The organism is Sphingomonas yabuuchiae, assembly GCF_014199595.1.
In the GTDB taxonomy this organism is placed as follows: Bacteria; Pseudomonadota; Alphaproteobacteria; order Sphingomonadales; family Sphingomonadaceae; genus Sphingomonas; species Sphingomonas yabuuchiae.
The window spans coordinates 1-56,797 of record NZ_JACHNX010000005.1; the positions used below are offsets into that span (position 1 = coordinate 1).

Annotated in this window: 49 protein-coding genes and 1 riboswitch (1 of these 50 cut by a window edge); of the genes, 25 read left to right on the forward strand and 24 right to left on the reverse strand. The window is 66.6% G+C overall.

Annotated elements, in window-relative coordinates; all coding sequences use genetic code 11:
* On the forward strand, positions 1–1,284 hold a 1,284-nt coding region (locus GGQ89_RS19850; RefSeq protein WP_221238895.1), incomplete at its 5' end, for a glycine--tRNA ligase subunit beta.
* A gap of 124 nt (positions 1,285–1,408) precedes the next feature.
* Positions 1,409–4,069 (forward strand): pyruvate, phosphate dikinase, encoded by a 2,661-nt coding sequence (gene ppdK, locus GGQ89_RS07895; RefSeq protein ID WP_184105366.1) that lies wholly within the window; start codon positions 1,409–1,411, stop codon positions 4,067–4,069.
* A gap of 222 nt (positions 4,070–4,291) precedes the next feature.
* Here ppdK and GGQ89_RS07900 read toward each other — a convergent pair whose 3' ends face one another.
* The 8 genes from GGQ89_RS07900 to GGQ89_RS07935 form a co-directional block, all read right to left on the reverse strand.
* Positions 4,292–4,657 carry a hypothetical protein gene (locus GGQ89_RS07900; RefSeq protein ID WP_184105367.1) on the reverse strand — a complete coding sequence of 122 codons (366 nt, stop codon included), beginning with the start codon at positions 4,655–4,657 and terminating at the stop codon, positions 4,292–4,294.
* 96 nt (positions 4,658–4,753) lie between these two features.
* Positions 4,754–5,746 (reverse strand): type II secretion system F family protein, encoded by a 993-nt coding sequence (locus tag GGQ89_RS07905; protein WP_056434443.1) that lies wholly within the window; start codon positions 5,744–5,746, stop codon positions 4,754–4,756.
* Positions 5,747–6,727, reverse strand: a complete 981-nt coding sequence (locus GGQ89_RS07910) for a type II secretion system F family protein (protein WP_184105368.1) — start codon at positions 6,725–6,727, stop codon at positions 5,747–5,749.
* A 5-nt stretch (positions 6,728–6,732) separates the two neighbouring features.
* Entirely contained in the window at positions 6,733–7,995 is a 1,263-nt protein-coding gene (locus GGQ89_RS07915; RefSeq protein WP_184105369.1) for a pilus assembly protein CpaE, read from the reverse strand.
* Complete coding sequence (locus GGQ89_RS07920) at positions 7,992–8,666, reverse strand: CpaD family pilus assembly lipoprotein (RefSeq protein ID WP_184105370.1); 675 nt, start codon at positions 8,664–8,666, stop codon at positions 7,992–7,994. Before GGQ89_RS07920 ends, GGQ89_RS07915 begins: the two co-directional genes overlap by 4 nt.
* A gap of 26 nt (positions 8,667–8,692) precedes the next feature.
* Positions 8,693–10,243 (reverse strand): type II and III secretion system protein family protein, encoded by a 1,551-nt coding sequence (locus tag GGQ89_RS07925; protein WP_240456630.1) that lies wholly within the window; start codon positions 10,241–10,243, stop codon positions 8,693–8,695.
* A gap of 2 nt (positions 10,244–10,245) precedes the next feature.
* Entirely contained in the window at positions 10,246–11,262 is a 1,017-nt protein-coding gene (cpaB, locus tag GGQ89_RS07930; protein ID WP_184105371.1) for a Flp pilus assembly protein CpaB, read from the reverse strand.
* Between the two features lie 50 nt (positions 11,263–11,312).
* On the reverse strand, positions 11,313–11,792 hold the full coding sequence (locus GGQ89_RS07935) for an A24 family peptidase (protein ID WP_184105372.1): 480 nt from the start codon (positions 11,790–11,792) through the stop codon (positions 11,313–11,315).
* A 65-nt stretch (positions 11,793–11,857) separates the two neighbouring features.
* Between GGQ89_RS07935 and GGQ89_RS07940 the strand changes: the two genes are divergently transcribed.
* Genes GGQ89_RS07940 through GGQ89_RS07950 form a run of 3 tightly spaced genes read left to right on the forward strand, consistent with a single transcriptional unit; the run spans position 11,858 to position 14,080 of the window.
* Positions 11,858–12,796: an alpha/beta fold hydrolase gene (locus GGQ89_RS07940; protein WP_056434637.1), complete on the forward strand. Its 939-nt coding sequence runs from the start codon at positions 11,858–11,860 to the stop codon at positions 12,794–12,796.
* Complete coding sequence (locus GGQ89_RS07945) at positions 12,793–13,878, forward strand: FAD-dependent oxidoreductase (protein ID WP_184105373.1); 1,086 nt, start codon at positions 12,793–12,795, stop codon at positions 13,876–13,878. Before GGQ89_RS07940 ends, GGQ89_RS07945 begins: the two co-directional genes overlap by 4 nt.
* Positions 13,879–13,903: 25 nt before the next feature.
* Complete coding sequence (locus tag GGQ89_RS07950; RefSeq protein WP_076718339.1) at positions 13,904–14,080, forward strand: YegP family protein; 177 nt, start codon at positions 13,904–13,906, stop codon at positions 14,078–14,080.
* 37 nt (positions 14,081–14,117) lie between these two features.
* On the opposite strand, the gene rnhA is transcribed toward GGQ89_RS07950, so the two are convergent.
* From rnhA to ispH, 3 genes are read right to left on the reverse strand one after another with little or no spacing between them, the layout of a single operon-like run.
* The gene (gene rnhA / locus GGQ89_RS07955; RefSeq protein ID WP_184105374.1) at positions 14,118–14,555 is read right to left on the reverse strand and encodes a ribonuclease HI; all 438 of its coding nucleotides are present in this window, start codon (positions 14,553–14,555) and stop codon (positions 14,118–14,120) included.
* Positions 14,552–15,505: a homoserine kinase gene (gene thrB, locus GGQ89_RS07960; protein ID WP_184105375.1), complete on the reverse strand. Its 954-nt coding sequence runs from the start codon at positions 15,503–15,505 to the stop codon at positions 14,552–14,554. The genes rnhA and thrB overlap by 4 nt, the downstream gene beginning before the upstream one ends.
* Before the next feature lie 3 nt (positions 15,506–15,508).
* Complete coding sequence (gene ispH / locus GGQ89_RS07965; protein ID WP_156361108.1) at positions 15,509–16,465, reverse strand: 4-hydroxy-3-methylbut-2-enyl diphosphate reductase; 957 nt, start codon at positions 16,463–16,465, stop codon at positions 15,509–15,511.
* Positions 16,466–16,579: 114 nt separating this feature from the next.
* Here ispH and GGQ89_RS07970 point away from each other — a divergent pair, with 114 nt between their 5' ends.
* The 5 genes from GGQ89_RS07970 (at position 16,580) to gcvPB (ending at position 22,425) form a co-directional block, all read left to right on the forward strand.
* Complete coding sequence (locus GGQ89_RS07970; RefSeq protein WP_056434422.1) at positions 16,580–17,218, forward strand: hypothetical protein; 639 nt, start codon at positions 16,580–16,582, stop codon at positions 17,216–17,218.
* A 296-nt stretch (positions 17,219–17,514) separates the two neighbouring features.
* Positions 17,515–17,623: riboswitch (glycine riboswitch) on the forward strand.
* A gap of 162 nt (positions 17,624–17,785) precedes the next feature.
* Positions 17,786–18,961 (forward strand): glycine cleavage system aminomethyltransferase GcvT, encoded by a 1,176-nt coding sequence (gcvT, locus tag GGQ89_RS07975; RefSeq protein WP_184105376.1) that lies wholly within the window; start codon positions 17,786–17,788, stop codon positions 18,959–18,961.
* Between the two features lie 2 nt (positions 18,962–18,963).
* Positions 18,964–19,335, forward strand: coding sequence for a glycine cleavage system protein GcvH (gene gcvH, locus GGQ89_RS07980; RefSeq protein WP_056434420.1), 372 nt, complete (start codon positions 18,964–18,966; stop codon positions 19,333–19,335).
* Positions 19,336–19,513: 178 nt separating this feature from the next.
* Positions 19,514–20,872 (forward strand): aminomethyl-transferring glycine dehydrogenase subunit GcvPA, encoded by a 1,359-nt coding sequence (gene gcvPA / locus GGQ89_RS07985; protein ID WP_184105506.1) that lies wholly within the window; start codon positions 19,514–19,516, stop codon positions 20,870–20,872.
* Entirely contained in the window at positions 20,869–22,425 is a 1,557-nt protein-coding gene (gcvPB, locus tag GGQ89_RS07990; RefSeq protein ID WP_184105377.1) for an aminomethyl-transferring glycine dehydrogenase subunit GcvPB, read from the forward strand. Before gcvPA ends, gcvPB begins: the two co-directional genes overlap by 4 nt.
* Positions 22,426–22,505: 80 nt before the next feature.
* Here the strand turns inward: gcvPB and GGQ89_RS07995 are convergent, their stop codons facing one another.
* A complete protein-coding gene (locus GGQ89_RS07995) occupies positions 22,506–22,751 on the reverse strand; it encodes a SemiSWEET family transporter (protein ID WP_184105507.1) in 246 nt (81 codons plus the stop codon).
* Between the two features lie 109 nt (positions 22,752–22,860).
* Between GGQ89_RS07995 and bluB the strand changes: the two genes are divergently transcribed.
* Positions 22,861–23,484 (forward strand): 5,6-dimethylbenzimidazole synthase, encoded by a 624-nt coding sequence (gene bluB, locus GGQ89_RS08000; protein WP_184105378.1) that lies wholly within the window; start codon positions 22,861–22,863, stop codon positions 23,482–23,484.
* A gap of 26 nt (positions 23,485–23,510) precedes the next feature.
* Here the strand turns inward: bluB and GGQ89_RS08005 are convergent, their stop codons facing one another.
* Entirely contained in the window at positions 23,511–24,416 is a 906-nt protein-coding gene (locus tag GGQ89_RS08005) for a DMT family transporter (protein ID WP_184105379.1), read from the reverse strand.
* Between the two features lie 92 nt (positions 24,417–24,508).
* On the opposite strand from GGQ89_RS08005, the gene proS reads away from it, so the two are divergent.
* Entirely contained in the window at positions 24,509–26,041 is a 1,533-nt protein-coding gene (gene proS / locus GGQ89_RS08010; protein WP_184105380.1) for a proline--tRNA ligase, read from the forward strand.
* A 127-nt stretch (positions 26,042–26,168) separates the two neighbouring features.
* On the opposite strand, the gene GGQ89_RS08015 is transcribed toward proS, so the two are convergent.
* Positions 26,169–27,137 (reverse strand): glutathione S-transferase family protein, encoded by a 969-nt coding sequence (locus GGQ89_RS08015; RefSeq protein WP_184105381.1) that lies wholly within the window; start codon positions 27,135–27,137, stop codon positions 26,169–26,171.
* A gap of 177 nt (positions 27,138–27,314) precedes the next feature.
* Positions 27,315–29,513, reverse strand: a complete 2,199-nt coding sequence (gene rnr, locus GGQ89_RS08020) for a ribonuclease R (protein ID WP_184105382.1) — start codon at positions 29,511–29,513, stop codon at positions 27,315–27,317.
* A gap of 233 nt (positions 29,514–29,746) precedes the next feature.
* Here rnr and GGQ89_RS08025 point away from each other — a divergent pair, with 233 nt between their 5' ends.
* Entirely contained in the window at positions 29,747–32,239 is a 2,493-nt protein-coding gene (locus tag GGQ89_RS08025) for a family 20 glycosylhydrolase (protein ID WP_240456629.1), read from the forward strand.
* On the opposite strand, the gene GGQ89_RS08030 is transcribed toward GGQ89_RS08025, so the two are convergent.
* Both GGQ89_RS08030 and GGQ89_RS08035 read right to left on the reverse strand, forming a co-directional pair.
* Entirely contained in the window at positions 32,223–34,148 is a 1,926-nt protein-coding gene (locus tag GGQ89_RS08030; RefSeq protein WP_240456628.1) for a glycoside hydrolase family 84 protein, read from the reverse strand. The two genes, GGQ89_RS08025 and GGQ89_RS08030, sit on opposite strands and share 17 nt — an antisense overlap.
* A 247-nt stretch (positions 34,149–34,395) precedes the next feature.
* Positions 34,396–36,189: an ABC transporter transmembrane domain-containing protein gene (locus tag GGQ89_RS08035; RefSeq protein ID WP_184105385.1), complete on the reverse strand. Its 1,794-nt coding sequence runs from the start codon at positions 36,187–36,189 to the stop codon at positions 34,396–34,398.
* A gap of 225 nt (positions 36,190–36,414) precedes the next feature.
* Between GGQ89_RS08035 and GGQ89_RS08040 the strand changes: the two genes are divergently transcribed.
* A complete protein-coding gene (locus GGQ89_RS08040) occupies positions 36,415–37,632 on the forward strand; it encodes a polyhydroxyalkanoate depolymerase (protein WP_184105386.1) in 1,218 nt (405 codons plus the stop codon).
* A gap of 193 nt (positions 37,633–37,825) precedes the next feature.
* Here GGQ89_RS08040 and GGQ89_RS08045 read toward each other — a convergent pair whose 3' ends face one another.
* The gene (locus GGQ89_RS08045; RefSeq protein WP_076717103.1) at positions 37,826–38,305 is read right to left on the reverse strand and encodes a pyridoxamine 5'-phosphate oxidase family protein; all 480 of its coding nucleotides are present in this window, start codon (positions 38,303–38,305) and stop codon (positions 37,826–37,828) included.
* A 542-nt stretch (positions 38,306–38,847) separates the two neighbouring features.
* Here GGQ89_RS08045 and GGQ89_RS08050 point away from each other — a divergent pair.
* Entirely contained in the window at positions 38,848–41,814 is a 2,967-nt protein-coding gene (locus GGQ89_RS08050; RefSeq protein ID WP_240456627.1) for an L-glutamate gamma-semialdehyde dehydrogenase, read from the forward strand.
* 109 nt (positions 41,815–41,923) lie between these two features.
* Here GGQ89_RS08050 and GGQ89_RS08055 read toward each other — a convergent pair whose 3' ends face one another.
* Both GGQ89_RS08055 and GGQ89_RS08060 read right to left on the reverse strand, forming a co-directional pair.
* Complete coding sequence (locus GGQ89_RS08055) at positions 41,924–43,087, reverse strand: mechanosensitive ion channel family protein (RefSeq protein ID WP_184105387.1); 1,164 nt, start codon at positions 43,085–43,087, stop codon at positions 41,924–41,926.
* Between the two features lie 27 nt (positions 43,088–43,114).
* Positions 43,115–44,116: a DNA topoisomerase IB gene (locus GGQ89_RS08060; RefSeq protein ID WP_184105388.1), complete on the reverse strand. Its 1,002-nt coding sequence runs from the start codon at positions 44,114–44,116 to the stop codon at positions 43,115–43,117.
* Between the two features lie 122 nt (positions 44,117–44,238).
* Between GGQ89_RS08060 and GGQ89_RS08065 the strand changes: the two genes are divergently transcribed.
* Together GGQ89_RS08065 and GGQ89_RS08070 are read left to right on the forward strand one after the other, a co-directional pair.
* The gene (locus tag GGQ89_RS08065) at positions 44,239–44,811 is read left to right on the forward strand and encodes a type 1 glutamine amidotransferase domain-containing protein (RefSeq protein WP_206362804.1); all 573 of its coding nucleotides are present in this window, start codon (positions 44,239–44,241) and stop codon (positions 44,809–44,811) included.
* Positions 44,812–45,076: 265 nt separating this feature from the next.
* A complete protein-coding gene (locus tag GGQ89_RS08070; RefSeq protein WP_244955767.1) occupies positions 45,077–45,973 on the forward strand; it encodes a right-handed parallel beta-helix repeat-containing protein in 897 nt (298 codons plus the stop codon).
* A 276-nt stretch (positions 45,974–46,249) separates the two neighbouring features.
* On the opposite strand, the gene GGQ89_RS08075 is transcribed toward GGQ89_RS08070, so the two are convergent.
* From GGQ89_RS08075 to GGQ89_RS08085, 3 genes are all read right to left on the reverse strand, one after another.
* Positions 46,250–47,053: a VCBS domain-containing protein gene (locus GGQ89_RS08075; protein ID WP_184105389.1), complete on the reverse strand. Its 804-nt coding sequence runs from the start codon at positions 47,051–47,053 to the stop codon at positions 46,250–46,252.
* Positions 47,054–47,305: 252 nt separating this feature from the next.
* Positions 47,306–48,673, reverse strand: coding sequence for a putative O-glycosylation ligase, exosortase A system-associated (locus tag GGQ89_RS08080; protein WP_184105390.1), 1,368 nt, complete (start codon positions 48,671–48,673; stop codon positions 47,306–47,308).
* The gene (locus GGQ89_RS08085) at positions 48,666–48,827 is read right to left on the reverse strand and encodes a hypothetical protein (protein ID WP_184105391.1); all 162 of its coding nucleotides are present in this window, start codon (positions 48,825–48,827) and stop codon (positions 48,666–48,668) included. Before GGQ89_RS08085 ends, GGQ89_RS08080 begins: the two co-directional genes overlap by 8 nt.
* A 97-nt stretch (positions 48,828–48,924) precedes the next feature.
* On the opposite strand from GGQ89_RS08085, the gene GGQ89_RS08090 reads away from it, so the two are divergent.
* Together GGQ89_RS08090 and GGQ89_RS08095 are read left to right on the forward strand one after the other, a co-directional pair.
* Positions 48,925–50,127, forward strand: coding sequence for a TIGR04063 family PEP-CTERM/XrtA system glycosyltransferase (locus GGQ89_RS08090; protein ID WP_184105392.1), 1,203 nt, complete (start codon positions 48,925–48,927; stop codon positions 50,125–50,127).
* A 4-nt stretch (positions 50,128–50,131) separates the two neighbouring features.
* Positions 50,132–50,812 carry a hypothetical protein gene (locus GGQ89_RS08095; protein WP_184105393.1) on the forward strand — a complete coding sequence of 227 codons (681 nt, stop codon included), beginning with the start codon at positions 50,132–50,134 and terminating at the stop codon, positions 50,810–50,812.
* A 251-nt stretch (positions 50,813–51,063) separates the two neighbouring features.
* On the opposite strand, the gene acnA is transcribed toward GGQ89_RS08095, so the two are convergent.
* A complete protein-coding gene (acnA, locus tag GGQ89_RS08100) occupies positions 51,064–53,751 on the reverse strand; it encodes an aconitate hydratase AcnA (RefSeq protein WP_184105394.1) in 2,688 nt (895 codons plus the stop codon).
* A 392-nt stretch (positions 53,752–54,143) separates the two neighbouring features.
* Here acnA and GGQ89_RS08105 point away from each other — a divergent pair, with 392 nt between their 5' ends.
* The 6 genes from GGQ89_RS08105 to GGQ89_RS08130 form a co-directional block, all read left to right on the forward strand.
* The gene (locus GGQ89_RS08105) at positions 54,144–54,344 is read left to right on the forward strand and encodes a hypothetical protein (RefSeq protein WP_056434373.1); all 201 of its coding nucleotides are present in this window, start codon (positions 54,144–54,146) and stop codon (positions 54,342–54,344) included.
* Positions 54,345–54,496: 152 nt separating this feature from the next.
* On the forward strand, positions 54,497–55,057 hold the full coding sequence (locus tag GGQ89_RS08110) for a helix-turn-helix domain-containing protein (protein WP_184105395.1): 561 nt from the start codon (positions 54,497–54,499) through the stop codon (positions 55,055–55,057).
* A 52-nt stretch (positions 55,058–55,109) separates the two neighbouring features.
* Positions 55,110–55,457, forward strand: coding sequence for a hypothetical protein (locus tag GGQ89_RS08115; RefSeq protein ID WP_056434369.1), 348 nt, complete (start codon positions 55,110–55,112; stop codon positions 55,455–55,457).
* Positions 55,458–55,509: 52 nt separating this feature from the next.
* Positions 55,510–55,968, forward strand: coding sequence for a hypothetical protein (locus GGQ89_RS08120; protein WP_076717089.1), 459 nt, complete (start codon positions 55,510–55,512; stop codon positions 55,966–55,968).
* Entirely contained in the window at positions 55,965–56,423 is a 459-nt protein-coding gene (locus GGQ89_RS08125; RefSeq protein WP_184105396.1) for a hypothetical protein, read from the forward strand. The genes GGQ89_RS08120 and GGQ89_RS08125 overlap by 4 nt, the downstream gene beginning before the upstream one ends.
* A gap of 110 nt (positions 56,424–56,533) precedes the next feature.
* Positions 56,534–56,797 carry the 5' portion of a phasin family protein gene (locus GGQ89_RS08130; RefSeq protein ID WP_056434363.1) on the forward strand. Its footprint extends 105 nt past the window's final position, so the window shows 264 of its 369 coding nt (coding positions 1–264); the start codon lies at positions 56,534–56,536; its stop codon lies beyond the right edge, outside the window.

The window sequence follows — 56,797 nt, forward strand, 5'->3', positions numbered from 1 at the left end:
GCTATCCGCCTTGGGGGGGGGGGGGGGGGGGCCGGGGCGGGGGGGGGGGGGGGGGGGGCCGCCCCCCCCCCCCCCCGCGGGGGGGGGGGGGGGGGGGGGGGCCCCGGGGGGGGGGGGCCCCCCCCCCCCCCCCCCCAGTCCAGCAGCGCCTCGCCCGCGTCGGCCCCTCACCCCGGCCCTCTCCCCGATGGGGAGAGGGAGCGGCTTGCCGATCTGGCGGAGCGCGCCGCGTATCTGGCGAAAGCCGATCTCGTCACCGGTATGGTCGGCGAGTTCCCCGAATTGCAGGGTCTGATGGGCGGCTATTACGCCGCCGCGCAGGGCGAAGACCCGCGCGTGGCCGAGGCGGTGCGCGATCACTACAAGCCGGTCGGGCAGGGGGATGACGTCCCCACCGCGCCGGTGACGGTGGCCGTGGCGCTGGCGGATAAGCTCGATTCGATAATTCAGTTTTTTGCAATCGACCTTCAGCCTTCGGGTTCGAAAGATCCCTTTGCATTGCGTCGTAGCGCTTTGGGTGTGCTTTCCATAATTGGAGCAAACGAGTTGCGTTTGCCGATGCGAAAGGTCTTTTTCGAGCCATTGGCCGAAACACTCATTCGTCTTGACGGGGGCAACAGTCATACACTGGAGCGTCAAGCAACTTACTACATCGAAAATGTTGCGCAGCTACCGGGCAGCGAGGGAATTGTTGAGCGCCTTCAGAAGGCTGTTGAGGATCATAAATACGATCATATTCGTAATTTAACTTCCAGGGATGTTCGAGCCATCGAACAGATAATAAACTTCTTTGCTGACCGCTTTAAGGTGCAGCAGCGTGAAGCAGGTATTCGTCATGATCTAGTAGATGCAGTTTTCTCTTTGAGGGAAGATGATTTCATCCGCCTGCTCGCCCGCGTCCGCGCGTTGCAGGCCTTCGTCACCACGGACGACGGCACCAACCTGCTCGCCGGGTATAAGCGCGCCGCGAACATCCTGAAGAAGGAAGGCGTCGAGGGCGACCAGGCTTGGACTGCGCCGACCTATACGCTCGAACCCGCCGAGGCCGATCTGATCGCCGCGCTCGACGCGGCCGAGCCGAAGGCTGCGCAAGCGGTGCAGGCCGAGGATTTCGAGGCCGCGATGGCCGCGCTCGCCTCGCTTCGCGCGCCGATCGACCGGTTCTTCGACGATGTGACCGTCAACGATGCCGATCCGGCCAAGCGGACCGCGCGTCTCGCGCTGCTCGCGCGGGTCCGGGCCGCCGTGCATACGGTGGCGGATTTCTCGCGGATCGAGGGATGAGTTGAGCCGGATCGGGAGACGGGGGCGCACGTTCCTGTCTTCCCCTCCGGCAATATCGCCTTATTAACACCGACGCCTGTGTCCCCAGGGCGTCGGACGTGACGACCAGTAAAGGATCGAACCGATGACCTATGTGTACCGTTTCGGCGGCGGCGTTTCGGACGGCGGTAAGGGGGACAAGAACCTGCTTGGCGGCAAGGGCGCGAACCTGGCCGAGATGGCCTCGATCGGCCTGCCAGTGCCGCCGGGCTTCACCATCTCGACCGCGATGTGCACCCGCTATTATGAGGATGGCGAGCAGTTCCCGCAGGAACTGCGCGACGAGGTGGCCGACGGCATCGCGCATATCGAGGCGGTGACGGAGAAGCGCTTTGGCGACGCGCAAAACCCGCTGCTGGTCTCGGTCCGCTCGGGCGCGCGGGTGTCGATGCCGGGCATGATGGACACGGTGCTGAACCTGGGCCTCAACGACGAAACCGTCGAGGGGCTGGCGAAGAAGGCGGGCGACGAGCGTTTCGCCTGGGACAGCTATCGCCGCTTCATCCAGATGTATGCCGATGTCGTCCTCGAGCTGGATCACGGTGCTTTCGAGGAAGCGCTGGAGATCGCCAAGGAGGATAACGGCTTCACCCTCGATACCGAGATGTCGGCCGAGGACTGGAAGGCGCTGGTCACCGTCTACAAGGGCCTGGTCGAGGAGCAATGGGGCAAGCCTTTCCCGCAGGACGTGCACGACCAGCTCTGGGGCGCGGTCGGCGCGGTGTTCGGGTCGTGGCAGTCGGAGCGCGCGAAGGTCTATCGCCGCCTGAACGACATTCCCGCCGACTGGGGCACCGCCGTCAATGTCCAGGCGATGGTCTTCGGCAATATGGGCGATACCTCGGCGACGGGCGTGGCCTTCACGCGCGATCCGTCCAAGGGTGACCGCGCCTATTATGGCGAGTTCCTGATCAACGCGCAGGGCGAGGATGTGGTCGCGGGCATCCGCACGCCGCAATATCTGACCAAGGCCGCGCGCGAGGAAGCGAACGCCAAGCCCGCCTCGATGGAAGAGGCGATGCCGGAGGTGTACGCCGAACTGGCCGCCGTCTTCGACCAGCTCGAGACGCATTACCGCGACATGCAGGACATCGAGTTCACGGTCGAACAGGCCAAGCTCTGGATGCTCCAGACCCGCTCGGGCAAGCGTACCGCCAAGGCGGCGCTGAAGATCGCGGTCGATATGGCGAATGAAGGCCTGATCACCCGCGAGGAAGCGATCGCGCGGGTCGATCCGGCGGCGCTCGACCAGCTGCTCCACCCGACGCTCGATCCCGATGCCAAGCGCGACGTGCTGACCAAGGGGCTTCCCGCCTCGCCGGGTGCGGCCTCGGGCAAGGTGGTGTTCGACGCCGATGCCGCCGAGCGTGCGGCGGCGGCGGGCGAGGCGGTGATCCTCGTCCGTGTCGAAACCTCGCCGGAGGATATTCACGGCATGCACGCGGCCAAGGGCATCCTGACCGCGCGCGGCGGCATGACCAGCCATGCGGCGGTCGTGGCGCGCGGCATGGGGCGTCCCTGCGTCTCGGGTGCGGGTTCGCTGGCCATCGACAACAAGGCCAAGCTGCTGCGCGTGGGCAGCCGTGAGGTGCGCGAGGGAGACATCCTGACGCTCGACGGTTCGACCGGCGAGGTGATGGTCGGCGCGGTGGCGACCGTGCAGCCCGAACTGGCGGGCGATTTCGGCACGCTGATGGAATGGGCCGATCAGGTCCGTCGCCTGAAGGTCCGCGCCAATGCGGAAACCCCGCTCGACTGCCGCACCGCACGCGAGTTCGGCGCGGAGGGCGTCGGCCTGTGCCGCACCGAGCATATGTTCTTCGACGCCGCCCGGATCACGGCGGTGCGCCAGATGATCCTGGCCTCGGAAGAAGCGGGCCGCCGCGCCGCGCTCGCCAAGCTGCTGCCCGAACAGCGCGCCGACTTCACCGCGATCTTCGAGGTGATGGCGGGCCTGCCGGTGACGGTGCGCCTGCTCGACCCGCCGCTGCACGAATTCTTGCCGCAGCAGGAGGCCGAGTTCGCCGAGGTCGCGACGGCGGCGGGCGTCGACGTCGATACGCTGAAGCGCCGGGCCACCGAACTCCACGAGTTCAACCCGATGCTCGGCCATCGCGGCTGCCGCCTGGGCGTGACCTATCCGGAAATCTACGAAATCCAGGCGCGGGCGATCTTCGAGGCGGCGCTGGACGTCGCGGAGAAGTCGGGTGAGGCCCCGATCCCCGAAGTCATGATCCCGCTGGTCGCCACGCGCCGCGAGCTGGAGTTGATGAAGACGGTGGTCGATAAGGCGGCACAGGCGGTCTTCGCCGAACGCGGCAAGACGGTCGAATATCTGGTCGGCACCATGATCGAGCTGCCGCGCGCCGCGCTGAAGGCGGGCGAGATCGCCGAAGTCGGCGAATTCTTCTCCTTCGGCACCAACGACCTGACCCAGACGACGCTGGGCGTCAGCCGTGACGACGCGGCGCGCTTCCTGAGCGCCTATGTCGAAAAGGGCATCTACGCCAAGGACCCGTTCGTCAGCCTGGATGTCGAGGGTGTGGGCGAACTGGTCAGCCTGGCCGCGGAGCGCGGTCGCGCGACCCGGCCCGGGATCAAGCTCGGCATCTGTGGCGAGCATGGCGGCGATCCGGCATCGATCGCCTTCTGCGAGGCGGTTAGGTTGGATTATGTCTCGGCCAGCCCCTATCGCGTGCCGATCGCACGGCTGGCGGCGGCGCAGGCGGCGTTGAAGGCGCGGTGATGTCGGGGGGGAGGGGGCTTGGCGGGTTTGTCGCCTGGCCCCTTTCCCTCCCCCATCCCCTCCCGCCTGCGGGAGGGGTGCGTTTCCGGGCTGCGGTTTCGCGTCTCTGGAAAACGATAGGCCAATTTAAGCGCTGGACGTTTCCGCTTCGCACACCCCTCCCGCAAGCGGGAGGGGATGGGGGAGGGCCGGGTGTCTCACCGAGCCCTTCACTCACTAACCTCACCCACGCGTCGTCACCCGGTTCCCGAAGTCGAACCACCCGCGACGCTCACCCGCCGGATAGGCCGGACGCGCCGCGACCGGGCGATAGGTCGACGCCGGGGCGGTCCGCTCCACCACCGGCGCGGCCGCGACCGGCTGGGCACTCGCCAGGCGGCGGTTTTCCTTGTCCAGCTCGGCGATGCGGGCCTGTGCCGCCGTCAGCTTGGCCTCGGTATCCTTCACCTGTGCGGCATGGGCGTCCCGTTCGGTGGCGTAGCGGGTGCGCCATTTGCGGCCGCCCGGATGGCTCGCCAGCCCGAAGAGCCAACCCGCGATGAGGACCAGCCCCAGCACGGCGAACTGCGTCGTCGAAGTGAACAGCATCGCGTCGATCCCATCCTGTTGAATTTGGTCTGTTACGACCGGTCAACGACTGGCGGGGGCGCTGGTTGCGAGTGGCGGGCTTATTGCCCTGCTGTCCTATTGTCCGGCGATTAGCGTGTCCTTGATCGAACAGGCGGCGGGGCCGAGGATGACGACGAACAGCACCGGCAGGATGAACAGGATCAGCGGCACGGTCATGATCGCGGGCAGGCGGGCGGCCTTTTCCTCGGCGCGCATCATGCGTTCGTGACGGAATTCGGCGGACAGGACGCGCAGCGCGCTGGCCAGAGGCGTGCCGTATTTCTCGGTCTGGATCATCGTCGTGACCACCCCGCGCAGCGAATCGAGATTGACCCGCATGGCCAGGTTTTCCAGCGCCTGACGCCGGTCGGTCAGGAAGCCGAGTTCGACCGAGGTCAGCTGAAATTCGTCGCCCAGTTCGGGATAGGCGCGGCGCAACTCGCGCGAGACGCGGGCAAAGGCGGCATCGACGGTCAACCCCGCCTCGGCGCAGATGACCATCAGATCGAGCGCATCGGGCAGGCCCTTGCGGATCGCGGCAGTGCGCTTGTCGACCTGGTTCTTGAGCGCCAGGTCCGGAGCCTTATAGGCCAGCAGGAGCGTACCCGCGACGATCATGTAGCAGCTGAAGCCGCTCCAATCGGCAAAGTCCTCGGTGCCATAGACCCACAGGGCCATGCCGCCGCCCAGGACGATCGGCAGGGCCAGCCGTCCGAAGATGACCGCGAACGCCATCTCCTTCGAGCGGATGCCGGCCTGCAGCAGGCGCAGCTGAATCGCCTTGACCTGTTCGTCCTGCAGCATCTTGAGCGCGTCCAGGACGGTGCGCATCCGCTCCAGCAACGTTGCGCGGTCGATCAGTTGCGCACGGCGCTTCGGCGCATTGTCGATCCCGGCCTTCAGCAGCTCGCGCCGTTCGTTCAAGGCGCGCACCCGCTTCGTCATCGGGTCGCGACTGCCGATCAGGGCATAGCCCGCGACCAGCAACGCAAAGACGCAGACGCCCCAAAGCAGCGCGCTGAGCGATGCGGGGTCGAGGCCGAGAATGGCGGGCGCGGGACTGGTCATTCAGATCTCGAAACTGATCATGCGGGACATGATGAAGGCGCCCAGGCCCATCCAGACGAAGCCCGCCGCCCCGACCAGCATCAGGCGCGGATCGATGAAGAAGCGGGCCATATAGGGCTGGTTGATCATCCAGATCATGCCGAACACGGCAAAGGGGAGGAAACCGATGATATAGGCCGACGCCTTGGATTCGGACGACATCGCCTTGATCTTCAGCTTCATCTGCGCACGCTTGCGCAGCACCTCGGCCAGGTTGGACAGCGTCTCGGCCAGGTTGCCGCCGGTTTCGCGCTGGATGGCGATGGCGATGACGAAGAAGCGGAATTCGGGAATGTCGAGCCGGTCGGCGGTTTCCTGAAGCGCGGCGTCCATGCTGCGGCCGATGCGCATCCGGTCGGTGACGGCGCGGAACTCCTCGCCGATCGGACCCGGCAGTTCGAGCGCGACGACCGCCATCGTCTCGCTGATCGGCAGGCCCGAACGCAGGCCGCGGACCAGCAGTTCGATGGCGTCGGGAAAGCGGACGACGAACTTGTTGCGCCGCTTCACGATCATGCGGCCGACGACCAGATGCGGCACCCAGAGGCCGAGGGCTATGCCGAGCAGCAGCGCGCCGAAGAAGGGCAGGCCGAAGACCATCAACAGGATCAGCATCCCAAACGACAGTCCCGCACTTGCCATGCCATATTGGCCGACGGTCCAGTCGCGTCCGGTACTGTCCAGCCGGGTGGCCAGCTTGGCGGGATTGGGAAGCAGGCGGCCGAACGCCTTGTCCATCCGCGTGTCACCGGCAAGTGCGATCCCGCGCGAGGCGGCGACGGCCTCCAGCGGCTTGCCGAGGTCGAGGGCGACGCGACTGCGAAGCCCCGCCAGCCGTCGCGTCTGGCTGCGCGAGCGGGCAGGCGCGGCAAAGGCCGCCATGGCCAGCACCAGCGTCAGGAAGACGCCCATGGCCAGGATCAGGGTCGCCGTCATCGACATGGTCGTCAGTCGGCCCGGGCCCGCTTGCCGAGCAGCGACTTCAGGTCGAACCGGTCGAGCAGCCCGCGCTTGGCCGACATGTCGACAATGCCCTCGGCCGAGGCGCAAAGCCGCTGGGTCAGCTCGATCAGCGGCGCGATGGTGCGCGATGTGCGGCCGAGTTCGGCGATGGGCTTGCCGACCTTGGCGGCCTGGACGACCAGCTTGGGATCATAGGGCATGACGAAATCGATCGGGCGCTCGATCGACCCCTCGAAATCGCTCTGCGCGATCTCGCACTGGCCGGGCGGCTGGACCCGGTTGGCGATGGTCAGCACCGTCGCCTGCGGCGCATGGGTCTTGGCCCAGGACAGCAGGCGGATCGTGTCGCGCGCGGCGGCCAGGGTCAGCTCGGTGACGAGCACGATGGTCTGCGCCGATCCGACCAGCATCGGCTGTTGGATCATCATCCCGCGCGGCAGATCGACGATGGTCGTCTCGAAGTTCAGGCGCATCTCGTCCTGCAACTGGGCAAAGGCCTGGCCATCGGTCAGGATCGGCGCGCTGATCGGCGCTTCGGCCGACAGGATCGCCAGCTTTTCCGACGCCTTGACCATGGCGCGTTCCAGGAACAGCCCGTCGATGCGGCTGGGATTATCGATCGCATCGACCAGCCCGCGTCCCGGCTCCAGGTCCAACGCCAGCGCGGCGGTGCCGAAATGCACGTCCAGGTCGAGCAGCGCCGTCGTCCGGTCGAGCCGCTCCGCCATCAGCCAGCCGAGCGAGGTGGCAACGGTCGAGGCGCCCACGCCGCCACGCACGCCGACCACCGCGACGCTGCACGTCGCCTTTTCGGGGGCCATCTCCATGGCGCGGGGGGCGTGCAGGATGGTGCGGGCCTGCGCGATCGTCTCGCGCAGCTGGTCGGCGTTGATCGGCTTCAACAGATAGTCGTGCAGGCCGCTGGCGATCAGCGAGCGGTACAGCCGGACGTCGTTGACCGATCCGACCGCGATCACGATCGTGCCGGGTTCGCACACTTCGGCCAGATTGCCGATCTCGCTGGCGGGATCGTCGGTATCGGTCAGGTCGACCAGCAGGATCTGCGGGCTGGCCAATACCGACAGCGACTGGATCGCCGCGGACAGGCCGCCTTTCATGACCTTGTCGACCGACCATCCCTGTTCGGCGACCAGCGGGCGGATCGCCTCGACCGTCCAGTCGTCGCTGACAAAGGCGAGGAACGGGTCGCGGACGGTCAGCATGGCGGGTTTCCAGGGGGCATTCACTGTGCGCCTCCTGCGGAAGCGCCGCCGCCACCGCCGCCCTGGCTGCTATTGGGATCGCGCAGCGTGGTGCCGCCACGCCCCGTCGGCGGCGCGGCGCGCAGGGCCTTGACCCCGCGGGTGCCCGTTTCGGTATCGCTGGTGGCGGCACCGGGCACACCCTGTACCAGGTCGGTAGGGTTGGCGACCATCGCGGCAAGGTTGCGATTGATCGCACAGCCATGGTTGGACGAGGTCTTGCCATCCCAGTCGAGCGCGGTGTCGCTGCGCAGGTCGGGGCAGCCCGGCACGGTGGCACGGGCGCGAGTCACGACCACGCGGATCGTGGCGGGGGCGACCGGGCTGCGCGTGATCGGCGAGGCGTGACCGAGCAGCAGGCCATAGCGGCCGATGACCCCCGCGACTTCGCGATAGGCGCCGGGGCCTTCGCCCGCCGGGTCCTCCACCACGACGCGGTCGCCATAGCCGAGATGCAGATTGCGCGCCCAGCCGTCGAGCCGCCGATCTTCATCGGCCGCCAGCCGTCCGCCGGACAGCGCCAGGTCGAGCGCATAGTCGGTCTGCGACACGACCGGCTGATGCCGCGTTTCCAGATCCGGCTGACCGGCACCCATGCAGCCGCCGGTCATCAGCATCAGGCCGAGCGGCATCAGAAGGAGGGGCGAGCGACGCATGGGGCGCATTATCCTTGGGCAGGCGGTCATTCGGAAAAGCCCGGAGTCGGCATATTCTTCTTCTTCGCGGACAGTGCGGTCGCGGCGCCATGCGGCACGGGCGCGACCTCGGCTGCCATCGGTCGACCCTGAACCGGCGGGGTCATGGTCGGCACCGGGCGCGGCGTCGACGTGTCGCCGCCGCCGCCCATCCGGCCCAGCAGCACGCGTTCGGCGTCATTGGCCGGACGCATGCCGTCGGTCGGCAGCGCGATCTCGGAGGGCGAGTTGACCGGCTTCACCAGATAGGGGGTGATGATGATGACCAACTCGGTCTCGTTGCGCTTGAACGCGTTGGAGCGGAACAGCGAACCGATCAGCGGCAGGTCGCCCAGCCACGGCGTCTTCTCGATCGAATTGTCGCGCGAGTTGGACAGCAGGCCGCCGATCATCATGCTCTGGCCCGACCCCAGCTCCAGCGTGGTCTCGGCCCGCCTGGTGGTCAGCGCGGGGATCGAGGTTCCGCTGATCGTGACCGAGCCCACCGAAGACAGCTGCGACACCTCCGGCCGGACGCGCAGCGAGATGCGCCCGTCGGACAGCACCGTGGGTGTATAGGCCAGGCTGACGCCATATTGCTTATACTCGACCGACACCGCGCCGAAGCCGCTGGCCAGCGGAATGGGGATCTCGCCACCCGCCAGGAAGGTCGCGGTCTCCCCCGACAAGGCGGTCAGATTGGGGTTGGCCAGCGTCGCCACCTGCCCCAGCGACTCGCCCAGGTCGATCGCGCTGAGCAGGTCCATGCCCAACACGCGCCCGCCCAGGCCCAGCGTCGTGCGCTGCGTGCCGGGGTTGAACGTATATCGGGTGCCGGCCGGAAGACCCGCCGCATCGGTCAGCTTGTCGATGCTGCCCGCATTGCGGCCCGACGCGATGCCGAACACGAAGCCGCTGGAATTGGCGTCGCGGTTCAACAGGTTGACGCCGATCTGCTTGACGAAGCTGCGATTCACCTCGGCGATGCGGACCTGAAGGTTGACCTGAAGCGGGGTCGCCGTCTTCAACCGGCTGATGATCCGCGTGTCCTTGCCGACATAGGCCTGGACCAGCCGCTCGGCCTCGGCGGCGTCGTCGGGCGCGGCGATGGTGCCGGTCAGCAGGATCAGGCCGTTCATCGGCGTGGCGACGATCTGCGCCTCGGGCATGGCCAGCCTCAGCATCCGGCCGATCGAATCGAGATTGTTGCCGATACGGACGGTCGCCGCATAGACGACCGCGCCGCCGCGCCCCGTGGCGGAGACGGTGGTCTCGCCGGGCTTCTTGCCGAAGATATAGAGCTGGGTCGGCGAGCGGACCTGCACATCGGCGATGCTGTCGTCGGCGACGAACAGGTCGGTCATCGGACGGGGCAGGGTGATCAGCCGCGCCCGGCCGGTGTTGATCTCCAGCGCGCCCGAACCGTCGCTGGCCGGGGTCGAATCACCCGGCCCGGACGGCGCCGACCGCGCGGGCGACGGGGCGAGAAGCAGCGGAGCCAGCATCAGCACGAAGGCCGAGGTGCGCGGTGCGCGCAAGAGCAGCGAACGAAGCGACATGGTCAATTTCCATCCCCCATCGGCGCGGCGCCGGATGACGTGGCGACCGAGCGGCCCCGAGCGACACGCACGCCGGCGTTTTCGGACCTGCCACGTGCCTGACCGATGGCAGGGGCCGCAGGGTTGATGGCGGAATTGTCGTTGGCCATGGCGATCGCGCCGTGGCTGGGCGTGGAGTCGGTGTTGCGGCCGGGTATGGTGCGGCGCTGATAGCGCGACACGTCCGCTCCGGTGACATAGGACGCCCGGTCGACCATCGGCTGGGCGACCGCGCTGGGATCGCCCCCCGCCGCCAGGTCGGCAGGCTGCTCGGCCAGCGCGCGCAGCGACAGCGACAGGGTGCCGACCGTCTGCGCAACCGCCAGCTGCTCGGCCATTTTGGGCGTCGTCTCGACGGTGACGGTGGTGAAGGTGTGGACCTGGGTCTTGCCGTCCTCGGCCGCCTGATTGTCGGTGCGCTGGTCGGTCGCCAACACGCGGATGTTGCGCAGGATCGTCTCCGACACCTTGAGCGGCGGGCCATCGCCGCCGCCTGCGACATCCTGGGTCAGGACCATGTCGATCCGGTCGCCCGGAAACACGAAGCCCGCAACCGCGGTCTGCGCCGACACGGGCACGGTGACGGCGCGCATGCCGGGCGTGAGCGCGGCGGCCAGGAAGCCGCGATCGCCCGGACTGACGACCGCGCCCTGGGTCAGCGGCTGACCGGCGGTGATCGCATAGCGCAGCACGGTGCCCTGCAACTTGGCGATGTCGGCTTTGCCGCGCACATAATAGGCCCCGGCCAGCATGTCCTTGGGCCAGGGCTGGAACTTCAGGGCGGTGGGGTCGATGATCGTGCCGACCGGCAAGGTGCGGGTGGCCACCAGGACCTCGGCCTGCGGTTCGACGGGAGCGGCGACCGTGACGGCCTGGGCCTGGGGAACGCTGCTACCGGCGGTGACGGTCCGGGCGAATAGGGCCGTGATCCCTGCCACCAGCAGGGCCCCGACCAGCAGTAACACTTTTCGACTGTCCATCCTGCGTTCTTCGGCCTTGGCCGAGCCCGATGCTCGGTTCGATTGGTTGGTTAAATGGACGGAAAGGGGTTAAATAACGGTTCCTGAAGGACGACGAGCGCGGCCACCGCGATGGCCACGCCGTAGGGAACCTCGATCGCCGGAGCGGCATCGCCCAGCCTTCGGACGCGCAGGCGGTGGTCGATCAACATCGCGATCGTGACCGCGCCGCCCGCAAGCGACATGACCAGCAACATGCGGAACAGCGACGGCAGGGGCAGCCACAGGGCTACGGCCGCGATCATCTTCACATCCCCGCCGCCCATCATGCCGATGCGAAACGCCTGGGCGAACAGCAGGAATATCGCGACGCCGACGCCGAGCTGCACCACCATGCCGGGCCAGACGGGAACGCCGCTCGCCCACCACCACAGCGGCGCGAGTAGCGCGATGGCGATATTCTTGCGGTCGGCGATCTCACGGGTCCGCGCATCCTCGATCCCCGCCGACACCAGCAGCAGGACGAGCGCCACCAGCAGCGCGATACGCATTATGGTCCATTCCATGGCATGAAGCCCTAGACGGCGGGGCTTTCAAAACCGTAACCGGGATGCGGATGACCGACACCCTGTCCCTTCGCCGCAGTTTCCCGGCCGCCGCCACGCTGTCGCGCTGGCACGCGCCCGACGGGTGGGAGCATCGGCGCTTCGACTGGGCGGCGCGCGCGCCGCGCGGACGGCTGTTGTTCCAGACCGGCCGTGCCGATGTGATCGAGAAATATCTGGAGGTCTTTGCCCATCTGGTCGGGCGGGGGTGGAGCGTCACCGCCTTCGACTGGCGCGGGCAGGGGGGATCGGGGCGGTTGCTGGCCGATCGCCATGTCGGGCATGGCGGCAATTTCTCAGGTCTGGTTGAGGATTTGCGGGCCTTCTGGACGGTATGGCGGGCCGAGGACTCCGCAGGCGAACTGCCGCATGTCCTTCTGGGTCATTCGATGGGCGGGCATCTGGCGCTGCGGGCGGTGGTCGAGGGGGCGGTTGATCCGCACGCTCTGATCCTTGTCGCGCCGATGCTGGGCCTGCGCCTGCCGACCGGCGCGCTGCTGGGTGCGGGGATCATCCGCCTGATGAACGCGCTGGGCCGGGCCGAGCGCGGCATCTGGCAGGCCAAGCAAGGACCCGGCCATCATACGCGGCAGCGCAACCTGACCCATGATGTCGAGCGGTTCGAGGATGAGGGTTATTGGTACGCCCAACAGCCCGATCTGGCGCTGGGGCCGCCAAGCTGGGGCTGGCTCGCCGCCGCATTGCGCTCGATCCGGGCGCTGGCGCGCGATCCCCGGCTGGACCAGGTGAGCGTGCGCTCGCTGATGCTGATCGCCGAAGCCGACCGGCTGGTGGATCCCAAGGCCGCCACCGCCATCGCCGCCCGGATCGGCGCGCGGGTCGAGCGATTCGGGCCGGAGGCAGCGCATGAGTTGCTGCGCGAGATCGATCCGGTGCGGCTGCGCGCCTTGGCGGCGATCGATGCTTTTCTGGACGGGGTGGCGGCGTGATCCACGACGTCGCGATCGTGGGTGCGGGCATGGCCGGGGCAGGGCTGGCCGCCGCGATCGGATCGCGCGCGCGTGTCCTTCTGCTGGAGGCGGAGGACATGCCCGGCCGCCATGCGACGGGGCGTTCGGCGGCCTTCTGGTCGGAAACCTATGGCGGCCCGGCGGTGCAGCCGCTGACCACCGCCTCGGGGCCTGCCCTGCGCGAAGGCGGCTATCTGACGCCGCTCGGCTCGCTGCATGTCGGCCGCGCGGAGGATGAGGCGCGGGTCGAGCGGCTGCTCACGGATTTCGACGGGAGCGGGGTGGCGCTGTCACGCGTCGATCCGGCGGCGCGTATCCCCGGCCTTCGCCCCGAATGGGTGCACGGCGTCTGGGAGCCGAGCTGCGCCTATATCGACGTCGCCGCACTCCACGCGGACTATCTGGCCGCGGCGAGGGCGGCGGGTACGGAAATCCGGACCCGCGGGGCTTTGCTGGCGGCCGAGCGGCGCGATGGCGTCTGGCATCTGGAAACCCGCGCGGGATCGTTTTCGGCCAAATTACTGGTCAATGCAGCCGGTGCCTGGGCCGATGACGTGGCCAGGCTCGCGGGCGTCGTGCCGATCGGCATCACGCCCTATCGCCGGACGATGGTGCAACTGCGCACCGATCCGCCCGTGCCCGAGGGCCTCCCCCATGTCGTCGACATAGCGGGTCGTTTCTACTTCAAGCCTGAGGTGGGCGGGCGGCTCTGGCTGACCCCGCATGACGAGACGCCGAGCATTCCCTGCGACATTGCGCCCGAGGAATGGGACGTCGCGGTCGCCATCGACCGGCTGGAAAAGGTCGTCGACTGGCGCGTCGAGGCGGTCGAGCGCCGCTGGGCAGGGCTGCGCAGCTTCGCCCCCGACCGTGCGCCGGTATACGGCTTCGATGCACGCATACCGGGCTTTTTCTGGTGCGCGGGGCAAGGCGGCTTCGGCATCCAGACCGCCCCCGCCGCCTCGGCGCTGGCGGCGGCGTTGCTGCTGGGCGAGGGGCCTGTGCCCGAGGGGCTCGACCCCCAACGCTATGGCGCAGGTCGATTTTCTGCTAAGGGATGATCGCTTCTTTCCCGGAGAGATCATCATGGCACACAGCTTTGCGATCGAGAAGAACAAGGCGGGCGAATATGTCGCCAAGTTCCGCTACAACAGCGAACTGATCTGGTGGACCGAGGGCTATGCCAGCAAGGCCGGAGCCCGCAATGCCATCGAATCCGTCCTGAAGAACGGACCTAACGCGCCGATCCACGAACCGGAGTGATCTGCGCTTCGGGGCAAAGGACGCGGCAGGCGTTGGATTATTTCCGAAACGTCTCCGCCGCGTCGCTGGCCAGCTTGTCGGCGCGCTCGTTGTCGGGGTGGCCGGCATGGCCCTTCACCCATTTCCACTCGATCCGGTGGCGTTCGGCCGCCGCCAGCAGGGCCTGCCAGAGTTCGGCATTCTTGACCGGCTTCTTGTCCGCGGTGCGCCAGCCATTGCGCTTCCAGCCATGGATCCACTTGGTCAGGCCGTCCATCACGTAACGGCTGTCGGTCGACAGCGTGACGGCGCAGGGGCGCTTGAGCGCGTTCAGCGCCTCGATCGCGGCCATCAACTCCATGCGGTTGTTGGTCGTCAGCGCCTCGCCGCCGGACAATTCCTTTTCATGCGTGCCCGACCGGATCAGCGCGCCCCAGCCGCCGGGGCCGGGATTGCCCTTGCACGCGCCGTCGGTGGCGATCTCGACGGGGGTCACAGTCCGGCCTTTCCGTCGCGATAGGCGACATAGCGCCGCCAATAGGCCAGCGGGTCCTTGCGCGTCACCAGCGCGTCGGCGGGGGTGTTGAGCCAGTCCCACGCGCGCGACAGGGCGAAACGCAGACATGCCCCCATCGCCAGCTTCGTGAATGCCCCGCGCTCCGCCTCGGTCAGCGGGAAGTGGCGTTCATATCCCTCGACCAGTGCCTCGCCGATATTGGGCGCGTACACTTCACCGCTGGCGTCGAAACTCCAGGCGGAGTGCATGACGGCCAGGTCGTAGACGCGGAAATCGGTGCAGGCGAAATAGAAGTCGATCAGCCCGGTGACCTTGTCGCCCAGCACCAGGACATTGTCGGGGAACAGGTCGGCATGAATCACACATGTATCGAGGTCCTGCGCCTCCCAGCCACCCAGTACGGCGTCGAGCGCCTCGCCCATCGCGTCGTGCAGACCCGGCTCGATCCGATCGAGATCGCGCCCGCATTGCTCGAACAGCGGTCGCCAGCTGGCATGACCCATCGAATTGGGGCGGTTCTGCGGGAAGTCCTGCACCGCCCGGTGCATCGCCCCCAGCGCATCCGCCGCCGCCAGCGCCTGGGCCGGGGTGGGGTGCGACAGCGACACGCCCGTCAGGAACTGGATCAGGCACGCCGGGCGGCCCGCCAGCTCCTGTATCTCCACGCCTTCCCGGTCCTTGATCGCGGGCGGCACCGGCAGGCCCTTGGCCGCCAGATGGTCGAGCAGCGCGAGGAAGAAGGGCAGGTCGCCCGCCGCCACGCGCTTTTCATACAGCGTCAGGATGAACCGCGCGGCCGTGGTGTCGACCAGGTAATTGCTGTTCTCGACGCCCTCGGCGATCCCCTTGGCGGAGATCAGTTCACCCACGTCATAGCGTGCCAGAAACGCCGACAGCGCCTCGGCCGAAACCTGCGTATAGACGGCCATGGTTCAGGCGGCCGTTTCCAGCCCGCGGGGCAGCTTGAAGGCGATGGTCTCGCGCGTCGTCTCTTCCTCGCGCTCGGAAACGATGAAGCGTTCCGACAGGCGATCGACCAGTTCACGCACCAGCAGCTCGGGCGCGGAGGCCCCGGCGGTCAGGCCCAGCGTCTTCACGCCGTCCAGGAACGCCCAGTCGAGATCGGCGGCACGCTGGATCAGCATGGCGCGCTTGCCCGCCCGCTCGGCCACTTCGACCAGGCGCAGCGAGTTGGAGGAATTAGGCGCACCGATCACCAGCACCGCGTCGCATTCGGCGGCGATCGCCTTGACGGCGGCCTGGCGGTTGGAGGTGGCGTAGCAGATATCCTCGCCGCGCGGTCCCTGGATCGTCGGGAAGCGGCGCTGCAACGCCTCGATCGTCGCGGCGGTGTCGTCTACCGACAAGGTGGTCTGGGTCAGGAAGGCGAGATTGTCGGGATCGGCGGGCGCGAACGCCTCGACATCCGCAACCGTCTCGACCAGCGACATCGATCCCTGCGGCACCTGGCCGAAGGTGCCGATGACCTCGGGGTGTCCGGCATGGCCGATGAAGACGATGTGGCGGCCCATCTCGACCAGCCGCTCGGCCTGGCGATGCACCTTCGACACCAGCGGGCAGGTCGCGTCGAAATAGGCGAGGCCCCGGTTCTCCGCATCGGCGGGCACCGACTTCGGCACCCCGTGCGCGGAGAAGACGACATGCGCGTTGGGCGGCACCTCGTCCAGTTCCTCGACGAAGATCGCGCCCTTGGCCTTCAGACTGTCGACGACGAACTTGTTGTGGACGATCTCGTGCCGGACATAGACCGGCGCGCCATGCTTCTCGAGCGCCAGCTCGACGATGCGGATGGCGCGGTCGACACCGGCGCAGAAACCGCGCGGGGCGGCGATCAACAGGTCGAGCGGCGGCTTCGTGGCGTCGGTCATGGATGGGGTCATGGGGACGGCTCTACGCCATTGCTTGCGCGCGTCCAACCCGGTTCCTATGCTGGCGGCCAAACCGGCATCCTGCTTCGGCATCCAGAATAGGCGTTTCGACCTGTGAAAGCATCGTTTCTCGCTCCCGTCGCCCTTGCGCTCGTTCTCGGCGGTTGCGCCCGTACGGGTGAGATCGATGCGTCGGGCGGCATCACCGCCGTCCGCTCGGCTTGCCCGATCGTCGGCGTCGCGGCGGGGACCGGCGACATCACGCTGTTCAAGACGCCGGGCGCGACCGACCAGGGTTCGATCGACCTGATCGCCAACCTGACCAATGTTCGCGGCAACTGCGCCGATGCGGGTTCAGACATCGTGACGACGGTCAATTTCGACGTCGAGGCGCGGCGTACCGACACGGCGGCGGCGCGGGACGTGGTGCTGCCTTACTATATCGCGATCGTGCGCGGCGGGACCAACGTCGTCGCCAAGCGCGTCGGCCGGGTGAACGTGCATTTCGATGCGGGCCAGGCGCGGGGCCAGGTGGCGGGCGAGGCCTCGACCACCATCGCGCGGGCGGCGGCGACCTTGCCCGACGATGTTCGCGAAAAGCTGACCCGTCGTCGCAAGGCCGGGGACGAGGATGCGGCGGTCGATCCGCTGACCAACCCGGAGGTGCGCCAGGCGGTGGCCAGCGCCAGCTTCGAGGCGCTGGTCGGGTTCCAACTGACCGACGCGCAGCTGCGGTACAACGCGACTCGGTGATGTCGGCGTGCCCCGGCGAAGGCCGGGGCCCAGTTACTTTAAGGCTTGTGGCGCGCGGAACATGGCGTGGGAGGCTCCGGCGCCCCTTTGTATTTGCTCCCACGCGATGTTCCGCGCGTCTCTGACCAAGTGGCACCTGGGCCCCGGCCTTCGCCGGGGAACGAAGAAGGGCGTCGATCTCGCATCCCGCTCGACCCCACAATCCACAACATTGATCGCGCCCACCGCCGTTCCCGATTGACTTGAGGCAACCCTGTCGGCAGAGGGCGCGGCGTCGATGTCGGACATGTCCGACATAGGCGCGCGCGGGAGAGCGCCGGGTTCGCCTTTCAGGTGACGAAAACCCGGCCGCCGAAGGAGCAACCACCCCGGAATCTCTCAGGCAAATGGGACCGCGCGATCGCCATCGACACTCTGGAAAGCGCGCTTCGGCTCACGCCGTCGTGCCACCGAAGGGGTAAGCCGGAATTTCCGGCGAAAGCTCTCAGGTTCCGTGACAGAGGGGGATCGGATCGGGTAAGGACATTTGCGTCCCTAGCCGACACCCTTTTGACGGAGACCGGCCCCGTGAGCGACACCGCAGACCTGAACGTAGAAGACGCCCCCGAGGGTCAGGAGATCATCCAGACGCTGCCGCTGGACGCATGGCATCGTGCGCGCGGCGGCCGGATGGTCCCGTTCGCGTGCTATGAAATGCCGGTCCAGTATGAAGGCATCATGGCCGAGCATCTCTGGACCCGCGAGTCGGCCGGCCTGTTCGACGTCAGCCATATGGGTCAGGTGGTCTTCACCGGCGAGAACGGTCTGGGCCCGGTCATCACCGCGCTGGAAAAGGTCCTGCCGGGCGACATCACCGGCCTGGGCTCTGCCAAGAACCGCTATTCGCTGCTGCTCAACGAAGAGGGCGGCATCCTCGACGATCTGATGGTGACCAAGCGCACGCTCGACGGCGCGGAAGAGCTGTACATGGTCGTCAACGGCGCGACGAAGTATGACGACATCGCCTATCTGCTCGACTTCGTCCCCGACGATGCGACGCTGAACCTGCTCGACGAGCAGGCGCTGCTGGCGCTCCAGGGGCCGAAGGCGGTCGACGCGTTGTCGCGGATCGTGCCGGGCGTCGAGGCCTTGGTGTTCATGACTGCCGCCGACTTCACCTGGAACGACGTGCCGCTGTGGATCAGCCGCTCGGGCTATACCGGCGAGGACGGTTACGAAATCTCGATCCCGGCCGAGCATGCCGCCGCGTTCGCCGACCGCTTGTGCGAACAGGCGGAAGTGAAGCCGATCGGCCTGGGCGCGCGTGATTCGCTGCGTCTGGAGGCGGGGCTGCCGCTTTACGGCCATGATCTCGACCCCGAGACGACGCCGGTGATGGCCGATCTGGGCTTCGCGCTCGCAAAGAAGCGTCGCGAGGCGGCCGACTTCCTGGGCGCCGAGCGTATTCTCGCCGAGCGTGAGAACGGCCCGGCCGTCAAGCGCGTCGGCCTGACCGTCGCGGGTCGCCAGCCGGTGCGCGAAGGCGCGTCGGTGGTGGCCGAGGACGGCTCGGTCATCGGCCGCGTGACCAGCGGCGGCTTTGCCCCCTCGATGGGCGCGCCGATCGCGATGGCCTATGTCCCGACCGCGCTGGCGACGCCCGGCACGGCCCTCAAACTGCTTCAGCGCGGCAAGACCCATGACGCCACCGTCACGGCCATGCCGTTCGTCCCCCATCGTTACGTTCGTTCAGGAGCCAAGTGACCATGAGCCGCTATTTCACCGAAGATCATGAGTGGATCGACGTCGACGGTGATGTCGGCACGGTCGGCATCTCCGATTACGCGCAGGGTGCGCTGGGCGACATCGTGTTCGTCGACGTCCCCGAGGAAGGCCGCGAGCTGAGCAAGGGCGACGAGGCCGCCGTGGTCGAGTCGGTCAAGGCCGCCTCGGACGTCTATGCGCCGGTGTCGGGCACCGTGGTCGAGGGCAATGCCCAGCTGGCCGACGAGCCCGCGCTGGTGAACAGCGATCCGGAAGGCGAGGGCTGGTTCTTCAAGATCACGCTGTCAGATGCCTCGGAGCTGGACGCGCTGATGGACGAAGCCGCCTACGCTGCGTTCGTCGCAAAACTCTGATCTGATGCCCCTCCCTACATAGGGGGGGGCCTTCTTCCTCCCCTCCCGCAGGCGGGAGGGGTTGGGGGAGGGGACTCGTTCTCCCCCAAGCGATACGCCTGCCGAAGCCGGGTGCCCTCCCCCGGCCCCTCCCGCCTGCGGGAGGGGAGAAGAAGAGGAGGGCGGAGAAATGGAACGCATGCGCTACCTGCCCCTTACCTCTTCCGATCGGGCCGAGATGCTCTCGGTCATCGGTGCCGGATCGGTCGACGACCTGTTCGTCGACGTGCCCGAATCCGCCCGCCTGTCCGGCCCCATCGAGGGGCTGCCCAACCACGCGTCCGAACTGGCGGTCGAGCGGCACATGACCGCGCTGGCCCGCAAGAACATGGTCGCGGGCGACGTGCCCTTCTTCCTGGGTTGCGGCGCGTATCGCCATCATGTGCCCGCCAGCGTCGATCACCTGATCCAGCGCGGCGAGTTCCTGACCGCCTACACTCCCTATCAGCCCGAAATCGCGCAGGGCACGCTACAGATGCTGTTCGAGTTCCAGACGCAGGTCGCGCGTCTGCTCGGCACCGATGTCGCCAACGCCTCCATGTATGACGGCTCGACCGCCTGCTGGGAAGCGATCGGCATGGCGCGGCGCATCACCAAGAAGTCGAAGGCGATCCTGTCCTCGGGCCTGCACCCGCACTATGTCTCGGTCGCCAAGACCATGGCGAAGTATACCGGCGACACGCTGGAGACCGGCACGCCCGTCCTGACCGCCGAGACCGATATCGACCAGATGATCGCGGCGATCGACGCCGACACGTCCTGCGTCGTCGTCCAGTATCCGGATATTCTCGGCCGTATCGCCGACCTGACGCCGTTGGCCGAGGCGTGCCACGCCAAGAAGGCACTGCTGATCGCGGTCGTGACCGAGCCGGTCGCTCTGGGCGCTGTCCGTAGCCCGGGCGAGATGGACGCCGATATCGTCGTGGGCGAAGGCCAGTCGCTGGGCGTCGGGCTTCAGTTCGGCGGGCCCTATGTCGGCCTGATGGGCTGTAAGGATAAGTATATCCGCCAGATGCCGGGCCGCTTCTGCGGCGAGACGGTGGACGCCGACGGCAAGCGCGGCTTCGTGCTGACCCTGTCGACCCGCGAGCAGCATATCCGCCGCGAAAAGGCGACGTCGAACATCTGCACCAATTCGGGTCTGTGTGCGCTCGCCTTCTCGATCCACATGACGCTGCTGGGCGAGGCGGGTCTGCGCCGCATGGCGGGGATCAACCATGCCAATGCCTGCCGCGCGGCGGATCGTCTGGCGAAGGTGCCCGGCGTCAAGCTGGTCAACGACGTGTTCTTCAATGAATTTACGCTCGACCTGGGCCGCGAGGCGCGCCCGGTCGTGCGGACGCTCGCCGAGCGTGGCGTGCTGGCGGGCGTGTCGCTCGGGCGGCTCTATCCGGGTGAGGACGCCCTCGCCAACGGACTGGTTGTGGCGGTCACCGAGACGGTGACGGCGGAGGATATCGAGACGCTTGCCAAGGCTCTCGAGGAGGTGCTGGCATGACGATCAACCAGAGCGGCTGGAAGCCCACGAGCCCCGAAGCCAACGAAGCGTCGGTTCCGGCGACCTTCACCGGCAATCGCGCGCTGATGCTGGAAGAAAAGCTGATCTTCGAGATCGGCGACAGCGAGACGACCGGCGTCGACTTCGCTGAGGGCGATGTCGCGGGTTCGCGTCTGGGCGACCTGTCCCGTAAGGACCCGATCGGTCTGCCCGGTCTGTCGGAGCCGGAGACGGTGCGCCACTATACCCGTCTGTCGCGGCAGAACTACGCGATCGACCTGGGGCTGTTCCCGCTCGGTTCGTGCACGATGAAACACAATCCGCGCCTGAACGAGAAGATGGCGCGTCTGCCGGGCTTCAGCGACGTTCACCCGCTCGCGCCGGTCGATACGGTGCAGGGCGCGCTGGAGGTCATTCATCAGCTGGCGCACTGGCTGGTCACGCTGACGGGCATGACCTCGGTCGCGATGAGCCCCAAGGCGGGCGCGCATGGCGAGCTGTGCGGTATCCTGGCGATCAAGGCGGCGCTGGAGAAGCGCGGCGAGGGCCATCGCAAGGTGATCCTGGTCCCCGAATCGGCGCACGGCACTAATCCGGCGACGGCAGCGTTTGCGGGCTTCTCGGTCGAGGACATCCCTGCGACCGCGGACGGTCGTGTCGACACCGATGCGCTGAAGGCGCGGCTGGGGCCGGACGTGGCGGGCGTGATGATCACCAACCCGAACACCTGCGGCCTGTTCGAACGCGACCTGAAGGACATTTCCGACGCGGTTCATGCGGCGGGCGGCTATGTCTATTGCGACGGCGCGAACTTCAACGCCATCGTCGGGCGCGTGCGTCCGGGTGACCTTGGCGTCGATGCGATGCACATCAACCTGCACAAGACCTTCTCGACCCCGCATGGCGGCGGCGGGCCGGGTTCGGGTCCGGTGGTGTTCTCGGAGGCGCTGACCCCCTTTGCACCGCTCCCCTTCGTCGAGAAGACGGGTGAGGGCTTCCGCTTGGTCGAGGAAGAGAATGCCGACGACCATCACGCCGATAGCTTTGGCCGCATGGTCGCCTTCCACGGCCAGATGGGCATGTTCACCCGTGCGCTGACCTATATCCTCAGCCACGGCGCCGACGGCCTGCGTCAGGTCGCCGAGGATGCGGTGCTCAACGCGAACTATGTCCTGCGCTCGCTGGAGAACACGCTGGACGCCCCCTTCGCCAAGAGCGGCCCGTGCATGCACGAAGCCATCTTCTCAGACGAAGGCCTGGCCGAGGGCTTCTCGACGATCGACGTCGCCAAGGCGCTGATCGATGAGGGTTTCCACCCGATGACCATGTATTTCCCGCTGGTCGTCCACGGCGCGATGCTGGTCGAGCCGACCGAAACCGAGTCCAAGGCCGCGCTCGATCAGTTCATTGGCGCGCTGGCATCGGTGGCGGAGCGGGCCAAGGCGGGCGATCCCTCGCTCAAGACCGCGCCGCATTTCGCGCCGCGCGCGCGCCTCGACGAAACGCTGGCCGCGCGCAAGCCGGTGCTGGTGTGGAAGGACAAGGCGGCCTGATCGGCTGAAGCGACCCTCACCCTTCCCTCTCCCAATGGGAGAGGGAAGGGAGGCGCGAAGCGCCGGAAGGGTGAGGATGGCTAGAACGAAAGCGCCGTGAACAGGCAAATCCCGCCCAGGATCACCCCGGGCGCATTGGCGAACACGATGGGCCAATCTCGCTTCTCGCGCAGAAACCCGTACGCGACCCAGAGCGAGCAGTTCACCATCGTCGCCAGCGGTTGAATCACCGAACCCTTCTGTCCCGCCAGATTCAGCTGTATCTGGTCGATATAGGAGAGGTACATCGCCACCGCCGTCGCCGTGGCGATCCAGCCGAGCAGCATCAATTTCCGTTCGCTCACAGGTAGTTGATCCCCTTTGGTAAATCAATTGAACTCCACCGAAGCGGACGCGCGAGCGGCATGGGATGTTCCGGGCGCGGACGGCAGGGCGATGCGCTTTGACGAAATCCAGGCCGCGACACTGGAGTCGATCCTGCGCTGGCGGCGCGATGTCCGGCACTTCCGGCGGGATCCCGTCGACGAAGCGCTGCTTGACCGACTGGCCGAGGCGATGGAACTGGCCCCCTCGGTCGGCAATGCCCGACCCTGGCGGGTGATCCGGGTCGAGGACCCTGGTTTGCGCGCCGCCGTCCGCGCCGATTTCCAGCGATGCGACCAAGCTGCGGCGGCGGACTATGCCGGTGAACAGGCCGCTGCATACCGCGCGCTCAAGCTGGCCGGGCTGGATGCCGCGCCGGTGCAATTGGCGGTCTTCGCCCATATCGATCCGGCGGCGGGCCATGGGCTGGGCCGCCGCACCATGCCCGAGACGCTGCGCCAGTCGACCGCGATGGCGATCCACACGCTGTGGCTGGCGGCGCGCGCGGCCAATCTGGGTATGGGGATGGTGTCGATCCTCGACCCGGGCGCGATGGAGCGGCTTTTCGCGGTGCCGGAGGACTGGGCGTTCACGGCGTATTTGTGTCTCGGCCATGCCGAATGGGACGACGACACGCCGCTGCTCCACCGGGCCGGGTGGCAGGAGAATGCGTCGACGCGGTGGGAGGTGCGGTAACAAACTTTCTCCCCTTCCGGGGGAGATCAATCCTCCGCGGCGGCCGAACTGGTCTGCTGCTTGCCCAGCCTCTGCTCGCGCCAGACGATGAACAACCCGCTGGCGATGATCACCGGCGCGCCTGCCCAAGTTCCCGCCGTCGGCAGCACCCCGAAGATCAGCCAGCCATAGACGGTCGCCCAGATCAGCCCCGAATAATCCATCGGCACGACGGCCGCGACCGGCGCCAGCCGCGATGCGCCGGTCAGCGCCAGCTGCCCCAGGCCGCCCGCCAGTCCGATCGAGACCAGCACCACCCAGGTCAGCGGATCATGCATCTTCAGGTGGAAGGCATAGGGCACGGCGATGAAGGGCAGGGTCAGGACGGTAAAGTAGAAGACGGTCGTGGTCGCGGGCTCGTCGCGCAGCTGGCGCAGGACGATGGCGACGATCGCAACGAACATCGCCGCCATCAGCCCGACGCCCGCCCCGAACAGCGACATATCGCTCGCCCCCGGCCGCACGACGAGCAGCACGCCTGCGAAACCGACCAGCACCGCGCTCCACCGCTGCAAGCCCGTCTTCTCGCCCAGCACCAGCGCACCCAGCAATGTCGCGAAGATCGGCACGGTGAACTGGAACGTCGTCGCCTCGGCCAGCGGCAACAGCATCACCGCGCCGAAGGTGAAGACCATACCGACCAGCCCGACCATCGCCCGCTTGGCATGCCCCTTGAGCCGCTGGGTGCGCAGCGACGTCAGGCCCGGCCCCGCCAGGACGAAGGCGAGCACGACCGGCAGCGCGCAAAGCTGGCGAAAGAACATGGTCTCGGACAAGGTCGCCCCGCGCGACTCGGCCAGCTTCACAAGGGCCGACATGGTCGACAGGAAGAAGATGGCGATCAGGCGCAGGCCGATGCCTTTCAGCACGCGGTCGTCGGACTTGGGGGACATGGGGCGCTTCCTAGCCGCTGCGCGACTATGGCGAAAGGCCGCAAGCGTCCGCCCTCTTGGCGAAACCGGGTCTTTGCCGCTATCGGGCGGGCATGAAGCATGCTCTGTCCGTCACCCGCGACGCGGATTTCTCCGCCTGGTATCAGTCCGTCATCGCCGAGGGCGATCTGGCCGAGGAATCGGGCGTCCGTGGCTGCATGGTCATCCGCCCCTGGGGCTACGGCATCTGGGAGCGCATCCAGCGTCTGCTCGACGATCGCATCAAGGCGACGGGGCATGAGAATTGCTATTTCCCGCTGTTCATCCCGCTTTCTTATTTCGAAAAGGAAGCCGAGCATGTCGACGGCTTCGCCAAGGAAATGGCGGTCGTCACGCATCACCGGCTGATCGCCGATGGCAAGGGCGGGCTGGTCCCCGATCCCGAGGCAAAGCTGGAAGAGCCGCTGGTCGTGCGTCCGACGTCGGAGACGGTGATCGGCACCGCCTTTGCCCGCTGGGTACAGTCGTGGCGCGACCTGCCGGTGCTGATCAACCAATGGGCCAATGTCGTCCGCTGGGAAATGCGCACCCGCATGTTCCTGCGCACCGCCGAGTTCCTGTGGCAGGAGGGGCATACCGCCCATGCCACGGTCGACGAGGCCCGCGCCGAGACGATCCAGATGCTGGAAGTCTATCGCAGCTTCGCGGAGGATTGCCTCGCCATGCACGTCATCGCGGGCGAAAAGCCGGAGAATGAGCGCTTCCCCGGCGCGGTCGAAACCTATTCGATTGAGGCGATGATGCAGGATGGCAAGGCGCTTCAGGCAGGGACCAGCCACTTCCTGGGCGACAATTTCGCGCGAGCCCAGAATATCCGTTTCCAGAATGCCGAGGGCGGGCTGGACTTCGCACAGACGACCAGCTGGGGCGTGTCGACCCGGATGATCGGCGGCATGATCATGGTCCACGGCGACGATGACGGCATGCGCGTGCCGCCCAAGGTCGCGCCGTGGCAGGTGGTGATCGTCCCGATGCTGCGCGATCAGCCCGAGGACGAGGCGCTGCTGAGCTATTGCCGCGACCTGCAAAAGGAACTGGTCGGGCAGTCCGCGCTGGGCGAGCCGATCCGCGCGATGGTCGATGCCCGCGCGCAAAAGGCCGCCAACAAGCGCTGGGGCTGGGTCAAGAAGGGCGCGCCGGTCATCATCGAGGTCGGCGGTCGCGACATGGCGGGCGGCAACGTCTCGGTCATCCGCCGCGACCGGCTGTACCGCGAGGACGGCAAGCTCGATTCGGTCGTGCAGCCGCGTGGCGATTTCGTGAGCGGTGTCGCCGATCTGCTGGCCGACATCCAGGGCGAACTCCACCGCCAGTCGGCCGAGCGGTTGAAGGCGCAGATCGTGCCCGTCGACGACTGGGCGGGCGTCGAGGCGCATTTCGCGGACGGCGTGAAGAACCCCGGCTGGGTCGATGTTCGCTGGGCCAAGCCCACGGAGGCGGAACTGGAGCAGGTGGTCGAGAAGCTGAAGGGCCTGAAGCTGACCATCCGCAACGCGCCGATGGGTCAGACGGGTTGCGACGACGGTCCCTGCATCTTCACCGGCCGCGAGGCGGTGGAGCGCGTGCTGATCGGCCGGGCATACTAACGGAACTCCCCCTCCCGCAGGCGGGAGGGGGTTGGGGGGAGGGCCGGAGGTCTCACCGAGACCATCGCTCGTGGCGTTTCCCTCCCCCGGCCCCTCCCGCCTGCGAAAGGGGGGAAGAAGAGGGGGCTTACCCGCTCACCAACCCCGCCCAGGCCAAGTCCGGCCCGGCGGGGACAATCCCGGTCGGGTTCAGCTCCAAATGGCTGGCATAATAATGCGTCTTGATGTGATCGAGATGCACCGTCGCCGCGATCTCCGGGATCGCCAGCATCCGTTCCAGCAAAGCTTCCAGTGCCGGATAGTCCTGCACTCGCCGGACATTGCATTTGAAATGCCCGTGATAGACCGCATCGAAGCGGACCAGCGTGGTGAACAGCCGAATGTCCGCTTCGGTCATCCGATCACCCACCAGCCATTCGCGCCCCTTCAGCCGCGCTTCCAGAGCATCCAGTTCGGCGAATAGGGGGCCGACCGCTTCGTCATAGGCCGCTTGGGTCTTGGCGAAGCCGCATTTGTAGACGCCGTTGTTCACCCGGTCATAGACGGTAGCGTTGACCGCATCGATCTCTTCGCGAAGGTCCGCAGGATAGTAATTCCCCTCCCGCGCGCCCAGCCCGTCGAACGCGGTGTTGAACATGCGGATGATCTCGGCCGACTCGTTGCTGACGATCGTATCGCGCTGCTTGTCCCACAGGACCGGCACCGTGACCTTGCCGCTGTAACCGTCGCGGGCTCGGGCATAGAGCTGCCACAGATAGTCCGAACCGTAGATCTGGTCGCCGGTGCCGCCGCGCTCGGTGGCGAAGGTCCAGCCATTTTCGCGCATCAGCGGATCGACCACCGACAGGCCGATCATGTCCTCCAACCCTTTGAGCGCGCGGACGATCATCGTGCGATGCGCCCAAGGGCAGGCATAGGAGACATAAAGGTGATAGCGCCCCGCCTCCGCGCGGTGGCCGGTCTGGCCGTCGGGGCCGGGTTCTCCGTCCGCCGTCACCCAGTCGCGGAAACCGGAGTCGGGGCGTTTGAAGCTGCCCTTCTCGTCCGATTTGAACAGTCCGTCGGCGTGCCAGATGCCGGCCATCATATTGCCCATGCGTGTGTCTCCTTTGGGGAGGGTACGCATGGGGCGGGGGAGCGATCCAATCCTCCCCGGTACGGGGAGGGGGACCATGCGCAGCATGGTGGAGGGGGCGTGCCGCAAGGTGGGGCCTGTGTGGAAGCCCCCCTCCGTCAGCGCTGGCGCGCTGCCACCTCCCCGTGCCGGGGAGGATTAGCGCCGTTTGCCGTTGTGGCGGATGTTGGCGGGCCGCCCACGCCGTTTCAGCACCCGGCGCGGTTCGGGTGCCGCGCCCTTGCCGTCGGGCAGTTCGAAGCGCAGCGCGCCCGAAACCGGGTTCGCCTCGGCCAGGCGTAGCGGCAGGCGCTGGCCCAGCTTGTAGATTTCGCGGCTCTTCTCGCCGAGCAGCTGCTGCGACGACTCGTCGTAATGGAAATAGTCGCCGCCCAGGTCGCGGATCGGCATCAGTCCGTCACCGCCCACGCCGTCGACCGTCGCAAAAAAGCCGAAATTGGTGACACCGGTGATCCGCGTCTCGACCACCTGGCCGACATGTTCGGATAGATAGGCCGCGACATAGCGGTCGATCGTCTCGCGCTCCGCCTCCATCGCGCGGCGTTCATATTGGCTGATCGAGGTGCCCAGCCGCTCCATCTCTTCGCCCTCGGGCAGCAACCCGCCATCGCCCAGCTTATACGCTCCGACCAGCGCACGGTGGACGACGAGGTCGGCATAGCGCCGGATCGGCGAGGTGAAATGCGCGTACGACCCCAGCGACAGGCCGAAATGCCCCTGATTGACCGGAGCGTAATAAGCCTGGGTCTGCGAGCGGAGGATCTGCTCCATCACCTGCGGCTTGAAGTCCGCGTCGCCGATCTTGTCGATGATCCGGTTGAAGGTCGCCGGGCGGATCACCTGTCCCATCGCAAATGGAATGTCGAAGGTTTCCAGATACTCCTTCAGCGCGACCAGCTTGGTGCGGCTGGGCACCTCATGGACGCGGTACATGACGGGGGCCTTTTTAGCCTCCAGCGCCTTGGCGGCGGCGACGTTGGCGGCGATCATGTAATCCTCGATCAGCCGGTGCGCATCCAGCCGCGCACGCGGCGCGACCGACAGGATGCGGCCATTCTGGTCGAGCACCACGCGCCGCTCGGGCAGGTCGAGGTCGAGCGGCTCGCGATCGTCGCGCGCCTTGGCCAGCGCCGCCCAGCAGTCCCAAAGCGGCCGCAGGGCCGTCTCGGTCAGCGGATGCGACAGCTCGCCGTCGATCGCGGCCTGCGCATCCTCATACGCGATATTCGCGGCCAGCCGTACGACCGCGCGGGTGAAGCGGAAGCCCTTGAGCTTGCCGTCCTTCGTCACCTGAAGATGACAGGCTAGCGCGGCGCGGTCCTCGCCCTCCTTCAGCGAACAGACATCGGCCGACAGGATCTCGGGCAGCATCGGCACCACCCGGTCGGGGAAATAGACCGAGTTGCCCCGCCGCCGCGCATCCTTGTCGATCGCCGAGCCGGGACGGACATAGAAGCTGACATCGGCAATGGCGACGATGGCGCGCCAGCCTTCCGGATTGGCGGGATCGTCGTCGGGCGCGGCCCAGACCGCGTCGTCATGGTCGCGGGCGTCGACCGGATCGATCGCGACGATGGGCAGGTCGCGCAGGTCTTCGCGGTCGTCGCCCAGCGGCTGGCGCGCAACACGTTCGGCTTCTTCCAGCGTCTCGGGCTGGAAGCGATCGGGGATCTCGAACTTGTGGATCGCGATCAGCGAGAAGCTGCGCGGGGCGAAGGGATCGCCCAGCCGCTCGACCACCTTTGCGGTGATGCGCGGCGGACGGCCTGCCTTTTCGGCCAGCACCAGGTCGCCCGCTTCGGCGCCTCCGGTGTCCGACACCATCATCTCGCGCCGGTCCTTCTTGTCGACGCTAGTCAACCAGAAGCGCCCCGCCTCCTCGCGCAGCACGCCCAGCACCTGTTCGGAGGCGGGGGCGATCGTCTTCATGACATGCGCGATCCAGCCGCCGCCCGCTTCCTCGGTCCGCGCCAGTACCCGCTGGCCGATGCCGAGGCTCCCGCGCTTGCGCTCGCGGATGCGGAGGCGAGGAATGGGCACGCCGTCCGCCTCCCAACGCTCGGGCTGGCCCCAGACATTGCCGCCGTCATCGACATCGACGACGCGCAGCACCGTCACCTTGGGCAGTCCGCCCATCTTGTGGAAGGCGCGGCCCGGCGCGCTGTCGATCAGCCCTTCATCGGCCATGTCCTTGAGCAGCGCCTTCAGCCCGATCTTCTCCTGCGCGGAGAGACCGAAAGCGCGCGCGATCTCGCGCTTGCCAGCGGGCTGGTCCGACTGTTCGATGAAGGCGAGGATTTGCTCACGGGTCGGCAGACCCGGCTGGGGTTTTTTCATGAGATGGAGATAGGGGGTAGGGGAGGCGGCGTCACCCCCGAAGCTGATCCTCCCCGGCACGGGGAGGGGGACCGCCGCGAAGCGGTGGTGGAGGGGGTTCGCCACATAGGGTTCGCTTGCTGGAACGCCCCCTCCACCATGCTTCGCATGGTCCCCCTCCCCTTGCAGGGGAGGATTAATAACGACATGATCCAATGTAATACCAGTATGGCGTAGCGGGACCGACGATTATGATGACATTATGGGCTTCGGCCGCGATCCTGGCGGCGGCTCCCGCAGCGCAGGGCGATCTGGACCGGTTGGCGGCGACGCTCGGCTATCGCTATACCATCCTGACCAACCGTCCCGCATCCTGCCCGACCGGCACGCCGCGCTGTTTTGAGGCGGATATCGCCATCGCCGTGCCCGAGGGTGCGCCGAGCCTGCCGGTCGAAATCCGCTACAGCCTGGTCAACCCGGTGCTGAAGATCGACAGCGACACCTTCGACAACCGCACGATCAACGGCGATCTGAACGTCCTGACGCTGAAGCCCGGCCAGCAGTTGAAGCCGGGCCAGACCTATCATGTGAAGCTGACCGGCCTGGGCGCCTTCTTCTCGCGCAATCACATGATGCCCAACGCGATGCTGGCGGCCGAGGGCCTTACCCCGCGTGTGATCGCCGCGACCCGGACGGGGACCGATGCCGAGACGGGGCTGGAGACCCTGCCTTTCGTAGCCCCGATGACCGATGAGGCCGCGCTCGCCCGCAGCGCCCCCGACGACCAGACGGTCTGGCGGACCCCGGAGCGCGCCTTTGCTCTTTATGCCGAGCGGGGGGCGGCGACGCCGGTCGATGTCGCGATTTTGCCCCGGCCTGCGAAGGTCACGCGCCCGGCCGGTGCGCCGGTCGATCTGGCCAAGGGATTGCGCGTCACCACCCAGGGTTTCACTCGCGCCGCCATCGCGCCCGCGCTGGCCGGATTGCCGATGGGAACGGTGCCGTTGACCATCCGCAAGCAGGCGGGGATCGCCGTCGAGGGCTATCGCCTGACCGTGGCACAGGGCGGTGTCACCATTGCGGCGGCGGATGCGGCGGGGGCATCCTATGCGCTTCGTTCGCTGGCGCAGCAGATGGCGGCGGAGGGGACGACGCTCCGCCCGCTGATTATAGAGGATGCGCCGCGCTACGGCTTTCGCGGGCTGCATATCGATCTGGCGCGCAACTTTCACAGCAAGGCCGAGATACTGAAGCTGATCGAGCAGATGGCAGTGTACAAGCTGAACACGCTGCACCTGCATCTCGGCGATGACGAGGGCTGGCGCTTGCAGATCGCAGGCCTGCCCGAACTGACCGAGGTGGGGGCGTATCGCTGCACCGACCTGACCGAGAAGAGCTGCCTGTCGCCGCAACTGGGGGCAGACCCGGCCAGGGATGCGGCCACCAACGGCTATCTGACCGCCGCCGACTATACCGAAATCCTGCGTGCCGCCGCCGCGCGGCAGATCGACGTCATCCCCTCCTTCGACATGCCCGGCCATTCGCGCGCGGCGATCCGGTCGATGGAGGTGCGCTATCAGCGGCTGATGGCCAAGGGCGACCGCGCTGGGGCCGAGCGTTTCCGGCTGGTCGAGCCGGGCGATACCACCCGCTATTCCAGCGTCCAGCATTATGACGACAACACGCTGAACGTCTGTATTCCCAGCACCTATCGCTTTATCGAGACGGTGATCGACGACATCGCCGCCCTGCACAAAGCGGCGGGGGTACCGCTGACCACCTATCATATCGGCGCGGACGAGACGGCGGGGGCCTGGGTGCAGTCGCCCGCCTGCAAGGTGATGATGGGCCAGACGGGCCTGCAGCCCAAGCAGCTCGGCGCCTATTTCATCGAGCGCATTTCCACCGACCTCGCCCAGCGCGGCATCGCGGTCGCCGGGTGGAGCGATGGCCTGGGCCATACCGACCCCGCCAAGATGCCGCCCAAGGTTCAGACCAACATCTGGAGCAACCTGCACGCGGGCGGCGTGGCCGAGGCGCATGGCCAGGCCAATCGCGGGTGGAAGACGGTGCTGTCGATCCCCGATCTCGGCTATTTCGACATGCCCTATGCCGCCGATCCGAACGAGACCGGCTATGACTGGGCGTCGCGCGGGGTGGACAGTTTCCAAGTGTTCGGTTTCATGCCGGGCAATCTGGCCGCCAACGCCGCGCTGATTCCTAACATCCTCGCCCAGCCCAAGGCGATTGCCGACACCGTGCCGCTCCAGCCGGGCCGCAGCATCGCCGGGCTCCAGGCGCAGTTGTGGAGCGAGACGGTGCGCCGCGACAGCCAGGTGGATTACATGCTCTTCCCGCGCCTGCTGGCGCTGGCCGAGCGGGCGTGGAGAAAGCCGGATTGGGAGCCCGCTTATGTCGCTGGTACCGGCTATCAACCGAACGACCCCCGCGTGGACCGGACGAAGCTGTTGGCCGGGTGGCGGGATTTTGCGGGCCGGATGGGTGCGCAGATGCGATTGCTCGATCGGGCGGGCGTGACCTATCGCCTTGCCCCGCCGGGCGCGCGGATCGCGAACGGCAGGCTGGAGGCGAACACCGAGTTCGCCGGAACGCCGATTGAGTATCGCATCGGCGGCTCCGCCTGGACCCGCTACACCGGGCCGGTGGCGGTGACGGGGGTGGTCGAGCTTCGCACCCGTACCCCCGATGGCCGCCGTGCCAGCCGGACGGTTACGGTTTCGCCGTAACCGCGATCAGGCCAGGCGCATCGGCAATGAAGCGGTCGAGCACGCCGTCGGCGATCTTGATCGGCCCGTCGAAGCGCACCGCGCCCTTGATGCTCTGCACGGCGGCGGCCTGAGCGGCGATCCGCTTGGCATCGGCGAAGTAGCGGGTCGCCGCTGCATTGCCCTGCTCGGCGGCGTCCAGCCCGGCGGCAGCCTGCCCCAGCGCGCGACCCCAGAGCTGCATCGCCTCCAGCCAGGGCGCGGCTTGCTCGGCAAAGGCCGGGTCGACCAGCCCCGCGCGGATCGTGTCGGGCGCATCGGCCAGCGCATCGGCCTTGGCATGGAGTTCGGCCAGTGCCGCACGGCGTTCGCCCGCGTCACCGTTCGCCAGCGCCTCGCGAACATGGTCGAGCAGCGCCTTCAGCTTGGGCGCCTGTTCCTGCCAGGGCTGGCTGCCGAAGGTGGGGGCGAGATGCTGGGTGTCGAACAGCTCCAGCAGTGCCGCCGTTGCGCGGGCATCTCCTCCAGCCAGATCGCGCGCGGCGTAATGCCAGGTGCGGTCGGCGTCATAGCCCTTGTCGTTCCACCCGAACGCCAGCACCCCCGTCACCGCAACCCGGCTGGGGGCTTCTTGGTTCATCGGGTTGGAGAGAATACCGGTCAGCTCGGACGACAGCCCGGCCTCGCGCTTGGCATAGGGCGCGAGAAGCAGGCGCCCGGCCGAACTCGCATAGTCGTTGACCGGATAATTGTCCCACAGCAGCGTCTTGCGCCCGAACGCCTTGGTCGCGGCCTTGGCATCGGGAATGGAGATGGCGGGCGGCACGACATCGGTGCCGGTCCATTGCACGACGATGCGCGGGTTCAGATTGGCACGGAGGGCCGCCTTGTAGGGGCTTTCCTTCGCATCATAATATTCGGTCGGTACCATGATCAGCGGGCGCGAGGCGGGGTCCTGTTTGAGCAGGTCGGCCTGGACCGCGTTCAGCAGCTTTGACTGGGCGATCCCGGCGGCTTGCGCGCCCGAGGGGCCGAATGCGGCCTTGTCCGCCTCGCAATTCCACTTCTGATATTCGATATCGTCCAGCGCGACATAGAAGCTGTGTACGCCGATCCCGCGCAACGCCGCGAACTTGCGCAGCAGCGCCTGCTCGTCCGCCGGGTCGGAGAAGCAGATGCTTGGTCCCGGCGAGATGGCATAGACGAAATCGACATGGTTCGCCCTGGCGCGCGCGGCGAGCGTACCCAGCGCGCTCAGCGTCGCGGCGGGATAGGGATCGCGCCACTTGTCGCGCGCGAAGGGATCGTCCTTCGGGCTGTAGACATAGGTGTTGGCCTTCATCTCGCCGAGGAAGTCGAGATGCTTGGTCCGGTCGGTCATCGACCAGGGCTTGCCGTAGAAACCCTCGATCGTGCCCCGGATCGGCATGGCGGGATGATCGCGGATGGTCAGCGCCGGTATGGTCTGGCGGGCCAGCAACTGGCGCAGCGTCTGGGCGGCGTGGAACAGTCCGTCCGCGTCATGCCCGGCCAGCGTGATGAGCCCGCTGCGACCGGCGGCGAGGACGGTCAGCGTATAGCCTTCGCGGGCGTCGTCGGGGCTGGCGTCGCTGCGCGACAGGGCCTCACGGACTAGGGCGGCACTGTCCGGGCCGATCACGATGGTCGGGCGGTCGGGTGAGGCGGGCAAGCGCGTGGTTGTGGCGATCTCGGTGACACCCGCCTTTGACAGCAGGTCGCGCACCAGCGCGGCGGTCTCCGGCTCGGTGCCGGGTGCGACGATCAGCGTGACTGCACGGCCCAGCGTCACCGTGCCATCGCCCAGCGTCATCACGGCGGGGGCGGGGAAAATCGCGGGCAGGGTGGCGGGGCTCGCTTGAGCCGCCGGGGTCAGCGTCGCCAGTGCGATCGCCGCCAGGGCCGCCCCCATTGCTCTGTTTGCCGCCCGCGTCATCCTCAATCTCCGGTATTGAACTGGTATTGTCGGAGCCTAGGGGAGTGAGGGGCGGGCTGCAAGCGCGATTGCGGGTTGGATTTCAATGGGTTGGGGCGTGGCCTTCGACTTCGCTCAGGCTGAACGGAGCGGGGAAGTAGGGTCCTGCCAAACCCCCGTTCAGCCTGAGCGAAGTCGAAGGCCAAGGGAATCCCCCCCGCCAAGTGGTATTAGACCGGCCCCATCAATCGTGAAATTGCAGGCTCGCCAACCGGGCATAGAGCCCGCCGCCCGCGATCAACTCCCCATGTCGCCCCTGTTCGACGATCCGCCCGCCATCCATCACCACGATCCGCTCGGCCGCACGGACCGTCGCCAGCCGGTGCGCGATGACCAGCGTGGTCCGGTTGGCCATCAACCGCTCCAGCGCCTGTTGGACCAGTTGCTCGCTCTCGGCATCCAAAGCGCTCGTCGCCTCGTCCAGCAACAGGATCGGCGCATCGCGAAGCAGCGCGCGGGCGATGGTGATCCGCTGGCGCTGGCCGCCCGACAGCCGGGCACCGCCTTCGCCCAGGAAGGTATCCAGCCCCTGCGGCAGCGCGCGCAGGAAGTCGGCGGCGTTGGCGGCCTCGGCGGCGGCCCAAAGCTCGTCGTCGCTCGCCTCCCACCGGCCATAGCGCAGATTGTCGCGCGCCGAGGCGCCGAAGATCACCGTCTCCTGCGGCACCATCGCGATGCGCCCGCGGATCGCTGCCGGATCGGCATCACGCAGGGACACGCCGTCGAGCGAGATATTGCCGCCCTGCGGATCGTAGAATCGCTCGGCCAGCTGGAACAGGGTCGACTTGCCCGCGCCCGAGGGGCCGACCACCGCCACCGTCTCGCCGGGGCGAATGTCGAGCGAGAAGTCGTTCAGCGCCGCGACCTCGGGTCGGGTCGGATAGTGGAACACGACATTCTCGAAGCGCAGCGCACCCATCGGGATGACCGGCAGAACGGCGGGCGCGGGGGGCGGCGCGATCTCGGGTTCCTCGGCCAGCAGCTCGGCCAGACGCTGCGCCGCGCCCGATGCTCGCAATATGTCGCCCCAAACCTCGGTCAGCGCCTGGAACGAGCCCGCAACCAGCATGCCCGTCACGACGAACGCAGTCAGCGACCCGCCCGACAGCCGCCCGCTGGCGACATCGGCAACCGCCTCCCACAGCAGCAGCGTCAGGCCGCCGAAGAACAGGCCGATCACCATCGCGGTCATCACCGCACGCAGCAGGAAGCGCTTGCGCGAGGTGGCGAAGCCGTTGCTGACCGCCAGCTCGAATCGCTCGGCCTCGCGGCGTTCCTGGCCGAACGCCTGGACGACCTTCATCGCGCCCAGCGTCTCCACGGCGGTCGCGCCGATATCGGCCAGCCGGTCCTGGCTGTCGCGCGAATAGCTGCGCACCTTCTTGCCGAGCACGACGATGGGCAGGACGATCAGCGGGATGCACACCAGCAGCGACAGGGTCAGCTTGGGCGACAGCGCGAACAGATAGATGGTGCCGCCGATCCCGATCACCGTATTGCGCAGCGCGATCGACACGGTCGAGCCGACGACCTGCTCGATGATCGCGGTGTCGGCGGTCAACCGGCTGGCGATCTCGGACGGGCGGTTCTCTTCGAAGTAACGGGGTGCCAGGCGCAGAAGGTTGGCCTGCACCGCGATGCGGATATCGGCGACCGTCCGCTCGCCCAGCCACGACACGAAATAGAATCGGAACGCGGTGGCGATCGCCAGCACCACGACGACCGCCAGCAGCCCCTGGAAATAGGGTGCGATATCGCCGGTGTCGGCGATGTTGCCGAAGCCGTGGTCGATCACTTTCTGGAAGGTGCGCGGGATGAACAGCGTGGCCAGTGCCGCGACCGCCAGCGACACGGTGGCGGCGGCCAGATGCCCCGGATAGCGCAGCGTATAGCGCCAGACCATTTTCAGGTTGCTCAGGCGGCGGCTGGCCGGGACGGGGGGCTCGGCGGATTTGCGGGACGCGGCGGATCTGGCCATGCCGGGGACCTAGCAGCGTGGGCGCATCGGCTCAACGCCGGGCTATGGGCTCGACGCATCGTTTGGGCGCTTTGGTGCGTTCAGGGGATGTGATGGAGATCATGAACCTGTCATCGGTTCGGCACTATGACCGATCGGCCATATTCTGGTCATCATGCGCAAACGGTTTCGTGATAGACAAATGCCAATCACGGCTCCGTCCGGCGGAGCGCAGGGGAATCGACGATGTTGTACGACGCCTATGAAATGCAGCGCTCGATGCTGGCGGGCGCAAGCGCGCTGGCCAATTTCGGTGCGGGGCTGCTCCAGAATCCTGCCAATCCCTTCGCCTATCTGGGCGGCGGCGCGATCATGGGATCCGCGCTGGAGGTGTTCGCCCATGCCGCCGCCCCGCGCGGCAAGCCCGCTTTCGGCCTGACCAAGACCGAGATCGACGGGCGCGAGGTGGTCGTCCACGAAGAGATCGTGCTGCGCAAGCCCTTCGGCCAGCTGAAGCGCTTCCGCCGTGAAGGCGTGGAGGACAGCCCCAAGCTGCTGATCGTCGCGCCGATGTCGGGCCATTATGCGACGCTGCTGCGCGGCACGGTGCAGCGGATGCTGCCGACCTGCGAGGTGTACATTACGGACTGGCGCGATGCGAAGCTGGTGCCGCTGTCCGACGGGCGGTTCGATTTCGACGATTATGTCGATTACATCATCGACTTCCTGACCGAGATCGGGCCGGGGGGGCATGCGCTGGCGGTGTGCCAGCCCTCGGTGCCGTCCTATGTCGCTGCGGCGGTGATGAGCGCGGACAAGCATCCCTGCACCCCGCGCACCCTGACGCTAATGGGCGGGCCGGTCGACACGCGCGAGGCGCCGACGGCGGTCAATCTGCTGGCGACCGATCGCCCGCACGCCTGGTTCGAGCAGAATGCGATCGCCACCGTGCCCATGACCTATCCGGGGGCCGGGCGGCGGGTCTATCCGGGCTTTCTGCAGCTTGCCGGGTTCATGTCGATGAACTTGGGCAACCACATGATTTCGCATTGGGAGATGTTCAAGCATCTGGTCCAGGGCGACGGCGAAAGCGCCGACTCCACCAAGCGATTCTATGACGAATATCGCGCAGTCTGCGACATGACGGCGGAATTCTATCTCCAGACCGTCGAGCTGGTGTTCCAGCGTCACGCGCTGCCCAAGGGCGAGATGCTGCACCATGGCAAGCGCGTCGATCCGGGCGCGATCACCGATATCGGCATATTGGCGATCGAGGGCGAGCGGGACGATATCTCCGGGCTGGGCCAGACACGTGCCGCACTGACGCTGGCGACCAATCTGCCGGAGGAGAAGAAGCGCTATTACATGGCCGAGAAGGTCGGCCATTACGGCATCTTCAACGGCTCGAAGTGGCGCAACCGCATCGCGCCGGTGGTCGAGGAGTGGATCAAGGCGAACGGGTGAGGAGGCTGCTCCCGCACTCCGTTCAGCCTGAGCGAAGTCGAAGGCCACGGGGTGCATTCGGCCAGAAGCGTGTGGCGAGCCGTTTCCCTTGGCCGTCGACTTCGCTCAGGCGGAACGGGGCGGGGGATAGGGGAAATAGAAAAACGCCCGGAAGCCATGGCCTCCGGGCGTTTCGCCTTCCAGCAATCGCGGATTACGCGACCGAGCCGACCACCGCATGGCTGGACGACTCGTCCGAGTGGATCGTGCCGCCGAACAGCATCTTCACCCGGCCCGACAGAGAGATGTCGGTTTCCCACAGCTCGGCCGAGCTGATGTCGAAGCGCAGCAGCGTCAGGTTGGGGTCCGACTTGCCTTCCGGGAACCAGGCCTCGACCTGATTGCTCCACAGCTTGTCGATCTGGGCCGGATCATTGTCCTTCGACACACGGCCCGCCAGGCAGGCGAAGAAGTCGTGACCCTTGCCGACGAACTGCGCCATAGCCTCGCCACCGCCCGCGATGCGGTTGTCGCGACCGGCGAAGAAGAATAGCGTGTTCGGCTGATCGTCATCGATCTGCGCGGTCATCGGTTCGGAATGCTGGCCGTCGTTCAGGCCGATCATGACGAACGGGCTGCTCTTCAGCTTGTCGAGGAACTTGGCGGCGATTTCCTGGGGGCTGTCGTCGGCCATCATGGCTCTCCTTTCAGGGGTTTGGCGGGAGAACGACGCGGAGGCGGGGATGGTTGCGAATAAGATCTCACGTAATCGAACGCCGATTTGACATGATCTTGTATGGCCGTTCGAGTTAGTGATCGCTCGACGGCAATTCCGCCGTCACCCACAGAAAGGACCACGGATGTCCGTAGCCGATCTGTGCCTGATCCTGGGCGTCGTTATCGCCTTCGCGACCTTGGTCGTGAAGATTATCGACGTTCGCAACAGGTAAGGTGCCCGGCGGGGCTCGGGCTGCAACCTGGGCCCCAAAGGCATTTGAGCCCCGGCCGCTGCAACAGCCGGGGCTCTACAGAAAGGCGGATGTCCTCGCCTGCGATTCATATACGCCAACGACGTCAAAATTTCAATTCTGATGGCAATCGCGAAGCGCGCTTCATCTCGTATCAAACGATACCCAATCCCCATATTTCCCGCTAAGCGCGGGTCCATCACAGCATAGCCATGCGACCCGCCAAGCGCTCAGCCGCACGCCGGGCCGCCCGACCGGACGAAGACCTATGACCTCTGCCGTTACCGCCGATGCGCGCAAGACCATGAAATCGCTGTATCGTGCGCCCGAACCCGATGTCCTGAAGCCGCTGCTCGACCGCGCCGCCGCGACGCCGGAGATGCGCGAGCGGATCATGGGCCATGCCTCGGGCCTGCTCGCCGACCTGCGTGCCGCGCAGAATCGCGGCTGGGTAAACCAGTTCCTCCAGGAATATCGCCTCAACTCGTCCGAGGGCGTCGCGCTGCTGAGTCTCGCCGAGGCGTTCCTGCGCGTACCCGATCCCGAGACCGCCGACCTGTTGATCGCCGACAAGCTGGGCGAGGCGGACTGGCGCGCGCATACCGGGCGGTCGGCGTCGAAGCTGGTCAACTCCGCCACCTGGGGCCTGGTCGTCGGCCGCGCGCTGGTCGGCGAGGGCGAGGCGGGGCCGCTGAAGCGCCTGCTGTCGCGCGCGGGCGAGCCGTTCGTGCGCCAGGCGGTCGGCGCCGCGATGCGGATGATGGGCGAGATCTTCGTGATGGGCCGCACCATCGAGGAAGCGATGCGGCGCATGAAGAAGCCCGAGAACAAGGGCTTCACCGCCAGCTTCGACATGCTGGGCGAGGCGGCGCGGACGCATGAGGATGCCGAGCGTTATTTCCACGCCTATGTGAAGGCGATCGACGCGGTGGGGTCGGACCCGGCGGCGGGCCATTCGATCTCGGTCAAGCTGTCGGCGCTCCACCCGCGCTACGAACTGCCGCGCGCCTATGAGTGCGTGCCCGCGCTCACCGACATGCTGGCGCAGCTGGCGCGGCAGGCGGCGGACAAGGGCATTGCCCTCACTGTCGATGCCGAAGAGTCCGAGCGGCTGGAGATGAGCCTGGACATCATCGGCGGCGTCGCGGCGCTCCCGGCGCTGAAGGGCTGGGACGGGTTCGGCATGGCGGTGCAGGCTTATGGCAAGCGGGCGCGCGCGGTCATCGGCTGGGCCAATGGCCTCGACCGGATCATGAACGTCCGGCTGGTCAAGGGCGCCTATTGGGACAGCGAGATCAAGCGCACCCAGGTCGAGGGGCTGGCCGACTATCCGCTCTTCACCCGCAAGGCGGCGACTGACGTCTCCTATCTGGCGGTCGCCAAGGACATGCTGGCGGCCGAGAATATCCGCCCGGCCTTTGCCAGCCACAATGCGCTGACCGTCGCGACCATCCTGGAATGGGCGGGCAATAGCCATGACTTCGAGTTCCAGCGGCTGCACGGCATGGGCGATGGCCTGTATGAGCGGCTGGTGCGCGAACATGGTCACAAGTGCCGCATCTATGCGCCGGTCGGCGGGCATCGCGACCTGCTGGCCTATCTGGTCCGCCGCTTGCTGGAGAATGGCGCGAATTCCAGCTTCGTGCATCAGCTGGCCGATGCGCGGCTGACCGAGGCGGAGATCCTCGCCGATCCGGTCGCCAAGATCGCGGCCGTCGGCGGCGCGCGTCACCCGAGCATCCCGCTGCCCATCGACCTGTTCGCACCGGGCCATCGCAACTCGACCGGCATCGACCTGAGCGACATCGCGACGCTGGACGCCACGGTGAAGGCGGTCAATGCCCCCGCCGTGCAGCCGGTCGCTGCCACTGCCGATGTCGCATCGCTGGTCGCGCGCGCTCATGCGGCTTTCCCGGCCTGGAACGCGACGCCGCTCGATACCCGCGCGACCGTGCTGGAGAAGCTGGCCGATCTGCTGGAGCAGGATCGCGAGCGGCTGATGGCTATCCTGGTGCAGGAGGCGTTCAAGACCATCCCCGACGCGATCGGCGAGGTTCGCGAAGCCGCCGACTTCTGCCGCTATTATGCCCAACAAGCCCGCGCGCGGCTCGGTTCGGTCGAGCTGCCCGGGCCGACGGGCGAGCGCAACACGCTGCACCTGGAAGGACGCGGGGTCTGGGCGACGGTCGCGCCGTGGAACTTCCCGCTGGCGATCTTCCTCGGCCAGACGGTCGCGGCGCTCGTCACCGGCAACACCGTCGTCGCCAAGCCCGCGCCGCAGACGCCCGCCATCGCACAGGCCGCCGTCGAACTGGCCTACCGTGCGGGCGTGCCGCGCGACGCGCTGCTGCTGGCGGTCGGTGGGCCGGATGTGGGCCAGACGCTGACCGAGGATCATCGCATCGCGGGCGTCGCCTTCACCGGCTCGACCGCCACCGCCAAGCGGATCGCGCGGACGCTGGTGGCGGACGACGATCGCCCGATCGTGCCGTTGATCGCCGAGACCGGCGGCATCAACGCGATGATCGTCGACTCGACCGCGCTGCCCGAACAGGTGGTGGCGGACGTCATCACCTCGTCCTTCCGCTCGGCGGGGCAGCGTTGCTCGGCGCTGCGGCTGTTGCTGGTGCAGGCGGATGTCGCCGACAATGTCATCGAAATGCTGAAGGGCGCGATGGAGACGCTGGTGCTCGGCGCGACCGGCAATCCGGCGACCGATGTCGGTCCGGTCATCGACCAGGCCGCCTATGACAAGCTGATGGCGTACCGCGCGTCGATGGTGACGCAGACGATCAAGACGCTCGACGCGCCTGCAGATGGCCTGTTCGTCCCGCCGACGCTGATCCGGCTCGACCGGGTCGAGGACCTGACCAAGGAATGGTTCGGCCCGATTTTGCACGTCGCGACCTGGGAAGCGGGCACGCTGTCCGAGACGATCGCAAAGGTGAACGCCAAGGGTTACGGCCTGACCATGGGCCTGCACAGCCGCATCGCCCGCGCTGGTGAGGTGATCGAGGCGGAAGCGGCGGTCGGCAACCTGTACATCAACCGCTCGATGATCGGCGCGGTGGTCGGCAGCCAGCCTTTCGGCGGCGAGGGCCTGTCGGGCACCGGGCCGAAGGCGGGCGGGCCACATTACCTGTACCGCTTCTGCGCGGAGCGGGCGGTGTCGGTCGACACGACCTCGGCAGGCGGCAACGCGACGCTATTGTCGCTGGACGAAGGCGGAATCTGAGTGCCGCCACACCCTCACCCTTCCGGCGCTTCGCGCCTCCCTCCCTCTCCCCATGGGAGAGGGAGGGAGCCCGCCCGCTTTAGCGGGTGGGAAGGGTGAGGGTGTTCGTTCAAGCCCGGTGCACCTCGACCGGCTGGACCTGGGGATAGGGCATCACCAGCGTCCCGTCCGGCGCGGCGGTATAGGTCGTCTGGGTCGGGTAGGGGATCACGATCCCCTCTGCCGCGAACCGCTTCATCAGCGTCACCAGCACCCGGTTGCGCAGGTCGTGTGCGGTGGCCCAGTCGTCGCCGGGCACGTCGAACTGCAATGCGAAGTCCAGGCTCGACGCGCCGAAGCTCTCGAAACCGGCCCGTGCCACCTTGCCGCCTTCGCCCTCGACGATCTCGGTCAACAGGGCGGGAATGCGCGCCAGGGTTTCGGGCGGGGTTTCGTACGCAACGCCGATCATGAACGACAGGCGGACATGCTGGCGTACCGTCTGGTTCTGGATTTCCTTGTCGAGCAGCTGGCGGTTCGAGATGATGCGCAGCTCGCCGGTAAAGGCGCGGATACGGGTGGATTTCAGGCCGATCGCCTCGATCACGCCGCTCGTATTGTCATAGGCGATCTTGTCGCCGCGCCGGAACGGCCGGTCGAAGATGATGGCGAGGGCGGCGAAGAGGTCGCCGAAAATTCCCTGCGCGGCCAGACCGATGGCGATGCCGCCGACGCCCAGACCCGCCACCAGGCCGGTGACGTTGACGCCCAGATTGTCGAGCACCACCACCAGTGCGATGGCGAACAGCACCGCCGTTACCAGCAACCGGATCAGCCCCATGGCCGACAGCAGCGCCTCGCCCGAATAATGTTCGGACTGGGTGCGATGCTCGATCGTGCCGAGGATCAGTTCGCGCGCCCAGATCGCGGCCTGGAACACGCTGGCGATGGTGAACAGGAAGTTGATCGTCCGGGCGACTTCACCCGGCGCGCCCGCATAGCCCGCGACGAGTTGCGCGGCGAGCGTGACGATGAAGAACATGTTGGTCCGTGCGATGGCATGGCCTAGAATCACGCCCCATCCGCCCGCGAAACCGGGACGGCTGCACAGGCGGTCACCGAGCTTGCGGACCCAGAGCAGCGCCAGCACGATGATCGCGCCGAAACCGATCGCGATCAGGACCTTCAGCCAATAATGCTGCACCCACCAGGAAGTGGCATCGATGATGCTGCCGACCTGATCGGGGATGCGGGAGCCGTCGAAGATCGGCGCCTTGGGCGAGGATTTCGCCATGGGGACTCCTTGAAAAATCGGGGGCGGTCAGGCCGCCTTGCTGGCCGGGGTTCCGGCCTCCAGAAATGCGATCAGCCCGCACTCGATGCGGGACAGCCCGGCACGCGCGCGCGGCAGGCGCAGGGTCTTGCGAAACGCAGCCTGGCCCTCTTTGACGAGCGCGATCAGCGAGGGGTGAACATAGGATTTGCGCGCGATGGCGGGCGTGTTGCCCAGCTTTTCGACGACCGGCTCCAGCATCGCCTTCAGGCTGAGGTCCGCTTCGGCCAGCGCCAGCGCCTCGAATGCGGCGACGCTGGCCGCCCAGGTGCGGAAATGCTTGGCGGTGAAGTCGCAGCCCGTGGCTTCGCGGATATCGGTGTTGACGTCGGAGGACGTGACCGGATTGGCCTCGCCCTCGTCATCGACCCAGGCGAAGAGATGCTGCTCGTCCAGATCCTGGCATCGCTTCACGAAGCTGGCGAGCGACCGGTCGGTCAGCGTCATGTCGCGCATCTTGCCCGACTTGCCCCGATAGCGCAGCCGCAGGGTCGTGCCCTTCACTTGGCCGTGCCGCTTGCGCAGAGTCGTCGCGCCGAAACTCTTGTTGGTCGCGGCATAGGCTTCGTTGCCGACGCGGATATGACCGTTGTCGAGCAGCCGCACGACGGCGGCAACCGCGCGCTCCTTGCACAGGCCGCGCTTCTTCAGGTCCGCCTCGACCCGTTTGCGTAGGGTGGGAAGCGCATGGCCGAACGCGGCGCAGCGTTCATATTTGGCCGCTTCCTGCGCTTCGCGGAAATCGGCGTGATAGCGATATTGCTTGCGCCCTTTCTCGTCCCAGCCGACCGCCTGGATATGGCCGTTGGCGCGCGGGCAGAACCAGGCGTCCTTATAAGCGGGGGGCTGGCCGATGCGGTTCAGCCGGTCGATCTCGTCCGCGTCCGTGATCCGCTCGCCCTTGGCGGTCCAATAGGCCCATTTGCCGCGAACCTTGGTCCGGGTGATGCCGGGTTTGCTGTCATCGCAATAGACTAGACGGGTGGCCATCGCTCTCTCTCGGGTCATCTCTGCAAATGCGCCGCCGGTCGCTTCGTTCCGGAACGGCCGATGCGGTCGCGGGTTCTGGTGCTGGCTCCCCCAAGCCATTTCCCCGACAGGAGTTTTCCATCATGGCCGATCTTTCCCAGGCACGCGTCCTGATGCTCGCCGCCGACGGTTTTGAGACCGTCGAGCTGTTCAAGCCCCGCCAGGCGCTGGAGGAAGCGGGCGCGAAGGTGACGCTCGCCTCGCTCAAGTCCGACCCGATCCAGGGCATGGAAGGCGATATCAACAAGGCCGAGACCGCGACGCCGGACCTGACCGTCGATGAGGTCGATACCGACGATTACGATGCGCTGGTCATCCCGGGCGGCACCTGCAACCCCGACAAGCTGCGTCTCAACGAGCGCGCGGTCGAGATCGTCACCGAGTTCATGGAAGACGACAAGATCGTCGCCGCTATCTGCCATGGCCCCTGGCTGCTTGCCGAGGCGGATGTGATCGACGGTCGCCGCCTGACCAGCTACCCCTCGATCCGCACCGACCTGTCCAATGCGGGTGCGGACGTGGTGGACGATGAGGTCGTGGTCGACGGCAACCTGATCACCAGCCGCAAGCCCGACGACATCCCCGCCTTCAACCAGGCGATCCTGACCGCGCTGGAGGAAGAACTGGCCGACGAGGACGAAACCGAAGAGGCGTAAATCCCAATCCTCCCCAAGCTATGCTTGGGGAGGGGGACCATCGCGTTAGCGATGGTGGAGGGGCAAGACGGACCGGCCATGCCCCTCCACCACGCCCTGCGGGCGCGGTCCCCCTCCCCGAGCAAGCTCAGGGAGGAATGGGATCGTGTTCCCTTCGCGGGACGATCACGGGCGTCGCATCCTGTTCCCATGCGTGGCAGGATGCGACGCCCTTTCGCTTTTTCAGGATGACCCCATGCGTCTGGTTCCGCTCCTAATCCTCGGTATGACGTCGGCGGTCGCGCTCGCACAAGGAAGCGCGCAGCCCTTCATGGTCGGCGGGCGCGGCTTCGCCACGCTGCAAGCGGCTGTCACGGCGATCGGCGATGGCGAGGGCACGATCCGCATCGCGCCGGGCACCTACCGCGAATGCGCGATCCAGGGGGCGGGGCGGATCAGCTATGTCGCGACCGAGCCGGGCAAGGTCATCTTCACCCGCATCGCCTGCGAGGGGAAGGCGGCGCTGGTCCTGCGTGGGCGGGGGGCTTCGGTCCAAGGCATCGTCTTCAGCCATATCGAGGTCGGCGATGGCAATGGCGCGGGCATCCGCATCGAAAAGGGGCCGCTGTCCGTCAGCAACGCGATGTTCCTTGACAGCCAGTCGGGCATCCTGTCGGCCGAGGACCCCAATGGCACCGTCACCGTCGACCACTCGACCTTTTCCGGCCTGGGCAACGACCCGACCGGCAACGGCGCGCACGGCATCTATATGGGCCGCTACAAGTCCCTACGCGTCACCGCCTGCCGCTTCGAGCATGGGCAGGGAGGCCATTACGTCAAGAGCCGGGCGCCTTATGTCGAGGTGCTCGACAGCAGCTTCGACGACAGCAAGGGCCACTCGACCAATTATATGATCGACCTATCCAACGGCGCGAAGGGGCGGATCGCGGGGAACGAGTTCGTCTTCGGCCGCGACAAGGACAATCACTCGACGCTGATCACCGTCGCGCCGGAGGGGGCCAAGAACGACTCGTCGGGCTTGGTGATCGAAAACAACCGCGCCCGCCTGGCCCCCGGCGTCGATTTCAAGCCGGTCTTCGTCGGCAACTGGTCGGGCGAGCCGCTGGTAATCCGGGGCAATATCCTGGGCGCCGGCATCACGCCGACCGCTCGGCGGTTCTAGACCGGATCGACATCACATCGAGCCAACGTGAGCCCCTCCCCTGAAGGGGAGGGGTTGGGGTGGGGCCTCGCCACGAACGCCGCGCTTGCGGATACGCCCCACCCCTGAAGGGGAGGGGTGGGTCCATCTCAGGTCATCGCAATCCAGGGCGGATCGATACTCGAATACGCCTTTCCCCGCGCGCCCGTCCCAAGGAAGGGTAAGCGATGAGGACCATCGATCCGCCCGGTCTCCATGCGGGCCTGTCGCAGACACGTCGCCACAGGCCCGACAGGGTCAGATCAACAGGTAAATATCGTCGAACAATAGGGTCGGAAGGCCGTCGAATTCGCCCGCCACGACATTCGGAATATAATAGGAGACGCGGTCGATCTTGCCCATTTCCGCAAGCGAGACATGCTGTTGGTCCGAGATGGTGGTCGCATCGAGATTGACCGTCTTGGTGCCCACCAGTCTGCCGTCGCGATATCCCTGAAATACGACAACGGCCGTGACGGGCGAGGAATTTCCGGTTGCGACCGTCATGTCGGTCAGCACGAAGTCGGCGCCCGTGCTCGAGAAGAATCCGAGGCCCCATGGGTCGGCTTGCCAATGCCCGTTGCCGTTTTCGCTGCCAAACATCATCTGATCACCGTCATATGTGGTGCCGAACGACAGGATGTCGAGCGTCGGGTTCTTGTCGAAGGTGTAGACGGTTTCGCGGACCTGGCTCGTCTTGCCGACATTAATGTCCATGGTGAGATAGGCGAAGTCGGTCTTTCCCATCTTGTCGCTGATCTTGTAGGGAATATTCTCGGTCAGGACCGTGCCGCCGGCTGTGGCGGTCTTGACGCTTTCATTCAGCGCATAAGTAAAGCTGCCATCCGCCTTGATTCGGAATGTGCCATATTTCCCCGCTACTTCAGTTGTCCCGGAATCGGTCAGGCTGACGCGGCTGCCGCCGAAGAAGCGGAGCGCTTTTTCGCCATTATCACCTTCGCGATCATTATTCAGGATGTTGCCTGACATGACATCGGTCGACGAAAACCTGTAATAATCATCCTTTGCGAACAAGCCATAGCCGTACAGATTGTCGTGCACCAAGTTTACCTCCCCTGTTAACCATCATGACGATACGGTCATTTCTGGGCCGGTCAATCGGCAAGGGGGATAGAGTCCGACTTCGACGCCATGGATTGATCCGAAAAACGGAAAGTTGCCCCAAGGGCAGGGCGGACATGAAGGCATGTCCACATCAATCATGTCGGATATGGATGCATTCCCGGTCCGGTGGTCGGCGAACCTAAGGGGGGGATCTGGCTTCGTTTGTCGCTCTTCTCGGGGGAAATCGGATTATGCTGCCGCTGAAGGTCGGCCAGGAATGAAACGACCGGGCACCTGCTTCACCCGCGCCTCGCGGGACTTGCGGGTGAGATAGGTATCCAGCCCGATCTGCGCGGCGATCAGTTGATAGAGGAAGGGGTTGTACGCGATCCCGACAAAGGCCGCGCCGAGCAGATAGATCATATGCCCATGCTGGAGCGCGCCGGCCAGTTGGCCGCCCCAGTGCAGCGGGTCGTCGGTGCTGCGATAACGCCGCCGCAGCGCCTCCATCCGCAACAGCCCCGCGATGTTGATGCCCAGCCACAGGAACAGCCCCGGCCAGCCCTGTTCGCCCAGCATCTCGAAATAGCTGGAGTGATAGGCGCGGGCGCGGTCGGTCGTGACCTTTCGCTGGACCTTGCTGTCATGCGCGGAACCCTCGACGACGGTCAGGTCGTAGCGGAAGCTGTTCTGGAGATAGGCGTCGAACCCACCGCCGAACGGATTGGAGGCGGCATAGCCCAGGGTCCATTTCCACACCGCCAGCCGGGTCGAGGCGGACTCGTCCCCCTGATAGCTGCGGATCGTGTTCATCCGCTCGGTATAGGAAGAGGGGAGCAGCGGCACGACCGCCATGCCCGCCACCGCCAGCATGCCGATATAGAGCAGCCGCCGCTTTACATCGCGCAGCATCAGGATGGCGAGTAGCCCGATACACAGCAGCCCCGTCCGCGCCGAGGTGCCGACCGGGATCAGCAGGCAGGCGAAGATCAGCCCGATCCCGAACGCCCGCACCCGTAGGTCGGGCGGATAGACCGTGCCGTATCGCATGAACCACAGGATGATCGGAATGACCGCGATCGCTGCGGTCGAGATGATGCTGCCTTCGTACAGCCCGGCATTGTTGCTGACCATCAGGTTCAGCTCGCCATAGCCGCCGCCGGAGAACAGCGTCTTGATGCCCCCAACGATCACGATCGACGCGACCGACAGCATCATGAACAGCAGCAACGCCTCGATCCTGAGCCGGGTGCGCAGGGTCAGCGGCAGGAAGACGGCAAAGGCCAGCGCCTTCCACACCCAGTCCCATTTCTCCTTCGCCTCGGTGGGGAAGTCGGCGCCGAAAAAGGTGGTGAGGGCGCAATAGGCCAGCAGCAGCAGGATCGCGCCCTGCCGCACGGTGAACCGGCTGTCGCGCTTGTCGTCGAACATAGCCCAGCCGCCCACCGCCGCGATCACCGCCATCAACGAGATGGGCACGGTGTTGAGCAGATAATAGGTCAGCCGCTGCGGCGAGACGATGTCGATATAGATATAGGCCAGCACCATCAGGAACGGCCGCCGCAGCCCCAGCGCAAAGAGGCTGAACAGAAATCCGATCAGGAACAGGTCACGCATCGTCGAGACGCCGCTTGGCCATGGGCTTCCTGCCATGTCTGCTCGCGGCGGGGCCGGTATCGCCTTCCTGGTCCAGGTCGCGCCGTCCGACCAGCCTCCATGCCGCGATCAGCATCAGGCCATGGGTCAGGAGAAGGGCAAAGCTGTCGATCATCGCCCGTTTCCTCAAACCCTTAACGCCGCTTCCGGGACCTGCTTATAAACCGGCGGTTGACGCGGCGTTAAGGGCTGGCATGACAGGTCGTAAGCTGATGCGTATCCTGCATATCCTAGACCATGGGCTGCCGCTGCAAAGTGGCTATACCTTTCGCACCCGTGCCATCCTGAAGGCGCAGGAGGGGGCGGGGCATGACGTCGCGGCGGTGACGGGTGTTCGGCAGGGGGCAGGGGATGCCGCCGTCGAGACGCTCGACGGCCTGACCTTCTATCGCACGCCGGTTGCGATGCGCGCTGGGCTGGTCGGCGAGGCTGCCGGGCTGGCCGCGCATGTCCGGGCGATCGACCGGGCGGTGACGGCCTTCCGGCCCGACATTCTTCACGCCCATTCGCCCGTGCTCGACGCGCTGGCCGGGCTCGCTATCGCGCGGCGGCGGCGATTGCCGCTGGTCTATGAGATTCGCGCCTTTTGGGAGGATGCCGCGGTCGGCAACGGCACCGGTACGGCCGGAAGCGCCCGCTACCGCGTGACGCGCGCGCTGGAAAGCTGGGCCTGTCGGCGCGCCGATGCGATTGCGGTGATCTGCGAAGGCTTGCGCGGCGACCTGATCGCGCGGGGGCTGCCGCAGGACAAGATCATCGTTTCGCCCAATGGCGTCGATCTGGGGCTGTTCGGCCAGCCGCTCGCCCGCGATGAAGCGCTGGCCGAGGAACTGGGACTGGCCGATGCCGAGGTGATCGGCTTCATCGGCAGCTTCTATGATTATGAAGGGCTGGACGACCTGATCGCCGCCATGCCGCGACTGGTGGCCGCACGACCCAAGGCGCGGCTGTTGCTGGTCGGCGGCGGCCCGATGGAAGCGGCGCTGCGGGCGCAGGCGGACCGTTCGCCCGTGGCGGCGGCGATCCGCTTCGTCGGGCGGGTGCCGCACCAGCAGGTGGAACGATATTACAGCATGGTCGATATCCTGGCCTATCCGCGCAAGAAGATGCGGCTGACCGATCTCGTCACGCCGCTGAAACCGTTGGAGGCCATGGCGCAGGGCAAGCTGGTCGCCGCATCCGATGTCGGGGGGCATCGCGAGCTGATCGAGGATGGGCGGACGGGTACGTTGTTCGCGCCCGACGATCCGGCGGCGATTGCCGATGCGCTGGCCGCCCTGCTGGCCGATCGCGGCGGCTGGGACGCGCGGCGCGCGGCGGGCCGGGCGTTCGTAGAAAGGGAACGCAATTGGGCGTCGAATATCCGGCGTTACGAACCTGTTTACCAACGATTGTTAGACGGGGCGAAGACGTAAGATCATGACCTTCACCGCCATGCCCCCTCAACGACGCTTTGGACCTGCCTGGATCGGCGGGGCCGTCGGACTGTTCGCGATCCTGCTCGTCATGATCGTGCCCGACTGGCGGCTCGAGTCGCTGGTCTCGAGCCTGAGCCTCGGCGATATCCTGGCCGCCGCCCGACCGCCGCTGGGCATGAAGGCGCGGGTGCTGCTCGCGCTGGTCGCGGGGCTGGGGGCGGGGGCCGTGACCTGGGCGGTCGTTTATCTGCTCTGGGGACCCGGTGGTCTGCTCGCGCGCCGTGCCAAGCCGGTGCGCGACGACGATGACGAGGATTATGTGCCCGCCGTACGCCGCTCCGACCGCCACCCGGACGCACCGCCGCGCCGCCCGTTGAACGCCGCCGAACTGGGCGCCCCGCCGCCGCCGCTCGAGGAGGACATTGTCGAGCGGACGCTGCCCGCCGATCTGGACCAGCCGCTTTCGGCCTATGACCCGGAGGCGATCCTGTCGACGCCGCGCGAGCCCATGCGCCCGGCTCCGGCCGAACCCATGCCGATCCCGCCGATGCGCGAGCCGGCGCCGGAGGAACGGGGTGCCGCCCTGCCGCTACCCGATCGACAGGATGAATCGATCGAGACGATGCTCGACCGGCTGGAGCGAGAGACGGCCCTTCGTAAGGCGCAGCAGCGCAGGATTTGACGGGAAGGGGGGGGCGCCCCTCCACCACCGCTTCGCGGCGGCCCCCCTCCCCAAACACAGCTTGGGGAGGATTTGGTGCATCCTTATTCCTCCCTGTGCGAAGCACGGGGAGGGGGACCGCCCGGCGCAGCCGGGTGGTGGAGGGGCATGATCCACCGCCACCCAAACAAAAAGGCCCGCCCGGATCGCTCCGGACGGGCCTTTTTTCGTAACCGCGAAGGCGGACCTTTCGGCCCGCCCCCATGGGCAACTTACGCCGCCAGGTTGCGCAGCACGTACTGCAGGATGCCGCCGTTCAGGAAATATTCCAGCTCGTTGACGGTATCGATGCGGCACTTGGTCAGGAAGGTCTCGGTCGTGCCGTCCTTGCGGGCCAGGATCACTTCGACATCCTGACGCGGGCGCAGGCCAGCGACGTTCTGGATGGTGAAGCTCTCGGAGCCGTCCAGCTTCAGCGTCTCGCGGGTCACGCCCTCGGCGAACTGAAGCGGCAACACGCCCATGCCGACCAGGTTCGAACGGTGGATACGCTCGAAGCTTTCGGTGATGACCGCCCGCACGCCGAGCAGATTGGTGCCCTTCGCCGCCCAGTCGCGCGACGAACCCGTGCCATATTCCTTGCCCGCGATGATGACGAGCGGCGTGCCGTCGGCCTTGTGACGCATGGCGGCGTCATAGATCGGCATCACTTCACCGTCATACTGGGTCATGCCGCCTTCGACGCCGGGCACCATCTCGTTCTTGATGCGGATGTTGGCGAAGGTGCCGCGCATCATCACGTCATGGTTGCCGCGACGCGCGCCGTACGAGTTGAAGTCCTTCTTGGCGACCTGATGCTCCTGCAGGAAGGTGCCTGCGGGGCTGTCGGCCTTGATCGAACCGGCCGGGCTGATGTGGTCGGTGGTGATCGAGTCGCCCAGGATGGCGAGCGGCTTGGCCTCGATGATGTCGGTGACGGGCTTCGGCGTCATCTCCATGCCCTCGAAATAGGGCGGGTTGGCGACATAGGTCGAGCCGGTCGGCCAGGCATAGGTGTCCGAGCCGGTCACTTCGATCGCCGACCACTTGGCGTCGCCCGCATAGACGTTGCCGTAGCGCGAGCGGAACATCTCGTCGTCGATGTTCGCATCCATCAGGCTGCGGACCTCGTCATTCGAGGGCCAGATGTCCTTGAGGTAGACGTCCTGGCCGTCCTTGCCCTGGCCGATCGGCGTCTCACGCATGTCCTGCGTGACCGTGCCCTTCAGCGCATAGGCGACGACGAGCGGCGGCGAGGCGAGGAAGTTGGCGCGCACGTCGGGCGACACGCGGCCTTCGAAGTTGCGGTTGCCCGACAGGACCGAGGCCGCGACGATGTCGTTGCCGTTGATCGCCTTCGAGATCGGCTCGGCGAGCGGACCCGAATTGCCGATGCAGGTGGTGCAGCCATAGCCGACCAGGTTGAAGCCGATCGCGTCGAGATCGGCGGTCAGCCCCGCCTTGTCGAGGTAATCGGTGACGACCTGCGAACCGGGGGCGAGCGAGGTCTTGACCCAGGGCTTGGGCTTCAGGCCCAGCGCGTTCGCCTTGCGGGCGACCAGACCGGCGGCGACCAGCACCGACGGGTTCGAGGTGTTGGTGCAGCTAGTGATGGCGGCGATCACGACGTCGCCGTCGCCAATGTCATGGCCACGGTCATCGACCGAGACGCGCGCGGGGGCGTCCTTCTTGTACACCTTGGCGAGGTCGGCGTTGAACACGTCGTCGACTTCGGTGAGGACGACCTTGTCCTGCGGACGCTTCGGACCCGCCAGCGACGGCACGACCGTCGACATGTCGAGTTCCAGCGTGTCGGTGAAGACGGGGTCGGCGGCATCGTCGTGACGCCAGAAGCCGTTCGCCTTGGCATAGGCCTCGACCAGGGCGACATTGTCGTCCGAACGCGCGGTCAGGCGCATATAGTCGAGCGTCTTGTCGTCGATCGGGAAGAAGCCGCAGGTCGCGCCGTACTCGGGCGCCATGTTGGCGATCGTCGCACGGTCGGCGAGCGTCATCGACGACAGGCCGGGGCCGTAGAACTCGACGAAGCGGCCGACCACGCCCTTGGCGCGCAGCATCTGGGTGATGGTCAGCACCAGGTCGGTGGCGGTGATGCCTTCCTGGAGCTTGCCGGTCAGCTTGAAGCCGACGACTTCCGGGATCAGCATCGACACGGGCTGGCCGAGCATCGCGGCCTCCGCCTCGATCCCGCCGACGCCCCAGCCGAGCACGCCCAGGCCGTTGATCATCGTGGTGTGGCTGTCGGTGCCGACCAGCGTGTCCGGATAGGCGATCGTCGCGCCGCCCTTGGCATGCTCGCCGCTCTCGGTCGACGACCAGATGGCCTGGCCGATATATTCCAGGTTCACCTGGTGGCAGATGCCGGTGCCCGGCGGAACCACCGAGAAATTGTCGAGCGCCTTGGAGCCCCACTTCAGGAACTCATAGCGCTCCATGTTGCGCTGATATTCGAGGTCGACATTATCCTCGAAGGCCTGCGGCGTGCCGAACTCGTCGACCATGACCGAGTGGTCGATGACGAGGTGGACGGGAACCTGCGGATTGATCTTGGCCGCGTCGCCGCCCAGCTTGGTGATCGCGTCGCGCATCGCGGCGAGGTCGACCACGCAAGGCACGCCGGTGAAGTCCTGCATCAGCACGCGGGCCGGGCGATACTGGATCTCGCGGTCCGAACGCTGGGTCTTCTGCCAGTCGACGATCGCCTGGATATCCTCGCGCGTGACGGTCTTGCCGTCTTCGAAGCGCAGCAGATTCTCCAGCAGCACCTTCATCGAGAAGGGCAGGCGGCTGATGTCGCCGAGCTGCTCGGAAGCCTTGGCGAGGCTGTAATAATCATAGCTCTTGCCGTCGACGTCGAGGGTCGAGCGGGTGTTCAGGCTGTCCTGGCCTATCGCAGTCATGGGCGTCCCTTCATGGTCGAGCCGGGCACGCCCAGTGGGACACGGCAGCATGCAGCCGCGAGCAGGCGCGCCGGGGAAATCTCCGGTTGACGCCAGCGGCCTTAGCAAGGGGTTGCCCGACAGGGAAGGGTGCAGCGCAGTGAAAGCCATTCGCAACTTCGGCCCGTAGCGAACCGCGTCCTGGCCCGGCACGGTCCGCAGCGGACGGCTGGTCGCAAGCGTGAAAATGCGTGGAACAGCCATGGTCGATAGCGGGTTCAGATGGTCATGGATGGAGTTCGGACAATGCGTGCCCTGAAGAATGATCGGTCGATCACCTTATATGGTCCTGCGGGACGCACGGGATCGGCCGATGGGCATGCGTTCGCCGTTCAGTGCCGGCGGTGGTGGAAATGACCGGGAACCCGCCGCGCAAGGATGTCCGCCGCCCCGATCCGATCGTCGCCGTCGGCCTGCTGACCCAGCGCGATCTGGACGTGCTGGGGTCGGGATTTCGACGGTCTTTTCCGGTCGAGGAGGACACGGCCTTTGACGACCTGCTCCAGGCCCTCGATTCGATCGAGGCGATTCACGTGCCGCATCGGAAGGACTGACGGGCCCGGAATAAGCGCCAAGAGCGATTAACCTTGATTATTAATGGTTCATCTCCCCCGCATCGGAGACGGAACCGCTTGGCGAGCCCCCGTCCGTCCGGCTAGGGCAGCGTCATGGCTGGACCGATTATCCGGCGCGACCGGAAAATGAGATGACGCCCGAACGCTTCGCCCTGCTCACCCGCCGCCACCGCGAATGTCTTCGCGGGGTCAAGGCGCTCAAGGGCTCGAAGGAAATCGCCACCGAACTCGGCTTGGGAAAGTCGACCGTCGACAGCTATCTGGCCGAGGCGGTGCGGCTGCTCGGCGCGTGCAATCGGCGCGAGGCAGCGATGGCGCTGGACGAATATGAGGCCCAGGCAGACGCCCAGTCGAATGACCAAGCTATTGAAGAACAAGAAGAAGCTACCCCGCATAAAATCATACCCGATTTTACGGGGCTAGTTCCCGAACCGCCGACCATGCCACTTCCGATGGCACCGGATGGGAGTACGGTCGGTGGGGCGGTGCAGGACGGCCATGTCCACGCATCGCCCCGCTTGTCCCTTCCCGTCCGGCGGCAAGGGCAGACACGCAACGACATGAGCATGGCCGAAAGGCTGCTCTGGGTTCCCACGATCGCCGTCGCACTCGCCATCGGCTTCGGCATGCTGGCGACGGGACTCGACGTGATGACCCGGGTGATCGGACGTTTGACGCATCTTGCCGGATGACCATCCTCCATGTCGCCCAGGGGCGCATGGACCAGATCAGGGGGCACAGGCGATGACGACGGAACATGAAGCGGCTCTTCAGGTGACCCAGCTCCTGTGGAAGCTGGAAAACGAACTCGACACGGCGTTCGCCACGGCGGGCGAACTGGCGATGGCGCTGCCCCGTGCGCGCGCCGAGGCGCGGCTGTCGGCGGTGGTCGGCCAGCACGCCTTCGAAATGCTGGGCCAGGCGATGATGGCTATCGGCCAGGCCCGGGGCCATGCGGTTCAGAGCCACCGGATTCTAGAAAAGGTCGGCCAGACCATCGGTTTCGATGCGGACGAATATGGCGACAACCGTCCCAAGCCGCCCCAGACGACCGGCATCGTCGAGGCCCTGCCGTTGCGCGCGGCCGCCTGATCCCGGCGCGACGCGGCGTGTCCTTCTCCCATCCTGGCCAGCGGGGCACGCCGTGACGCACATCTATGTCTTCAACATCCTTCAGGCGCTGGTCTGCCTCTATGCGCTGACGCTGGGCGGCTGGCCGGAGCGGGCGACGGCGGTCATCCTGCTTTGCGCCTCGGTGGCGACCATCGTGCTGCCCTTCGATCCCTCCACCAGTTTCCGCAGCGTCGAGACGCTGGAACTCGTCATCGACGTGGCGCTGATGGGCGGGTTGATGGCGGTTGCGTTGCTCGCCAATCGATTCTGGCCGCTCTGGCTGGCCGCGCTGCATCTGCTGGCGGTCGGGATTCATGGGGTCAAGGGGTTCGACACCGCGCTGATGCCGTGGATGTATGCCCAGGCGGGCGGCAAGCTGGCCTATCCCATGCTTGTGCTGCTGGCGGCCGGGGTGCTGCGGCACCGGATCAGGCTGGCGCGATATGGCACGGACCCCGACTGGTCGCTGCCTTGGCGTGGTATCCGATGAATAGTGATTTGCGACTGCTGCACTGGCCCGCCGAGGACCGGGCGAGCTTCGGGCGCTTCACCGCCGTGATGGCGGATGTGCAGGCGCGCATCCAGGCCATTTCCGGCGAGGCGAGCGGCGTTCCGGTGCCGCGCCCGCCGCGCGTGCCGACGCCGCGCGAATGCGCCGCGATGATCCTGAAGCACCGTCACGATGTCCGCGTGATCGCCGGGGGCGATGCCGATATGTTCGGCGATCCGGCATGGGAGATCGCGCTCGCCGTCTTTCACGCCGAAGGGCAGGAGAATGACGCCGCGCTGCTGAAAATGGCGGGGCTGTCGCCGAGCGGTCAGGTCGGCGAACGCTGGATCAAGCTGCTGTTGGCGCGCGGGTGGGTCGAGCGGCACGACGACGGCCATCTGCACGCGACCGAGAAGATGGTCGCGATCCTGAACAGCTATTTCACGCGCCTTTGAGCCGCGGTCGGGCCGATTGTGAACTTTCATGTCACGGCGGAAACGCCGTGCAACTCCTGAACCCTCCGCGGGTTCAACCGACACGGGCATAACCACAGGAGAAGACGGACATGGCCGAGGATATCGGAACGGGCGGCGGCGCGGGTGCGATCGGTGGCGATATGGGCGCGGGCGCCTTCACCGACCGGATGAAGGGCGCGGGCGAGGCGATGCAGGCGACAGGTCAGAAGATGGCCGAGGGCGGCTCGCAGGTCACGCTCAAGATGCTCGAACAGGCCGAGACGAACACGCGCGAGGCCTTCGCCGCGATGCGCTCGGCGGCGTCGGCCAAGGATCTTGGCGATGTGATGCGCATCCAGACCGAGTTCCTCCGC

Excerpts from the sequence above, each read along its gene's own strand:
- ispH (WP_156361108.1), bottom strand. The coding sequence starts at position 16,465 with ATGACCGACGCCACGAAGCCGCCGCTCGACCTGTTGATCGCCGCCCCG.
- GGQ89_RS07900 (WP_184105367.1), bottom strand. The coding sequence starts at position 4,657 with ATGCTGTTCACTTCGACGACGCAGTTCGCCGTGCTGGGGCTGGTCCTC.
- GGQ89_RS08060 (WP_184105388.1), bottom strand. The coding sequence starts at position 44,116 with ATGGCCACCCGTCTAGTCTATTGCGATGACAGCAAACCCGGCATCACC.
- GGQ89_RS07950 (WP_076718339.1), top strand. The coding sequence starts at position 13,904 with ATGGCACACAGCTTTGCGATCGAGAAGAACAAGGCGGGCGAATATGTC.
- bluB (WP_184105378.1), top strand. The coding sequence starts at position 22,861 with ATGCGCTTTGACGAAATCCAGGCCGCGACACTGGAGTCGATCCTGCGC.
- acnA (WP_184105394.1), bottom strand. The coding sequence starts at position 53,751 with ATGACTGCGATAGGCCAGGACAGCCTGAACACCCGCTCGACCCTCGAC.
- GGQ89_RS08115 (WP_056434369.1), top strand. The coding sequence starts at position 55,110 with ATGACGACGGAACATGAAGCGGCTCTTCAGGTGACCCAGCTCCTGTGG.
- GGQ89_RS08070 (WP_244955767.1), top strand. The coding sequence starts at position 45,077 with ATGACGTCGGCGGTCGCGCTCGCACAAGGAAGCGCGCAGCCCTTCATG.
- gcvH (WP_056434420.1), top strand. The coding sequence starts at position 18,964 with ATGAGCCGCTATTTCACCGAAGATCATGAGTGGATCGACGTCGACGGT.
- GGQ89_RS08095 (WP_184105393.1), top strand. The coding sequence starts at position 50,132 with ATGACCTTCACCGCCATGCCCCCTCAACGACGCTTTGGACCTGCCTGG.
- GGQ89_RS08065 (WP_206362804.1), top strand. The coding sequence starts at position 44,239 with ATGGCCGATCTTTCCCAGGCACGCGTCCTGATGCTCGCCGCCGACGGT.
- GGQ89_RS08035 (WP_184105385.1), bottom strand. The coding sequence starts at position 36,189 with ATGGCCAGATCCGCCGCGTCCCGCAAATCCGCCGAGCCCCCCGTCCCG.
- GGQ89_RS08005 (WP_184105379.1), bottom strand. The coding sequence starts at position 24,416 with ATGTCCCCCAAGTCCGACGACCGCGTGCTGAAAGGCATCGGCCTGCGC.
- GGQ89_RS08105 (WP_056434373.1), top strand. The coding sequence starts at position 54,144 with ATGACCGGGAACCCGCCGCGCAAGGATGTCCGCCGCCCCGATCCGATC.
- proS (WP_184105380.1), top strand. The coding sequence starts at position 24,509 with ATGAAGCATGCTCTGTCCGTCACCCGCGACGCGGATTTCTCCGCCTGG.
- GGQ89_RS08055 (WP_184105387.1), bottom strand. The coding sequence starts at position 43,087 with ATGGCGAAATCCTCGCCCAAGGCGCCGATCTTCGACGGCTCCCGCATC.
- ppdK (WP_184105366.1), top strand. The coding sequence starts at position 1,409 with ATGACCTATGTGTACCGTTTCGGCGGCGGCGTTTCGGACGGCGGTAAG.
- GGQ89_RS08090 (WP_184105392.1), top strand. The coding sequence starts at position 48,925 with ATGCGTATCCTGCATATCCTAGACCATGGGCTGCCGCTGCAAAGTGGC.
- GGQ89_RS07925 (WP_240456630.1), bottom strand. The coding sequence starts at position 10,243 with ATGTCGCTTCGTTCGCTGCTCTTGCGCGCACCGCGCACCTCGGCCTTC.
- GGQ89_RS07935 (WP_184105372.1), bottom strand. The coding sequence starts at position 11,792 with ATGCGTATCGCGCTGCTGGTGGCGCTCGTCCTGCTGCTGGTGTCGGCG.
- GGQ89_RS08045 (WP_076717103.1), bottom strand. The coding sequence starts at position 38,305 with ATGGCCGACGACAGCCCCCAGGAAATCGCCGCCAAGTTCCTCGACAAG.
- GGQ89_RS08110 (WP_184105395.1), top strand. The coding sequence starts at position 54,497 with ATGACGCCCGAACGCTTCGCCCTGCTCACCCGCCGCCACCGCGAATGT.
- GGQ89_RS07940 (WP_056434637.1), top strand. The coding sequence starts at position 11,858 with ATGACCGACACCCTGTCCCTTCGCCGCAGTTTCCCGGCCGCCGCCACG.
- gcvPB (WP_184105377.1), top strand. The coding sequence starts at position 20,869 with ATGACGATCAACCAGAGCGGCTGGAAGCCCACGAGCCCCGAAGCCAAC.
- gcvPA (WP_184105506.1), top strand. The coding sequence starts at position 19,514 with ATGCGCTACCTGCCCCTTACCTCTTCCGATCGGGCCGAGATGCTCTCG.
- GGQ89_RS07905 (WP_056434443.1), bottom strand. The coding sequence starts at position 5,746 with ATGACCAGTCCCGCGCCCGCCATTCTCGGCCTCGACCCCGCATCGCTC.
- cpaB (WP_184105371.1), bottom strand. The coding sequence starts at position 11,262 with ATGGACAGTCGAAAAGTGTTACTGCTGGTCGGGGCCCTGCTGGTGGCA.
- GGQ89_RS08025 (WP_240456629.1), top strand. The coding sequence starts at position 29,747 with ATGACATTATGGGCTTCGGCCGCGATCCTGGCGGCGGCTCCCGCAGCG.
- GGQ89_RS08030 (WP_240456628.1), bottom strand. The coding sequence starts at position 34,148 with ATGGGGGCGGCCCTGGCGGCGATCGCACTGGCGACGCTGACCCCGGCG.
- GGQ89_RS08085 (WP_184105391.1), bottom strand. The coding sequence starts at position 48,827 with ATGATCGACAGCTTTGCCCTTCTCCTGACCCATGGCCTGATGCTGATC.
- GGQ89_RS07920 (WP_184105370.1), bottom strand. The coding sequence starts at position 8,666 with ATGCGTCGCTCGCCCCTCCTTCTGATGCCGCTCGGCCTGATGCTGATG.
- thrB (WP_184105375.1), bottom strand. The coding sequence starts at position 15,505 with ATGGCCGTCTATACGCAGGTTTCGGCCGAGGCGCTGTCGGCGTTTCTG.
- GGQ89_RS08080 (WP_184105390.1), bottom strand. The coding sequence starts at position 48,673 with ATGCGTGACCTGTTCCTGATCGGATTTCTGTTCAGCCTCTTTGCGCTG.
- GGQ89_RS08040 (WP_184105386.1), top strand. The coding sequence starts at position 36,415 with ATGTTGTACGACGCCTATGAAATGCAGCGCTCGATGCTGGCGGGCGCA.
- GGQ89_RS08015 (WP_184105381.1), bottom strand. The coding sequence starts at position 27,137 with ATGGGCAATATGATGGCCGGCATCTGGCACGCCGACGGACTGTTCAAA.
- GGQ89_RS07995 (WP_184105507.1), bottom strand. The coding sequence starts at position 22,751 with ATGCTGCTCGGCTGGATCGCCACGGCGACGGCGGTGGCGATGTACCTC.
- GGQ89_RS08050 (WP_240456627.1), top strand. The coding sequence starts at position 38,848 with ATGACCTCTGCCGTTACCGCCGATGCGCGCAAGACCATGAAATCGCTG.
- rnr (WP_184105382.1), bottom strand. The coding sequence starts at position 29,513 with ATGAAAAAACCCCAGCCGGGTCTGCCGACCCGTGAGCAAATCCTCGCC.
- GGQ89_RS07910 (WP_184105368.1), bottom strand. The coding sequence starts at position 6,727 with ATGTCGATGACGGCGACCCTGATCCTGGCCATGGGCGTCTTCCTGACG.
- GGQ89_RS08125 (WP_184105396.1), top strand. The coding sequence starts at position 55,965 with ATGAATAGTGATTTGCGACTGCTGCACTGGCCCGCCGAGGACCGGGCG.